45 protein-coding genes, 1 tRNA gene and 1 pseudogene (1 of these 47 running past the window's edge) are annotated in these 57,671 nt (G+C 70.5%); 17 read left to right on the top strand and 30 right to left on the bottom strand.

The features are described from left to right. Positions 1 to 235: FBP domain-containing protein (locus AC1DMN_RS13615; RefSeq protein ID WP_477384409.1), on the bottom strand; the 235-nt coding region annotated here is incomplete at its 3' end. Between the two features lie 139 nt (positions 236 to 374). Beyond that, on the bottom strand, positions 375 to 686 hold the full coding sequence (locus AC1DMN_RS13620) for a DUF7882 family protein (RefSeq protein WP_477231083.1): 312 nt from the start codon (positions 684 to 686) through the stop codon (positions 375 to 377). 447 nt (positions 687 to 1,133) lie between these two features. On the opposite strand from AC1DMN_RS13620, the gene AC1DMN_RS13625 reads away from it, so the two are divergent. After that, on the top strand, positions 1,134 to 1,688 hold the full coding sequence (locus tag AC1DMN_RS13625) for a Dps family protein (RefSeq protein ID WP_477231084.1): 555 nt from the start codon (positions 1,134 to 1,136) through the stop codon (positions 1,686 to 1,688). Positions 1,689 to 1,741: 53 nt separating this feature from the next. On the opposite strand, the gene AC1DMN_RS13630 is transcribed toward AC1DMN_RS13625, so the two are convergent. The 4 genes from AC1DMN_RS13630 to AC1DMN_RS13645 form a co-directional block, all read right to left on the bottom strand. Continuing rightward, positions 1,742 to 1,823: transfer RNA gene (locus AC1DMN_RS13630), tRNA-Tyr, on the bottom strand. Positions 1,824 to 1,933: 110 nt separating this feature from the next. Beyond that, on the bottom strand, positions 1,934 to 2,938 hold the full coding sequence (locus AC1DMN_RS13635) for a LacI family DNA-binding transcriptional regulator (protein ID WP_477231085.1): 1,005 nt from the start codon (positions 2,936 to 2,938) through the stop codon (positions 1,934 to 1,936). Between the two features lie 75 nt (positions 2,939 to 3,013). Then, a complete protein-coding gene (locus tag AC1DMN_RS13640) occupies positions 3,014 to 5,257 on the bottom strand; it encodes a family 78 glycoside hydrolase catalytic domain (protein ID WP_477231086.1) in 2,244 nt (747 codons plus the stop codon). A 41-nt stretch (positions 5,258 to 5,298) separates the two neighbouring features. Further along, positions 5,299 to 6,606 carry an MFS transporter gene (locus AC1DMN_RS13645; RefSeq protein WP_477384411.1) on the bottom strand — a complete coding sequence of 436 codons (1,308 nt, stop codon included), beginning with the start codon at positions 6,604 to 6,606 and terminating at the stop codon, positions 5,299 to 5,301. A 225-nt stretch (positions 6,607 to 6,831) separates the two neighbouring features. Between AC1DMN_RS13645 and AC1DMN_RS13650 the strand changes: the two genes are divergently transcribed. The 4 genes from AC1DMN_RS13650 to AC1DMN_RS13665 all read left to right on the top strand — a co-directional run bounded on the left by AC1DMN_RS13650 (position 6,832) and on the right by AC1DMN_RS13665 (position 14,368). Beyond that, complete coding sequence (locus AC1DMN_RS13650; protein ID WP_477384413.1) at positions 6,832 to 9,612, top strand: family 78 glycoside hydrolase catalytic domain; 2,781 nt, start codon at positions 6,832 to 6,834, stop codon at positions 9,610 to 9,612. Further along, on the top strand, positions 9,609 to 10,775 hold the full coding sequence (gene rhaI, locus AC1DMN_RS13655) for an L-rhamnose isomerase (RefSeq protein ID WP_477231089.1): 1,167 nt from the start codon (positions 9,609 to 9,611) through the stop codon (positions 10,773 to 10,775). The genes AC1DMN_RS13650 and rhaI overlap by 4 nt, the downstream gene beginning before the upstream one ends. 52 nt (positions 10,776 to 10,827) lie before the next feature. Beyond that, positions 10,828 to 12,879 (top strand): bifunctional aldolase/short-chain dehydrogenase, encoded by a 2,052-nt coding sequence (locus AC1DMN_RS13660; RefSeq protein ID WP_477384415.1) that lies wholly within the window; start codon positions 10,828 to 10,830, stop codon positions 12,877 to 12,879. Positions 12,880 to 12,943: 64 nt separating this feature from the next. Continuing rightward, the gene (locus AC1DMN_RS13665; RefSeq protein WP_477231091.1) at positions 12,944 to 14,368 is read left to right on the top strand and encodes a rhamnulokinase; all 1,425 of its coding nucleotides are present in this window, start codon (positions 12,944 to 12,946) and stop codon (positions 14,366 to 14,368) included. A 101-nt stretch (positions 14,369 to 14,469) separates the two neighbouring features. Here the strand turns inward: AC1DMN_RS13665 and AC1DMN_RS13670 are convergent, their stop codons facing one another. Then, the gene (locus AC1DMN_RS13670) at positions 14,470 to 15,201 is read right to left on the bottom strand and encodes a hypothetical protein (protein ID WP_477231092.1); all 732 of its coding nucleotides are present in this window, start codon (positions 15,199 to 15,201) and stop codon (positions 14,470 to 14,472) included. Positions 15,202 to 15,298: 97 nt separating this feature from the next. Between AC1DMN_RS13670 and AC1DMN_RS13675 the strand changes: the two genes are divergently transcribed. Beyond that, positions 15,299 to 15,922: a hypothetical protein gene (locus tag AC1DMN_RS13675; RefSeq protein ID WP_477231093.1), complete on the top strand. Its 624-nt coding sequence runs from the start codon at positions 15,299 to 15,301 to the stop codon at positions 15,920 to 15,922. A gap of 270 nt (positions 15,923 to 16,192) precedes the next feature. On the opposite strand, the gene rpoC is transcribed toward AC1DMN_RS13675, so the two are convergent. From rpoC to AC1DMN_RS13690, 3 genes are all read right to left on the bottom strand, one after another. Continuing rightward, complete coding sequence (gene rpoC / locus AC1DMN_RS13680) at positions 16,193 to 20,059, bottom strand: DNA-directed RNA polymerase subunit beta' (protein ID WP_477384417.1); 3,867 nt, start codon at positions 20,057 to 20,059, stop codon at positions 16,193 to 16,195. Positions 20,060 to 20,139: 80 nt separating this feature from the next. After that, positions 20,140 to 23,640: a DNA-directed RNA polymerase subunit beta gene (gene rpoB / locus AC1DMN_RS13685; RefSeq protein ID WP_477384419.1), complete on the bottom strand. Its 3,501-nt coding sequence runs from the start codon at positions 23,638 to 23,640 to the stop codon at positions 20,140 to 20,142. A gap of 241 nt (positions 23,641 to 23,881) precedes the next feature. Continuing rightward, the gene (locus AC1DMN_RS13690; protein ID WP_477231094.1) at positions 23,882 to 25,390 is read right to left on the bottom strand and encodes a glycoside hydrolase family 3 protein; all 1,509 of its coding nucleotides are present in this window, start codon (positions 25,388 to 25,390) and stop codon (positions 23,882 to 23,884) included. 156 nt (positions 25,391 to 25,546) lie between these two features. Between AC1DMN_RS13690 and AC1DMN_RS13695 the strand changes: the two genes are divergently transcribed. The 4 genes from AC1DMN_RS13695 to AC1DMN_RS13710 all read left to right on the top strand — a co-directional run bounded on the left by AC1DMN_RS13695 (position 25,547) and on the right by AC1DMN_RS13710 (position 28,215). After that, positions 25,547 to 26,413 (top strand): spermidine synthase, encoded by an 867-nt coding sequence (locus AC1DMN_RS13695; protein WP_477384421.1) that lies wholly within the window; start codon positions 25,547 to 25,549, stop codon positions 26,411 to 26,413. 164 nt (positions 26,414 to 26,577) lie between these two features. Beyond that, entirely contained in the window at positions 26,578 to 27,105 is a 528-nt protein-coding gene (locus AC1DMN_RS13700; protein WP_477231096.1) for a hypothetical protein, read from the top strand. A 106-nt stretch (positions 27,106 to 27,211) separates the two neighbouring features. Beyond that, positions 27,212 to 27,700 (top strand): SprT-like domain-containing protein, encoded by a 489-nt coding sequence (locus AC1DMN_RS13705; RefSeq protein WP_440735108.1) that lies wholly within the window; start codon positions 27,212 to 27,214, stop codon positions 27,698 to 27,700. Continuing rightward, on the top strand, positions 27,697 to 28,215 hold the full coding sequence (locus AC1DMN_RS13710; RefSeq protein ID WP_477231097.1) for a hypothetical protein: 519 nt from the start codon (positions 27,697 to 27,699) through the stop codon (positions 28,213 to 28,215). Before AC1DMN_RS13705 ends, AC1DMN_RS13710 begins: the two co-directional genes overlap by 4 nt. A 23-nt stretch (positions 28,216 to 28,238) precedes the next feature. On the opposite strand, the gene AC1DMN_RS13715 is transcribed toward AC1DMN_RS13710, so the two are convergent. The 3 genes from AC1DMN_RS13715 to AC1DMN_RS13725 all read right to left on the bottom strand — a co-directional run bounded on the left by AC1DMN_RS13715 (position 28,239) and on the right by AC1DMN_RS13725 (position 32,043). Further along, positions 28,239 to 29,699, bottom strand: coding sequence for an ABC transporter permease (locus AC1DMN_RS13715; RefSeq protein ID WP_440735106.1), 1,461 nt, complete (start codon positions 29,697 to 29,699; stop codon positions 28,239 to 28,241). Then, entirely contained in the window at positions 29,696 to 30,490 is a 795-nt protein-coding gene (locus tag AC1DMN_RS13720; RefSeq protein WP_477384423.1) for an ABC transporter ATP-binding protein, read from the bottom strand. The genes AC1DMN_RS13715 and AC1DMN_RS13720 overlap by 4 nt, the downstream gene beginning before the upstream one ends. A 113-nt stretch (positions 30,491 to 30,603) precedes the next feature. After that, a complete protein-coding gene (locus tag AC1DMN_RS13725; protein ID WP_477384425.1) occupies positions 30,604 to 32,043 on the bottom strand; it encodes an MFS transporter in 1,440 nt (479 codons plus the stop codon). A gap of 101 nt (positions 32,044 to 32,144) precedes the next feature. On the opposite strand from AC1DMN_RS13725, the gene AC1DMN_RS13730 reads away from it, so the two are divergent. Continuing rightward, positions 32,145 to 32,996: a helix-turn-helix domain-containing protein gene (locus AC1DMN_RS13730; protein WP_477231099.1), complete on the top strand. Its 852-nt coding sequence runs from the start codon at positions 32,145 to 32,147 to the stop codon at positions 32,994 to 32,996. Between the two features lie 60 nt (positions 32,997 to 33,056). Here AC1DMN_RS13730 and AC1DMN_RS13735 read toward each other — a convergent pair whose 3' ends face one another. The 3 genes from AC1DMN_RS13735 to AC1DMN_RS13745 form a co-directional block, all read right to left on the bottom strand. Beyond that, complete coding sequence (locus AC1DMN_RS13735) at positions 33,057 to 33,845, bottom strand: hypothetical protein (RefSeq protein ID WP_477231100.1); 789 nt, start codon at positions 33,843 to 33,845, stop codon at positions 33,057 to 33,059. 1 nt (position 33,846) lies between these two features. After that, entirely contained in the window at positions 33,847 to 34,191 is a 345-nt protein-coding gene (locus AC1DMN_RS13740) for a helix-turn-helix transcriptional regulator (RefSeq protein WP_477231101.1), read from the bottom strand. A gap of 137 nt (positions 34,192 to 34,328) precedes the next feature. Continuing rightward, complete coding sequence (locus AC1DMN_RS13745) at positions 34,329 to 34,829, bottom strand: carboxymuconolactone decarboxylase family protein (RefSeq protein WP_477231102.1); 501 nt, start codon at positions 34,827 to 34,829, stop codon at positions 34,329 to 34,331. Between the two features lie 86 nt (positions 34,830 to 34,915). Here AC1DMN_RS13745 and AC1DMN_RS13750 point away from each other — a divergent pair, with 86 nt between their 5' ends. Beyond that, entirely contained in the window at positions 34,916 to 35,785 is an 870-nt protein-coding gene (locus AC1DMN_RS13750; RefSeq protein ID WP_440735099.1) for a LysR family transcriptional regulator, read from the top strand. Positions 35,786 to 35,825: 40 nt separating this feature from the next. Here AC1DMN_RS13750 and AC1DMN_RS13755 read toward each other — a convergent pair whose 3' ends face one another. The 4 genes from AC1DMN_RS13755 to AC1DMN_RS13770 form a co-directional block, all read right to left on the bottom strand. Then, a complete protein-coding gene (locus AC1DMN_RS13755) occupies positions 35,826 to 36,464 on the bottom strand; it encodes a response regulator (RefSeq protein ID WP_477231103.1) in 639 nt (212 codons plus the stop codon). A gap of 79 nt (positions 36,465 to 36,543) precedes the next feature. Beyond that, positions 36,544 to 37,776, bottom strand: coding sequence for a sensor histidine kinase (locus AC1DMN_RS13760; protein ID WP_440735097.1), 1,233 nt, complete (start codon positions 37,774 to 37,776; stop codon positions 36,544 to 36,546). Further along, positions 37,773 to 38,918 (bottom strand): AMP-binding protein, encoded by a 1,146-nt coding sequence (locus tag AC1DMN_RS13765; RefSeq protein WP_477231116.1) that lies wholly within the window; start codon positions 38,916 to 38,918, stop codon positions 37,773 to 37,775. The genes AC1DMN_RS13760 and AC1DMN_RS13765 overlap by 4 nt, the downstream gene beginning before the upstream one ends. Positions 38,919 to 39,018: 100 nt before the next feature. Further along, positions 39,019 to 39,936 carry a 1,4-dihydroxy-2-naphthoyl-CoA synthase gene (locus AC1DMN_RS13770; RefSeq protein WP_440735096.1) on the bottom strand — a complete coding sequence of 306 codons (918 nt, stop codon included), beginning with the start codon at positions 39,934 to 39,936 and terminating at the stop codon, positions 39,019 to 39,021. 86 nt (positions 39,937 to 40,022) lie between these two features. Between AC1DMN_RS13770 and AC1DMN_RS13775 the strand changes: the two genes are divergently transcribed. Together AC1DMN_RS13775 and AC1DMN_RS13780 are read left to right on the top strand one after the other, a co-directional pair. Beyond that, complete coding sequence (locus tag AC1DMN_RS13775) at positions 40,023 to 41,036, top strand: GNAT family N-acetyltransferase (RefSeq protein WP_440735095.1); 1,014 nt, start codon at positions 40,023 to 40,025, stop codon at positions 41,034 to 41,036. 27 nt (positions 41,037 to 41,063) lie between these two features. Then, positions 41,064 to 42,047 (top strand): o-succinylbenzoate synthase, encoded by a 984-nt coding sequence (locus tag AC1DMN_RS13780; protein WP_477231104.1) that lies wholly within the window; start codon positions 41,064 to 41,066, stop codon positions 42,045 to 42,047. A 90-nt stretch (positions 42,048 to 42,137) separates the two neighbouring features. On the opposite strand, the gene AC1DMN_RS13785 is transcribed toward AC1DMN_RS13780, so the two are convergent. Then, on the bottom strand, positions 42,138 to 42,758 hold the full coding sequence (locus tag AC1DMN_RS13785) for a TetR/AcrR family transcriptional regulator (RefSeq protein ID WP_477231105.1): 621 nt from the start codon (positions 42,756 to 42,758) through the stop codon (positions 42,138 to 42,140). Between the two features lie 139 nt (positions 42,759 to 42,897). Between AC1DMN_RS13785 and AC1DMN_RS13790 the strand changes: the two genes are divergently transcribed. Further along, on the top strand, positions 42,898 to 45,690 hold the full coding sequence (locus tag AC1DMN_RS13790) for an MMPL family transporter (protein WP_477231106.1): 2,793 nt from the start codon (positions 42,898 to 42,900) through the stop codon (positions 45,688 to 45,690). Next, the gene (locus AC1DMN_RS13795) at positions 45,687 to 47,651 is read left to right on the top strand and encodes a YhgE/Pip domain-containing protein (RefSeq protein ID WP_477384427.1); all 1,965 of its coding nucleotides are present in this window, start codon (positions 45,687 to 45,689) and stop codon (positions 47,649 to 47,651) included. Before AC1DMN_RS13790 ends, AC1DMN_RS13795 begins: the two co-directional genes overlap by 4 nt. Before the next feature lie 66 nt (positions 47,652 to 47,717). Here the strand turns inward: AC1DMN_RS13795 and AC1DMN_RS13800 are convergent, their stop codons facing one another. From AC1DMN_RS13800 to AC1DMN_RS13840, 9 genes are all read right to left on the bottom strand, one after another. Beyond that, entirely contained in the window at positions 47,718 to 48,839 is a 1,122-nt protein-coding gene (locus AC1DMN_RS13800) for an AI-2E family transporter (RefSeq protein ID WP_441977089.1), read from the bottom strand. A gap of 92 nt (positions 48,840 to 48,931) precedes the next feature. Next, on the bottom strand, positions 48,932 to 49,228 hold the full coding sequence (locus AC1DMN_RS13805; protein WP_233310275.1) for a DUF2277 domain-containing protein: 297 nt from the start codon (positions 49,226 to 49,228) through the stop codon (positions 48,932 to 48,934). A gap of 27 nt (positions 49,229 to 49,255) precedes the next feature. Then, positions 49,256 to 50,434, bottom strand: a complete 1,179-nt coding sequence (locus AC1DMN_RS13810; RefSeq protein WP_477231108.1) for an SLC13 family permease — start codon at positions 50,432 to 50,434, stop codon at positions 49,256 to 49,258. Positions 50,435 to 50,459: 25 nt separating this feature from the next. Beyond that, complete coding sequence (gene ccsB, locus AC1DMN_RS13815; protein WP_440735088.1) at positions 50,460 to 51,455, bottom strand: c-type cytochrome biogenesis protein CcsB; 996 nt, start codon at positions 51,453 to 51,455, stop codon at positions 50,460 to 50,462. 9 nt (positions 51,456 to 51,464) lie between these two features. After that, positions 51,465 to 53,351 carry a cytochrome c biogenesis protein ResB gene (gene resB, locus AC1DMN_RS13820; protein WP_477231109.1) on the bottom strand — a complete coding sequence of 629 codons (1,887 nt, stop codon included), beginning with the start codon at positions 53,349 to 53,351 and terminating at the stop codon, positions 51,465 to 51,467. 117 nt (positions 53,352 to 53,468) lie between these two features. Continuing rightward, entirely contained in the window at positions 53,469 to 54,230 is a 762-nt protein-coding gene (locus tag AC1DMN_RS13825; protein WP_477384429.1) for a cytochrome c biogenesis CcdA family protein, read from the bottom strand. Positions 54,231 to 54,321: 91 nt separating this feature from the next. Further along, positions 54,322 to 54,942, bottom strand: a complete 621-nt coding sequence (locus AC1DMN_RS13830) for a TlpA family protein disulfide reductase (protein WP_477384431.1) — start codon at positions 54,940 to 54,942, stop codon at positions 54,322 to 54,324. A gap of 152 nt (positions 54,943 to 55,094) precedes the next feature. Continuing rightward, positions 55,095 to 56,078 (bottom strand): 1,4-dihydroxy-2-naphthoate polyprenyltransferase, encoded by a 984-nt coding sequence (locus AC1DMN_RS13835; protein WP_477384433.1) that lies wholly within the window; start codon positions 56,076 to 56,078, stop codon positions 55,095 to 55,097. A gap of 40 nt (positions 56,079 to 56,118) precedes the next feature. Continuing rightward, entirely contained in the window at positions 56,119 to 57,423 is a 1,305-nt protein-coding gene (locus tag AC1DMN_RS13840) for an aminotransferase class I/II-fold pyridoxal phosphate-dependent enzyme (RefSeq protein WP_440735155.1), read from the bottom strand. A gap of 234 nt (positions 57,424 to 57,657) precedes the next feature. Here AC1DMN_RS13840 and AC1DMN_RS13845 point away from each other — a divergent pair. After that, positions 57,658 to 57,671 (top strand): annotated as a pseudogene (locus AC1DMN_RS13845) (HNH endonuclease); its annotated part runs 487 nt beyond the window's last position; the annotation flags it as partial.

The following is a 57,671-nucleotide window of genomic DNA, read 5'->3' on the forward strand; positions in this document are numbered from 1 at the left end:
TGCCGGAGCGCACCCGGGACGGATCCGCTCCCCGCAGCACGATCCCGACCGGCTCGCCGGCCTGCTCGATGACGATGTAACCGCTGCGGGATGCGATCGGATCCCGCCACGCGAAGAAGTCGAGGTAGTCCCACTCGGCGAGCAGCAGGTCGTGCGGCATCGCGATCTCGGCGGCCTCGTCGGGCTCGGCGTTGCGGAACGACGCCCGGATCTGGTCTTCGGTGAGCGCACGCATGATGACCAGTCTAAGAAGCACATGTCCGGCAGGGCTCGGAACTCGCGCCCGGCACCGCCACACGCATCCGGGGACGACGAAGGGGCCCGCAGCGGGGCCCCTTCGTCTCGGGTCGCGTGAGAGTTCGTCTCGGCAAGCGTCAGGCGGCCTCGAGGATCTGCTCGTAGGGGATCAGGATCCCGCCCGACGTGTTGGCAGAGTTGGCGATCGCCTGGATCCTCGCCGGATCCAGCTCCGGCGGGTTCGGGTCGGCGAACTCGAAGCGGAGCTCGATCGACGGGTGCAGCCAGACCGTGGTGCGGCCGAGTGGCTGGTCGCCGTCATGCTGCCAGGACAGGGTGAAACTCTCGTTCCGCCGGAGCTTCGTGGCGATCACGACCTTGAGGTGAGCGAGGGTGACGTCCTCGATCTCGATGGCGTGTTCTGCGCTTCCGTAATAGAGAGTGGACATGCTCCGGACGCTACGCCTCGCAGCCGATGCCCGCAGGAATCGCGCCTTTCTCGCATGGGATGCCCAGTGTTCTCAGAACCCTTGACAAGAGGGGTCCGACCGGAGGCGAACCCGGCCGGACCCCTCAGCGTTCCGCGGCTTGGCGGGCGACCCGTAGGCCTGGGGGACCCCGCATGCGCCGGGAGCGCATTCTTGCTGACAGCGTCGAACGTAGCCATCACCTGCGTCGACGTGGAGGGGCTTGACGGTGCCATCGAAGTCCGGTAGCGCATGCGCGCCGCTCCGGTAGCCGGGGCTTCCCCCTGCGGTGACGGCGCTCCGTCGCCCCTAATGCTCACGGCGGTAAGGCGCAAGCCCGTACCGTTCCCGCACGCGCTTGGTTAGCGTGCGGGGCGTATGAGCAGACGGGCGCGCGGATGCCGCGCCGCCGTGACAGTGAGGAGTCCCATGAGCCCCCAGGCATCGACCGCCACGAAGAACCGTCGTAAGCCCGCGCGCGGCGCGCAGCGCACCGCTGAGGAGAACGCCGAGAAGGGCTTCACGGCGTCCCAGACGCTGAGCGACGACATGCAGCGCGTGCTCGTCGATCTCATCGAACTGTCCCTGCAGGGCAAGCAGGTGCACTGGAACGTCGTCGGCACCAACTTCCGAGACACCCACCTGCAGCTCGACGAGATCATCGAGGCGAGCCGTGCGTTCGCCGACACGGTCGCCGAGCGCATGCGCGCCCTCCACGCCTTGCCCGACGGCCGCAGCGACGTGGTCGCCGAGACGACATCGCTGCCCGAATGCCCGCAGGGAGAGATCGCAACCGGCGACGCGATCGACCTCATGACGGAACGTCTCGACGGCGTCGCGGCGACCTGCCGGGACGTGCACGACCGGGTCGACGAGGAGGACCCCACCACGGCCGACATCCTGCACACGATCCTGGAGCGGATCGAGCAGCTCTCCTGGATGGTCAGTGCGGAGAACCGCACACCGAAGACCGCCCAGCGCTGAGGGATCCGCGAACGACGAAGGGCCCCCGCGTCGCGGGGGCCCTTCGTGCTGGGTGGCAAGTGAGGGATTCGAACCCCCGAAGCATGACGCGGCTGATTTACAGTCAGCTCCCTTTGGCCGCTCGGGCAACTTGCCAATGCACGCCCGTCCCGCTTTTCCAGCCGACCGGGGGCGCGAAGATCAAGCATACCCGGCGGATCCGGCCACGAGAAATCGAGCGGCCGGAGCCGCCCTAGAGCCCGCGTTCAGGCGCCCAGCGTCGACGCGCGGGCGACGAGTTCCGGCCGGTACAGCACACGTTCAGCGGCCGCTTCGCCCCCCTCGGACGCACCGAGCAGAAGGTCGACCGCCGTGGATCCGATGAGTTCGGCGGGCTGGCGGATCGAGCTCAGCGGGATCACCGCGGCTTCAGCGAAGTCGATGTCGTCGTATCCGATGAGTGCGATGTCCTCCGGGACGCGCGCGTCCCCGGCCATCACCAGGCTCTGCAGCATGCCCAGCGCCACCAGGTCGTTCGCCGCGAACACCGCATCCGGGCGCTCCGCTGCGGGGCGCTCCATGAGCAATCTGCCCGCACGACGACCCTCCTCCACGGTGAGCGCCTCCGTCGCCATGAACTCCAGGGCCACTCCGGCCGCGGCCGCCACGGCCTGTGCTCCGCTCAGGCGGTCCGAGACCTGTCGCAGCGAGACCGGTCCGCCGACGAACGCGAGCCGGCGGCGTCCACCCTCCAGCAGGTGCGCGGCAGCGATCCGCCCGCCCTCGACGTCATCCACGGCGACGGAGGAGAACCCGGGATCGCGCGATTCGCGGTCGACGAGGACGCTGAGGGTGCCGCGATCGCGCATCTGCTGCAGCCGCGGCAGCGCCTCGGCGACCGGCGTGATGAGCACCCCTGCCACCCTCTGCTCCTCGAACAGATCCAAGAGCATGGCCTCACGGCGTGCGCTCTCGTCGCTGTTCGCGACGAGCACCGACATCCCGTGCTGGTCGGCGCGCTGCTCGGCGCCGCGGACGACTTCGGCGAAGAAGGGGTTGCGGATGTCGAGCACGACGAGCCCGATGGTACGGCTGCGTCCGGCTCGCAGCTGCCGGGCCGCGTCGTTGCGCACATATCCGAGGCGCGCGATCGAGGCCTGGACGCGCGTCACGGTCTCGGCGGCGACCCGCTCCGGACGGTTCAGGACGTTCGACACCGTGCCGACCGACACGCCGGCGTCCTCGGCCACTTCCCGGACGCTCACGACCATCGCCGTCCCCTCTCCCGCACAGCGAGCCTAGGGCATGGGCCGAGCCGCGCCCGGGACCTCCGGGCGCGGCCGCCTTCATGCGACGAAGCGGTGCTCGCCTCCGACGACGTCGTGCGTCGATCCGTCGGGCAGGACGATCTCCGCGGGCACGCCCTCCGGGATCCGGGCCTCGAGCACGAATCCGTCGTCTTCGGTGCGCCAGTGCACGGCGATCTCGCCCGCGGCGGCGTCGTAGCGCGTGCGCGCCCAGGTGATGCCCGGCCCGGGAACCGGCTCGATGCGCAGCTTCGCATAGCCGGGCTCCGCCGGGCGGATGCCGCCCACCACCTGATGGACCCAGTCGACGACGGCGCCGAGCGCGTAGTGGTTGAAGCTCGTCATCTCGCCCGGGTTGATGGATCCGTCCGGCAGCATCGAGTCCCACCGCTCCCATACGGTGGTCGCGCCCATCGTCACGGGGTAGAGCCAGGAGGGGTTCTCCGTCTCGAGCAGCAGCCGGTAGGCGTCCTCCACGTGCCCGGTCTCGGACAGAGCCCAGGTGACGAACGGCGTGCCGGCGAACCCGGTGGTGACGCGATAGCCGCCGGCGCGCACGAGCTCGGCCAGGCGATCCGCGGCCTTCTCGCGGGCTGCGTCCTCCAGCAGCCCGAAGCAGATCGCCAAGGCGTAGACCGTGACGCAGTCGGAGCGCACCCGGCCGTCCTCGACGTAGTGCTCCTGGAACGCCGTGCGCACCCGATCCGCCAGCGCCTGCCAGCGCCGGGCTTCTTCGGTACGACCCAGGATTCCCGCCGCCTCCGCGGTGAACGCGGCCGAGCGGTAAAGGCACGCGGTGGCGACGACATGCGGATCCGCCTTCGCCGCGGCGGGATTCTCCGGCGGAGCGTCCGGGTCCAGCCAGTCGCCGAACTGGAAGCCCTGATCCCACAGGCCGGTCGGCGAGAGCACCCGCTCGACGGACTCGAGGTGCAGCACCATCGCCGGATAGTGCGCCGCCAGTCGCTCGCGGTCGCCGTAGGCGCGCCACAGCGCCTCCGGCACCCACACCGCGGCGTCCCCCCAGATCGCTGTCGCGCCCAGCTCCGGGAACGCGAAGTCCTCGCCGAAGTGCGCGTACTTCAGCACGTCGGGCACGACGATCGGGACGATCCCGGCCGGGGAGTTGCGCGCCTCGGCGTGCAGGTCCTCGAGCCAGTCGTGCAGGAAGTCGGACGTGTCGAACTGGAACGACGCCGACGCCGCGTAGGCGGCGATGTCACCCGTCCAGCCCAGGCGCTCGTCGCGCTGCGGGCAGTCGGTCGGCACGCTGAGGAAGTTGCCCTTCTGCCCCCACACCGAGTTCTGCACGAGCTGGTTCACGAGCGGCTCCGAGCACTCGAAGAATCCGGTTCGGCGCATGTCGGAGTGGACCACCACGGCCTCCAGATCCTCGGCACGCAGCTCCCCCGGCCAGCCCGCGACCTCGACGTAGCGGAAGCCGTGGAAGGTCAGCGTCGGCTCGAACACGTCCTGCCCGCCGGACAGGACGAACACGTCGGTGGCCTGCGCGGCGCGCAGCGGACGTGTGCCCAGCTCGCCGTCCTCGAGCACCTCGGCATGCCGCAGCACGACCTCGGCGCCACTCGGCCCGTGAACCGTCACCCGCACCCAGCCCACCAGGTTCTGGCCGAAGTCGACGAGCGTGCGGCCAGACGGCGAGGCCCAGATGCGCTCCGGGCGCAGTGTCTCCTGCCTCTTCACGGGCGGACCCGCCTGCGCGATGAGCCGGGATCGGTCCACCTCGACCGTCTGAACGGTCAGCGTCTCCCCCGGCACGCCACGAAGGCGCGCATCGATGCTCTCGCCGTTGTAGAGCGAGTTGCGCAGCACCTCGGAGGTCTCGGCCGTCCATTCCGGATCGGTCACGATGGTCTGGACGGTGCCGTCATCGAAGACGAGCTCCAGGGCGAGCGCGACGGCGATCTCCTCCCCGTAGTTCGCGTTCGCTCCCTCGAACCCGAGATCACCGCGGTACCAGCCGTTGCCCAGCAGAACCTCGAGGGAGAGATCCCCGGATCCGCCGTGCACCGCCTCCGTCACATCCCAGCTCTGGAACGGGAGTCGCCACTCGTACGCGTTCCAGCCGGGGTCGAGCACGGAGTCCGAGACCGGTGCACCGTCGAGCCGCGCTTCATACACGCCCAGCGCGGTGGCGCTGAGACGTGCGGAGGCGACGGCGTCGCGCGGCTGGGCGGGAGCAACGGCCCGCCGGAAGCGGATCGCGGCCTCGCGCGGAGCCCCCGCGGTGAGGAAGTCGGCCTGGTGGAGAGGGGTGTGCATCTCGGTCCTTCCGGATCATGGTCAGGCGTGTGGTCGAACGGTCAGGATTCGATAGGGGCAGCGGCCTCGGCCTCCGCCTCGACGACGACGGTGGGCAGCGACTCCGTGACGAACTGGCTCTCGCCCGCGCGACGGAAGGCGAACCAGGCCACGACGAGACCGATGGCCACGACCCCGCTCAGCACGGCGTACAGTCCCTGCGGGCTGACGGCGATGAGGGCGGGGGYGACGAAGGCGAGCAGCGCCGCGACGACCCGGGCGATCGCGATGACGGCGCCCTGCGCCGTCGTGCGCAGCAGGGTCGGGAACGACTCCTGTGTCCACACCTTCATGATGCCCTCGAACGCGAAGGCGCCGCCGATGCCCATGAACAGGTTCATGGCGATGATCGTGGGCAGGCTGAAGCCGAGGACCGCGGGCGTCAGATACCCGAGAAGAAGCACGACCGCTCCGAAGACGAAGTAGGTCATCCGGCGCTTGCCATCGACGATGCGCATGAACCAGAGGCCTGCGAGCAGACCGATCGGGAACGACGCCAGGCCGATCGCGGAGTTCAGCTGGACGGGGATGCCCGCGACGTTGACCGCCAGGTAGGTGCCGAACTGGCCGCCGGTGTTGGCGCCGACGTTGGTGAGCGCGTAGAAGATCAGCAGCGCGACGAACGGACCGACATAGGGCTTGCGCAGCAGGTCGCGCACCGAGGCGCGGTCGGCCCGCACGGTCACGACACCACGACGACGCTCATCGCGCGCCGCCAGCCAGAACGGCGACTCCGGGATCGTGAGTCGCGCGAGGAAGACGAGTGCGGCGACGATCCCGACCTGACCGAACAGCAGCTGACCGCCGAGACGCCCGAGACCGCCCGCGAACGTCGCGATCACGATCGTCCCGAGGATCCCGACGACCCAGAGGATGTTGGAGAACCCGATGATCGCGCCGCGGTTCTTCTCCGTGGCGGCCTCCGAGATGGTCGAGAGCGACACGGGCAGATCGGCGCCGGTTCCGAGGCCTGCGAGGACGACGCCGGCGAGCAGCGCGGGGAACGACGCCCCGAACACCAGCAGGGCGATGCCGACGATCACGATGAGCATCGTGACGAGGAAGACGGTGCGCCGGCCGAGCGCGTCACCGAGCCGGCCGCCGAAGATCGCGCCGATCGCGATGGAGAGTGTGAGCATTCCGGACAGGATGCCGATCTGATCCGGGGTGAGGCCGATCGTGTGCTGATAGATCACGAGGGCGATGCCGGTCGAGACGATCGTGGCGGCATCGATGTACGACGCCATACCGCATACGATGCCGACCCACCAGGGGTTCGGGCGGCGGACGGCGGGGGCTGCGACGGTCATGGTTCTCCTTTGAACGTGAGCGATGCGGAATGCGGCGGCCGGGCAGGCGCTGCGGATCCGGGGTGCTTGCACGCTAGCAACCTTTGAATCGATTCACAAGCCCGACGCCGGATCCGATTCGCGGGGAGTTCACCGTGCAGTTATGCGTCACTTGACGACTCCATGGCGAGGTCGTATCGTCGGTCTCAGATTTTTGAATCGATTCAGAGCAAAGGAGCCCCGTCGATGCCTCTCGTCCTGTCCGACCTCCGCGCAGATCACCTCGAGAACCCGCTCGCACTGCGCCGCGCCACCCCGCGGCTCACCTGGCGGGTGCGAGCGGAGGATGCGGTATCCGCGCCCCGCGCGCACCGGATCCGCATCACGTCCGCGGACGGCGCGCTCGCACACGACTCCGGATGGATCGACTCGGACGCGACCGCGCTCGAACCCGTCGACTTCGCGGGCACCCCGGGCGCGGACTACCGCTGGCGGCTCGCCGTGCGCGATGCGGACGGCGGTGTGGTCGAAGCGTCCGCCGGCTTCGGCCTCGGCCTCGCGGAGTGGGACGCGCCGTGGGCCGAGCCCGAGCAGGAGCGCGTGCTCGCCGAGGGGCCGCTCGCGATCGGTCCGGAGACGTTCGCCCCTGCCGAGAATGCGGCCCCGCCCGGCGAGCGCCTGCACCCGCCACGCCATCTGCGTCAGAAGTTCGATCTGCCCGCCGCGCCGGTGTCGGCGCGACTGCGCATCAGCAGCCAGGGCGTACATCAGCCGTCGCTGAACGGACGCCCGGTCGGGGACGGGTTGCTGGCGCCGGGCTACGAGAGCTATCAGCACGAGATCTCGGTGATGACGCACGATGTCACCTCGCTGCTGGGCGAAGGCGCCAACGTGCTCGGCGTGATCCTGGGCGACGGCTGGTACGCCGGGCGGATCTCCATCCTCGGGCGCAGCGCCCAGTACGGCGACATCCTCCGCGCCACCTGGCGGCTGGAGATCGACCTCCCCGACGGCACCCGGCGCGTGATCCGCCCGGATGCGTCGGTGCGCAGCTCCCGCGGCCCGATCGACTGGTCGGACATCTTCATCGGGGAGCGCCATGACGCGCGTGCCGAGATGCCGGGKTGGGATGAGCCGTCGGCCGACGCCGTGGCATCCCAGGAGTGGACGCCGTGCGCGCTCGTCCCCGTGTCCGTGCCCCTCGTGCCGTTCGTCGGAGAGCCGATCCGCCGCGTCCGCGAGCTGCCGGCGCAGCGCATCCTGACGACGCCGGCCGGCGAGACCGTGATCGACTTCGGCCAGGTCATGGCCGGCCGGGTGCGCATGCGGGTCCGCGGCGAGCGCGGCACCGTCGTCCGCCTCGAACATGCCGAGGTGGTCGATGCGGAGGGCAACTTCCTCGACAACATCCTCGGGGTGAACAAGGACCAGGCCGACGAGTACGTGCTGGCCGGCCACCCGGACGGCGAGGAATGGGAGCCGCTGTTCACCTTCCACGGGTTCCGCTACGTCAAGCTGATCGGCTACCCCGGAACGCCCGCGCCCGAGGACTTCACCGCGGCCGTCATCGCCAACGACCTCGCGCAGACCGCCTCCTTCTCCTCGTCTCACGCGCGGCTGGACCGCCTGGTGGAGAACACGATCTGGTCGCAGCGCTCCAACTTCCTCGCGGTGCCGACCGACTGCCCGCAGCGCGAACGCGCCGGATGGACCGGCGACCTGCAGATCTTCACGCCGACCGCGGCGACCCTCATGGGCGTGGCCTCGTTCCTGGACCGCTGGCTGCGCAACGTCCGCGTCGACCAGGCAGCTCACGACGRCATCGTGCCCATCATCGTGCCGATGCCGCCGGCCATGGACGATCCGGACCGCCCGAACGCGGGCCTCGGCGACATCACCGACGCCGCGGGATGGAGTGACGCGATCACGATCGCTCCCTGGGAGCTGTACCGCCACTACGGCGATCCTCGCTTCCTGCGCGACAACATCGACGCCATGCGCGCCTGGGTCGAGCACCAGACGGCCGACGCCGCCGCCGCGCTGCCGGCGCACCTGGATCCGGAGACGCTCTCCGCGGAGCGCCTGGCCCGGCAGCGGCTGCTCTGGAACGGGCGCATGAATTTCGGCGACTGGCTCGCGCCGTCGACCCTGGACGGATCCCGTCCCGAGTCGGAAGGCCTCGATGAGTTCGCGGCCATCATGCTCGCCCCGCAGCTGACGGCCGAGCTCACGGGACCGCTGTTCCAGATCCGCTCTCTGGATCTCTACGCCGCTTCCGCGGAGGCGCTCGGCGATACGGCCACCGCCGCTCAGGCGAGGGAGCACGCCGCCGCGGTGCGCGCCGCCTTCGCCGCCGAGTACGTGGGCGACGACGGCCGGATCGGGCCGGACATGCAGGGCATCGCCGTGCTCGCCCTCGCCTTCGACGCCGTGCCCGATGATCTCCGCCCGCGCGTCGTCGCCCGGCTCGTCGAGCTCGTTCACGAGGCGGGCGTGCATCTGGACACCGGCTTCGTCTCCGTGCCGTTCCTGCTCGACGTGCTGTGGGACGAGGGGCACGCCGACCGCGCACGGGCACTGCTGGTGCAGGACACGGCGCCCTCCTGGCTGTACGAGGTCGACCACGGCGCCACCACCATCTGGGAGGCGTGGAAAGCCGTGCACGAGGACGGCACGGTCGAGCGGATGTCGATGAACCACTACGCCTTCGGCTGCGTCGTCGACTGGATGATGCGCCGCGTCGCGGGGATCGAGCTCATCGAGCCCGGGTATCGGCGTACGCGCATCGCCCCCGACCTCGACGGCGTGCTCGATCACTGCCAGGCGCACGTGGACGCCCCCGCCGGGCGGATCGCGGTGGACTGGCGGCGCGACGCCGCCGGCGCGGATCTCACGGTCGAGGTCCCGTTCGGAGTCACGGCCGACATCGCCCTTGCCCCGGGCTGGATCTTGGAAGGACCCACCGAGCTCACCCCTGGCACGCACACCCTCCGCGCCACCCGCATCGAAGAAAGCACCGCATCATGACCACGCTCTCCCCAGTGATCCTCGCCGAACTCGAGAAGCAGGCGATCGAGCTGCCCAGTTGGGCGTTCGGCAACTCCGGCACCCGCTTCCGCGTGTTCGGCACCCCGGGCACGCCGCGCGACCCGTTCGAGAAGATCGCCGACGCCGCCCAGGTGCACGCGCACACGGCTCTCGCGCCAACCGTGGCCCTGCACATCCCGTGGGATCTGGTGGACTCCTTCGAGGACCTGCGTCGGCACGCGGAGGACCACGGCGTCGCCCTGGGCACGGTCAACTCCAACACGTTCCAGGACGAGGACTACAAGTTCGGCGCCCTCGCGCACGAGGACGACCGGATCCGGCAGAAGGCGATCGATCACCACCTCGCCTGCATCGACGTGATGCACGCGACCGGATCCCGGGATCTGAAGATCTGGCTCGCCGAGGGATCCAACTATCCCGGGCAGAACGACATGCGCTCCCGGCAGGACCGACTGCAGGATTCGCTGCAGCAGATCTACGCGCGCCTCGGCGACGAGCAGCGCCTGGTCCTGGAGTACAAGTTCTTCGAGCCGTCTTTCTACCACACCGACGTCCCCGACTGGGGGACCAGCTACGCGCAGGTGTCCGCCCTCGGCGAGCGGGCGATGGTGTGCCTGGACACCGGCCACCACGCTCCCGGCACGAACATCGAGTTCATCGTGATGCAGCTGCTGCGCCTCGGCAAGCTCGGCTCGTTCGATTTCAACTCGCGCTTCTACGCCGACGACGACCTCATCGTGGGGGCGGCGGATCCGTTCCAGCTGTTCCGCATCCTCGCCGAGGTGATCCGCGGCGGTGGCCTGAACAACCCCGACGTCGCGTTCATGCTCGACCAGTGCCACAACATCGAGGCGAAGATCCCCGGACAGATCCGCTCGGTGCTGAACGTGCAGGAGATGACGGCACGCGCCCTGCTGATCGACCGCGAGGCGCTGGCCGCAGCCCAGCGCGCGAACGACGTGCTGGCCGCGAACGCCGTGCTCATGGACGCGTTCTACACCGACGTCCGTCCTGCCCTCGCCGCCTGGCGCGAAGACCGCGGCCTGCCCGCAGACCCGATGGCGGCCTTCGGAGCCTCGGGCTATCTCGAGAACATCGCCGCCGAGCGCGTCGGCGGCGCCCAGGCCGGCTGGGGCGCCTGAGCGCACCCTCCCCCGCTGCATCCCGAACGATCACCGCTACCAAGGAACCGACATGACCACCCCCACCGCCGCCGCACTCATCGAGCGCAGCAACCGCCTGGGCGCCGACCCGAAGAACACGAACTACGCGGGTGGGAACACCTCCGCGAAGGGCACCGACACGGATCCCGTCACGGGGCAGCCCGTCGAGCTCCTGTGGGTGAAGGGCTCGGGCGGCGACCTGGGCACCCTCACCGAGCAGGGCCTAGCCGTGCTGCGCCTGGACCGCCTGCGTGCACTGCAGGATGTGTACCCCGGCGTTGAGCGCGAGGACGAGATGGTCGCCGCGTTCGACTACTGCCTGCACGGCAGGGGCGGGGCGGCCCCGTCGATCGACACCGCGATGCACGGGCTCGTCGACGCCGTGCACGTGGACCATCTGCACCCCGACAGCGGCATCGCGATCGCGACCGCGGCCGATGGGGAGGCGCTGACCGCGGAGATCTTCGGCGATGTTGCAGGGCGACAGCGTGTCGCGTGGGTGCCGTGGCGGCGCCCCGGATTCCAGCTCGGCCTGGACATCGCACGGATCAAGGCCGAGAACCCCGACGCGATCGGCTGCATCCTGGGCGGGCACGGCATCACCGCGTGGGGCGACACGTCCGAGGAGGCCGAGGCGAACTCGCTCTGGATCATCGAGACCGCCGCCGCCCACATCGCCGAGCACGGCAAGGCGGAGCCGTTCGGCGGCGTCCGGGCCGGGTTCGAGGCGCTTCCCGAACACGAGCGCCGCGAGCGCGCCGCCGCCCTCGCCGGCACGATCCGCGGCATCGCCTCGACCGACAAGCCCATGGTCGGCCACTTCACCGACCCCGAGGCGGTGCTCGACTTCCTCGCCTCCGAGAAGGCGCCGGCCCTCGCCACGCTCGGCACGAGCTGCCCCGACCACTTCCTGCGCACCAAGGTGAAGCCGCTCATCCTCGACCTGCCCGCGACGGCGACCGTCGAGGAGCAGATCGCGCGCCTGCACGAACTGCACGCCGCGTACCGCGCGGACTACCAGGCGTACTACGACGCCCACGCCGACGCCGCCTCTCCCGCGATCCGGGGAGCGGATCCGCTGATCGTGCTGGTCCCCGGGGTGGGCATGTTCTCCTACGGCGCGAACAAGCAGACCGCACGCGTGGCCGGCGAGTTCTACGTCAACGCGATCAACGTGATGCGCGGCGCCGAAGCGCTATCGACGTACTCCCCCATCTCCGACGAGGAGAAGTTCCGCATCGAGTACTGGGCCCTCGAGGAGGCCAAGCTGCAGCGGATRCCGAAGCCGCGCTCGCACCAGGGACGGATCGCGTTCGTCACGGGAGCCGCATCCGGGATCGGGAAGGCGATCGCGACCCGTCTCGCGGCGGAGGGCGCCTGCGTGGTCGTCGCCGACCTCGACCTGGACAAGGCCCGGGCCGCGGCCGCCGAGCTCGGCAACACCGACGTCGCGATCGGCGTCGCGGCGAACGTCGCCGACGCCGACGCCGTGCGGGCCGCTCTCGACGAGGCCGTGCTCGCGTTCGGCGGCGTCGACCTCGTCGTCAACAATGCGGGGCTCTCGCTCTCCAAGCCGCTGCTGGAGACCACGGAGAAGGACTGGGATCTGCAGCATGACGTGATGGCGAAGGGATCCTTCCTCGTCTCGCGGGCCGCCGCGAAGATCCTCATCGATCAGAAGCTCGGTGGAGACATCGTCTACATCTCCTCCAAGAACAGCGTGTTCGCCGGCCCCAACAACATCGCCTATTCCGCCACGAAGGCCGACCAGGCCCACCAGGTGCGACTGCTGGCCGTCGAGCTCGGCGAGCACGGCGTGCGGGTGAACGGTATCAACCCCGACGGCGTGGTGCGCGGATCCGGCATCTTCGCCTCGGGGTGGGGCGCGAACCGGGCCGCCACCTACGGTGTCGCCGAGGAGGACCTCGGCCAGTTCTACGCCAACCGCACGATCCTCAAGCGCGAGGTCGTGCCGGAGAACGTCGCGGACGCCGTCTACGTGCTCACCGGCCCTGAGCTCAGCCGCACCACGGGCCTGCACATCCCGGTCGACTCCGGCGTCGCGGCCGCGTTCCTGCGATGACCGCGCCGCAGCACGCACGCGGCCTGCGGACGCGCACGGCTCGTCGAGTGCAGGAGCCGGCTCTGTGAACGCCGCGCACCGCCCGCGCGCCTTCGCCGCGGTCGATCTCGGGGCCACCAGCGGGCGGGTGATGATCGGCCGCGTCGGGACGGACGTGCTCGAGCTCGAGCAGGTCGCGCGCTTCCCGAACGGGCCCGTGCGGTGCGCGGACGGTCTGCACTGGGACTTCGAGATGCTCGTGGATCATGTCATCGCGGGTCTCGCCGAAGCGGTGCGCCGCGAGCCCGCGATCGAGAGCATCGGCATCGACACCTGGGCGGTCGATTACGGCCTGCTGCGGGGCGACGCGCTGCTGGCCGAGCCGTTCCACTATCGCGACGAGCGCGGCGCGCGCGGGGCCGACCTCGTGCACGCGCGCGTGCCGTTCGCCGAGCTGTACCCCCGCAACGGCTTGCAGTTCCTCCCCTTCACCTCCCTGTACCAGCTCGCCGCCGACGAGCGCGCCGCCGAGGCGGAGACCCTGCTGCTCATCCCCGACCTCCTCGCGCATCGTCTGACGGGCGCCAGGGTCGCCGAGCGGACGAATGCCTCCACGACGGGGCTGCTCGGCGTGCACGACCGGGAGTGGGATCTCGCGCTCGCGGAACGGATCGGCATCCGTCCGGCACTGCTGCCGCCGCTGGTCGATCCTGGCGCGCGGATCGGACGGTTGCTCCCCGCCATCGCCGCGCGGATCGGCGCGGATCTGCCCGTCGTCGCGGTCGGCTCGCACGACACSGCCTCGGCGGTCGCTGCCGCACCCCTCGCCTCCCCGTCCACGGCGTACATCTCCTGCGGCACCTGGGGGCTGGTCGGGCTCGAAACCACCGAGCCGGTGCTCACCGACGCCGCACGCGATGCCGGCTTCACGCACGAGCTCGGCGTGGACGGACGGATCCGCTTCCTGCACAATGTGGCCGGGCTGTGGCTGCTCAGCGAGACCGTGCGCGCCTGGGAGGGCGAAGACGGCGCGCCGATCGATCTGCCCGCGCTGCTCGACGCCGCTGCCGCGAGTCCGGAGGTGCCGCTGTTCGACGCGAACGACCCGTCAGTGGGCAGTCCGGGCGACATGCCCGCGCGCATCGCGGCAGTCGTGCGTGCGACGGGAGCCGAGCCGCCATCCGAACGGGCGGCGTTCGTGCGCATGATCGTCGAATCGATCGCGCAGGCGTTCGCGGACGCCGTATCGACGGCATCCGCACTCACTGGCACGGCGATCGAGGCGATCGACCTCATCGGGGGCGGATCCCTCAATCGGCTGCTCTGCCAGGCGACGGCCGACCGCACGGGACTGCCGGTGCTGGCCGGCCCCGTTGAGGCCACCGCACTCGGGAACGTGCTCGTGCAGGCGCGGGCAGTCGGGGCGTTCGGCGCCGATGCCCCCCTCGAAGAGCTGCGGGGACTCGTGCGCCGCACGCACCCGCCGACGCGCTGGGTGCCCCGCGGCTGACCGGATCGGACTCTGCGCCCCGTACACGTCTCGTCGGCGCGCTCCTGCGGTCAATGGTCGCGCAACACGAGCATGTACGGGGTCAGGCAGCGCCCGCGAGGTCAGGTCGCGACGCGCGCGATCCGGGCTTCGAGGCCGTACCAGTCGGGTGCCGGTGCGTGTGCCGCGGGCGGCGCGGGCAGGAGYTGCACCGGGGAGTGGCGGTACGTCCCCGCGACGATCGGGGCGGGCAGGAGCAGCGGACGCCCTGGCGCCTCGACGACCATCGGGTTCTCTGCCGAGGCGTCGGCGAGTGCACCGTCGGCAGGCGCATCGGCGAGTGCCCCGTCGCTGGCCGCTTCTTCGACCGCATCCCCTTCCCGCAGCACCGACTCCTGCGGGAGCGACGCCGGCGCGACGACGGCAAGCCCGAGGGCTGCCAGCACCTCGTCGCGAGCTTCGGCGACCGTGGTGATCGCACGATCGCGGAGATCCACGATCACGTCGGCCTCGGTCTGCGCGGCCAGCGACCGGCGCGTGTCGGGGAACGCACCGTCACCCCGGCGCAGCTCGATCTCGGCGCCTGCGCGGTCCCGCACGATCGAACGGCGCAGGGTGCCCTCGGGCGCGGGAACGGGGACGAGGCGGATCCCGCGATCATGCAGGGCGGTGCGTACCCGTTCTCCGTCGGCGTCGTCTCCGAGCGGCGTCACGACGGTCACGACGAGGCCGTCGCCGCGCAGGGCCGTCGCGAGCTCCACGGCGTCGCCGGTCACGCGCTCACGCATCCCGCCCGGGTCACGGATCTCGTCGACCCACGCCTCTCCCAGGATCACCACCCGCTGCTCGGCCATGCCGCCCCCCCTTCCCTGCGGAGTCGCTCCGCAGGTCTCCCCAGGCTACTCCGGAGCGCCGCCCGGACCGGCGAAGCCCTGGCCCTATCCTGACGCCATGAAGACACGCAGCGCCGCGGTCGCCCTCGCCGCCCTCACCCTCGTCGCCGCGCTGGCCGCGTGCACCCCGACGTTGCCCGGTACCGCCTCGAGCCCGTCCGCCTCCGCAGGCGGCACCGCGGCCGGATCGGATCCGGCGCACCCGACGAAGAGCCCCTCCCCCGGCACCAGCAGCTCACCCACGCCCAGTCCGACGTCGACGCCGGTCGCCCTGCCGACCGACTGCAGGGCGATCCTGTCCGCCGATGTGCTCTCGCAGCTCGGCGACACCCCGTTGAACTCCCCCGTGTACGGGCCGAGCGGCGTGCAGTCCGACGGCAGCCTGATCTGCATCTGGGCGGATCCGAAGGCCGACACCACGAACATCACCACCACGATCTCGCGCAAGTACCGCGGTGAGGCTCTGGACATGCTGAACGGCCTCGTCAAGACCGACGGCTTCAGTTGCTACACACCGGACAAGGGCACGCGCTGTGAGAAGGAATGGGCGGATCCCAAGTACCCCGTCACCGACGGGCGCACCCTGTTCTGGCGCGATGACGTGCTCATCGACACGCGGTACTCCAACCTCTCCCCGAACGGCTACACGTCGAGCATCGTGGCGAGCATCTTCGGATCCTGACCTCCGACGCATCTCGCGTTCGGGAGGAGAATTCGCGGATCGGCGGAGGAACGCACGCGTATCCTCCTCCCGAACGCGAGTTCTCCTCCTTGGAAGGTGCGGGTTCGCGGATCCGGATACGCGAAGACCCCCGGATCCGTGTGGATCCGGGGGTCTTCGTCAGACGATCAGTCCAGGTTTCGACTCGGTCGCGCTGCGCGCGTCCTCGCTCAACCTTGCGTCGATCTGGGCTCAACGCTGCTCCGCAGCATTGAGCCCAGCCGACGCAACTCAGTTGTAAGTGCCGGGCGTGATGTCGTCGGTCGAGAACGCGTCGAAGTCGACGTAGCCGAAGTCGCCCTCGGCGTACGCGCCGTCGGATGCGAAGATCCGGTTCGGGTAGCGCTCGCTCTTGGCCTCCTCGGTCGCCTCCACCGTGATGTCGCGGTAGCGGCGCAGACCGGTCCCCGCGGGGATCAGCTTTCCGATGATGACGTTCTCCTTGAGGCCGACCAGCGGGTCGCTCTTGCCCTCCATGGCGGCCTGCGTGAGCACGCGGGTCGTCTCCTGGAAGGACGCGGCCGACAGCCACGACTCGGTCGCGAGCGACGCCTTCGTGATACCCATCAGCTCCGGACGGCCGGACGCGGGGCGCTTGCCCGCGGCCACGGTCGCACGGTTGACGTCCTGGTACCGACGCGCGTCGAGCATCTCACCGGGCAGCAGACCGGTGTCGCCGTGGTCGACCACGGTGACCTTCCGGAGCATCTGGCGCACGATGACCTCGATGTGCTTGTCGTGGATCGGCACACCCTGGGAGCGGTACACGYCCTGCACKCCGYTGACGAGGTAGCGCTGCACCTCACGGGCGCCCATGACGCGCATGACCTCCTTGGGGTCGAGCGTGCCGACCTGCAGCGGGTCGCCGACCGAGACGTGCTGGCCGTCCTCGACGAGAAGCGTCGCACGCTTCAGCACCGGGTAGACCACTTCCTCGTCGCCGTTGTCGGGCGTGAGGATGACCTTCTTCGACTTGTCGGTCTCCTCGATCGTGATGCGGCCGTCGGCCTCGGCGATCGGGGTGGCGCCCTTCGGGGTACGGGCCTCGAAGAGCTCCTGCACACGGGGCAGACCCTGGGTGATGTCACCGGCCGAAGCGAGGTGGAAGGTACGCATCGTCAGCTGAGTACCGGGCTCACCGATCGACTGGGCCGCGATGATGCCGACGGCCTCGCCGATGTCCACCGTCTTGCCGGTGGCGAGCGAGCGGCCGTAGCACTGCGCGCAGACGCCGACAGCCGAGTCGCAGGTCAGCACGGAGCGGACCTTGATCGACTCCACGCCCGCCGCGACGAGCTTGTCGATGAGCACRTCGCCGACGTCCTCACCGGCCGTCGCGACGACCTCTCCGGCCGCGTTCACGACGTCGGAGGCGAGCGTACGGGCGAACACGGAGTTCTCCACGTTCGCGTCGCGCACCAGCTCGCCGGCGCTGTTCGGCGCGGCGATCGGCAGCTCCAGGCCCTTCGACGTGCCGCAGTCGTCCTCACGGATGATGACGTCCTGCGAGACGTCGACCAGACGACGGGTCAGGTAGCCCGAGTCGGCCGTACGCAGAGCGGTGTCGGCGAGACCCTTACGGGTACCGTGCGTGGCGATGAAGTACTCCGCCACCGACAGGCCCTCGCGGTACGAGGAGATGATCGGACGCGGGATGAACTCACCCTTGGTGTTGTTCACCAGACCACGCATACCGGCGATGTTACGGATCTGCAGCCAGTTACCACGCGCTCCCGACGACACCATGCGGTTGATGGTGTTGTCCTCAGGGAAGTTCGCCTGCATCTCGGCCTGGACCTCGTTGGTCGCCTTCGTCCAGAGCTCGACGAGCTCCTGACGACGCTCGGCGTCGGTGGTCAGACCCTTGTCGTACTGCGCCTGGATCTTCTCGGCCTGCTTCTCGTAGCCCGCGACGATCTCCGCCTTGTTCGGCGGGGTGATGACGTCACTGAGCGCGACGGTCACACCCGAACGCGTGGCCCAGTAGAAGCCGGCGTCCTTGATGCGGTCCAGGGACGCGGCGGTCTCGACCTTCGGGTACTCCTCGGCGAGCTTGTTGACGATCTGCGAGAGCTTGCCCTTGTCGGCGACCTCGCGCACGAACGGGTAGCCCTTGGGCAGGGTGTCGTTGAAGATCGCCTGGCCGAGCGATGCGTCCACGAGGCCGTGGCTCGCATAGCCCTCGGGGGCCTCGCCCTCGAGGAAGGTCAGACCCGGGATGCGGATGCGGACCTTGGCCTGCAGGTCGAGGGTGCCCTCGTCCTTGGCCAGGATCGCCTCGCCCACGGAGCCGAACGCACGRCCCTCGCCGRKCGCRCCSYYCTTGACCGTGGTCAGGTGGTGCAGGCCGATGATCATGTCCTGCGAGGGCAGGGTGACCGGGCGGCCGTCGGACGGCTTGAGGATGTTGTTCGAGGCGAGCATCAGCACGCGGGCCTCGGCCTGGGCCTCGACCGACAGCGGCAGGTGCACCGCCATCTGGTCACCGTCGAAGTCGGCGTTGAACGCCGCGCAGACGAGCGGGTGCAGCTGGATGGCCTTGCCCTCGACGAGCTGCGGCTCGAAGGCCTGGATGCCCAGGCGGTGCAGCGTGGGGGCGCGGTTCAGCAGCACGGGGCGCTCGCGGATGATCTCCTCGAGCACGTCCCAGACCTCGGGGCGCATGCGCTCGACGGCGCGCTTGGCCGCCTTGATGTTCTGGGAGTGCCCCAGGTCGATCAGGCGCTTGATCACGAACGGCTTGAACAGCTCGATCGCCATCGTCTTCGGCAGACCGCACTGGTGCAGCTTGAGCTGCGGGCCGACGATGATGACCGAACGGCCCGAGTAGTCCACGCGCTTGCCGAGCAGGTTCTGGCGGAAGCGACCCTGCTTGCCCTTCAGCATGTCGCTGAGGGACTTCAGGGCGCGGTTGCCGGTGCCGGTGACGGGACGACCGCGGCGGCCGTTGTCGAACAGCGCGTCGACGGCCTCCTGCAGCATCCGCTTCTCGTTGTTGACGATGATCTCGGGGGCGCCGAGGTCGATCAGACGACGAAGACGGTTGTTGCGGTTGATCACGCGGCGGTACAGGTCGTTCAGGTCGCTGGTCGCGAAGCGGCCACCGTCCAGCTGCACCATCGGGCGCAGCTCCGGCGGGATCACCGGCACGACGTCGAGCACCATGGCGGCCGGGCTCATGCCGGTCTCCAGGAACGAGTTCACGACCTTGAGGCGCTTGATCGCGCGGATCTTGCGCTGACCCTTGCCCTCGGAGATCTGCAGGTGCAGCTTCTCCGACTCGGCGGCGAGGTCGAAGGCCGCGAGGCGACGCTGGATCGCCTCGGCGCCCATGTGCGCCTCGAAGTACTGGCCGAACCGGTCCTGCAGCTCGTGGAACACGTCGTCCTCAGGACGCAGGGCTCCGACCTCGAGGGTGCGGAAGTCCTCCCACACGCGCTCGAGCTTGACGATCGCCTCGTCAGCGCCCTTGCGGATCAGGGACATCTCCTTCTCGGCGGCGTCCTTGACCTTCTTCTTGGCGTCGGCCTTGGCACCCTCGGCCTCGAGGGCCGCGAGCTCCTCCTCCAGCTTGGCCAGGCGCTCCGCGATCTTGGCGTCGCGGCGGTCGCCGAGCGTCTTCAGCTCGAGGCGGATGTTGTTCTCCTGGGTCGCCAGGTCGCGGTGACGCGCGTCCTCGTCGACCGAGATGACCATGTACGCGGCGAAGTAGATGACCTTCTCGAGGTCCTTCGGCGCCATGTCCAGCAGGTAGCCGAGGCGCGAGGGCACGCCCTTGAAGTACCAGATGTGGGTGACGGGTGCGGCGAGCTCGATGTGGCCCATGCGCTCACGACGGACGGAGCTCTTGGTGACCTCCACGCCGCAGCGCTCGCAGACGATGCCCTTGAAGCGGACACGCTTGTACTTGCCGCAGGCGCACTCCCAGTCGCGGGAAGGGCCGAAGATCTGCTCGCCGAAGAGGCCGTCCTTCTCCGGCTTCAGCGTGCGGTAGTTGATGGTCTCGGGCTTCTTGACCTCACCGTACGACCACTTGCGGATGTCGTCTGCGGTGGCGAGGCCGATGCGAAGCTCATCGAAGGTTGTTGCGTCGAGCACTAGTTCTCCTGTGTCGAAATTCTCTTAAGAAAAAGTCAGGGCCTCGGGGGATCAGGAACGGATCCGGATCCCCCGAATGCTCAGATCTCGTCGATGGATGCGGACTCGAAGCGGCTGGAGATGTTGATCCCCAGCTCCTCGGCGGCGCGGAAGGCCTCGTCATCGGTGTCGCGGAGGTTGACCGCCGTGCCGTCTGCCGAGAGGACCTCGACGTTCAGGCAGAGCGACTGCATCTCCTTCATGAGCACCTTGAACGACTCCGGGATACCCGGCTCCTGGATGTTCTCGCCCTTGACGATCGCCTCGTACACCTTGACGCGGCCGAGGATGTCGTCGGACTTGATCGTGAGGAGCTCCTGCAGCGCGTACGCGGCGCCGTAGGCCTCGAGCGCCCACACCTCCATCTCACCGAAGCGCTGGCCACCGAACTGGGCCTTACCGCCGAGCGGCTGCTGGGTGATCATCGAGTAGGGGCCCGTCGAGCGCGCGTGGATCTTGTCGTCGACGAGGTGGTGGAGCTTCAGGATGTACATGTAGCCCACGGAGATCTGCCCCGGGAACGGCTCGCCGGAGCGGCCGTCGAACAGGGTGGTCTTRCCGGACGAGTCGATCAGGCGCACGCCGTCACGGGTCGGCAGCGTCGAGTCGAGGAGACCTTCGATCTCCTCCTGGTGAGCGCCGTCGAACACCGGGGTCGCGACCTTGGTGCCGGGGGCGACGTCGAACGCCTCCTCGGGCAGCTGCGCGGCCCACTCCGGGKTGCCCTCGAYCTTCCAGCCCTGCTTGGCGATCCACCCGAGGTGGGTCTCSAGCACCTGGCCGAAGTTCATGCGGCCCGGGATGCCGAGCGGGTTCAGGATGACGTCGACCGGGGTGCCGTCGGAGAGGAAAGGCATGTCCTCGACGGGCAGGATCTTCGCGATGACACCCTTGTTGCCGTGGCGGCCGGCGAGCTTGTCGCCCTCGGTGATCTTGCGCTTCTGGGCGATGAAGACCACGACGCGGCGGTTGACGCCGGAGCCGAGCTCGTCGTCGCCGTCCTCGGCGTTGAACTCCTTGACCGCGATGACGGTGCCCTGCTCGCCGTGCGGCACCTTCAGGGAGGTGTCGCGGACCTCGCGGCTCTTCTCGTTGAAGATCGCGCGGAGCAGGCGCTCCTCGGCGCTCAGCTCGGTCTCGCCCTTCGGCGTGACCTTGCCGACGAGGATGTCGCCGGGGCGGACCTCGGCGCCGATGCGGATGATGCCGCGCTCGTCCAGGTCCTTCAGCAGCTCAGGGCTGACGTTGGGGAGGTCACGGGTGATCTCCTCCTTGCCCAGCTTCGTGTCGCGCGAGTCGACCTCGTACTCCTCGATGTGGATCGAGGAGAGGGTGTCGTCCTTCACCAGATCCTGGCTGAGGATGATCGCGTCCTCGAAGTTGTGACCCTCCCACGTCATGAACGCGACGAGGAGGTTCTTGCCGAGCGCGAGCTCGCCGTTCTCCGTGGCGGGGCCGTCGGCGATGACCTCGCCGACCTCGACCCGCTCACCGGCGGAGACGACGACCTTCTGGTTGTAGGAGGTGCCGTGGTTCGAGCGGTCGAACTTGCGCAGGTAGTACTCCTGCGTGCCGCCCTCGTCGAGCATGACCACGACGCGGTCGGCGGAGACCTCGGAGACCACACCGGCCTTGTCGGCGGTGATCACGTCACCCGCGTCGATGGCGGCGTAGCCCTCCATACCGGTGCCGACGAACGGCGACTCGGAACGGAGCAGCGGCACGGCCTGGCGCTGCATGTTGGCGCCCATGAGCGCGCGCTGCGCGTCGTCGTGCTCGAGGAAGGGCACGAGCGAGGTCGCGACCGACACCATCTGGCGCGGCGAGACGTCGATGTAGCCGATCTCGGCGGGGAGGAACATGTCGACCTCGCCGGATCCGCCCTTCGGGCGCGCCAGCACGTGCGCCTCGGTGAAGCGACCCTCGGCATCGAGCGGGGCGTTCGCCTGCGCGATGTTGAAGTCGACCTCCTCGGCGGCGGTCAGGTAGTCGATGTGCTCGGTGACCTTGCCGTCCTCGACCTTGCGGTACGGGGTCTCGATGAAACCGAACGAGTTGATCCGCGCGAACGTGGCGAGCGAGCCGATCAGGCCGATGTTCGGGCCTTCCGGGGTCTCGATCGGGCACATGCGGCCGTAGTGCGAGGGGTGCACGTCGCGCACCTCGACGCCGGCGCGGTCGCGGCTGAGGCCACCGGGGCCGAGGGCCGAGAGGCGGCGCTTGTGGGTCAGACCCGCGAGCGGGTTGTTCTGGTCCATGAACTGCGACAGCTGCGAGGTGCCGAAGAACTCCTTGATCGCGGCGACGACGGGGCGCACGTTGATCAGGGTCTGCGGGGTGATCGCCTCGATGTCCTGCGTGGTCATGCGCTCGCGGACGACGCGCTCCATGYGGGACAGACCGGTGCGGACCTGGTTCTGGATGAGCTCGCCGACCGCGCGGATGCGACGGTTGCCGAAGTTGTCGATGTCGTCGGTCGCGAGACGGATCTCCGCCTTCTTGCCACCGCGGATGCCCTCGAAGGTCTCGACGCCGGCGTGAATGCGCACCAGGTACTTGATGGTCTCGACGATGTCCTTGACCGTGAGCACCGACTCGTCCAACGGCAGGTCGAGACCCAGCTTCTGGTTGATCTTGTAACGGCCGACCTTGGCGAGGTCGTAGCGCTTCGCGTTGAAGTAGAAGTTGTCCAGCAGCGCGCGGGCGGCCTCGGCGGCGACCTGCTCGCCCGGACGGAGCTTGCGGTAGATGTCGCGGAGCGCGTCCTCCTTGGTGAGGATCGTGTCCTTCGCGAGGGTCTCCTCGATCGAGGCGAAGCCGGCGAACTCGGCGAGGATCTCCTCGCTGGTCAGGCCCAGCGCCTTGAGGAAGACGGTGACGGACTGCTTGCGCTTGCGGTCGATGCGCACGCCGACCTGGTCGCGCTTGTCGATCTCGAACTCGAGCCAGGCGCCGCGGGACGGGATGACGCGCGCGGACACGATGTCCTTGTCGCTGGTCTTGTCGGCGGTCTTGTCGAAGTAGACGCCCGGGGAGCGGACCAGCTGCGAGACGACGACGCGCTCGGTGCCGTTGATGATGAACGTGCCCTTGGCGGTCTGCAGCGGGAAGTCGCCCATGAAGACCGTCTGGGTCTTGATCTCACCGGTCTGGTGGTTCATGAACTCGGCCTCGACGTAGAGCGGGGCCGCGTAGGTCTTGCCGCGCTCCTTGCACTCCTCGATGGAGTACTTCTCGGGCTCGAGGTACGGGTTCGTGAACGAGAGCTGCATGGTCTCGCTCAGGTCCTCGATCGGGGAGATCTCCTCGAAGATCTCCTCGAGGCCGCTGGCCTCGGCCAGATCCTTGCGGCCGGACTTCTTGCCGTCGGCGACGCGCTTCTTCCAGGCCTCGTTGCCCACGAGCCAGTCGAAGGACTCGGTCTGCAGGGCGAGCAGGTCGGGGACCGTCAGCGTGTCGGAGATCTTGGCGAACGAGAGGCGGGAGTGGCCGCGTCCGTTCTTGTTGGTGGTGGGGGTGGATGCGTTGCGAGCAGCAGCCAAGGGAATAACCTCCGTGAGCCCCGAAGGGCGTCTCGATTCCTCGTCGTCAGGTGGAGTGCGCCGCGTCACACGGCCGCACGCCGAAGGCGCTCTGTCGAGGAGCGAGGACGTACGGAGTTCTGCCGACCACCATATGAGGGCAGGGAGGAGCGAGGCGCAAAGATCAACTATAGTTCCGAAATCGCGACATGGCAAGCGCGATTCTTGACCTTCTGCCCCGAGGGGGGTATAACCACGGGCGTCAGGCGCGGACGAGCAGCTCTCGGGCGAGCTCGGCAGCGATCCTGCTGCTGGCGCGCACGTCCACGACGGGCAGTGCGACGTCGGCGCCGGGCAGGCCGACGTTCACGACGACCGCACCGGGAGCAGCGTCCGCGACCGCCGCGACGAACCTGCGCTGCGCCTCGTCGGTATCGATCCGGTCGACCAGCACCGCGATCCGGGATCCGCTCGCGGAGGCCGCGGAGCGGGCCTCGTCGACGGCTCCCGCAATCTCCGCGGCACCGGCGCGCTCGACATCGACCCGACGTGACCAGCCGCCGGCCGCCAGCGCGTCGACGACGTACGGCGCGGCGCTGTCGACGGCGAGGGTCGCGCGGCGACGCGCATCCAGCACCGCGAGTCCGCCCGTCGGGGCGCCGAGGTCGCCGCGCACGGTGAGCGAACGGCGCACGATGTCGCGCATGTCGGCCGGCGGGACCGCGTCCGCGCCGGCACGCTCCGCGGCGAGCAGGTCGGCCAGACGCGCGACCCGCGCTCCCGCCTCGGCGACGCGCTGAACGCTCAGCGTTCCATCGGCGAGCGCCTCGACGATCGCGTCCTTCGCGGCATGGAAGTCGCGCTGATCCTGATCGACCGCCGCGGCGTCCCCCGGGTTGGTCGGGTTGCCGATGCAGAGCAGGTCGGCCCCCGCGGTGAGCGCGCCGACCGCTCCCCCGCCGATGCCGACCGACTCCCGGATCGCCGCCATGTCGAGGGCGTCGGTCACGATCACGCCGTCGAACCCCTCGGCGCGGAGCATCCCGAGCACGCGGGGGTTGAGCGTGGCGGGCGCTTCCCCCCATGCAGGGACGACGATGTGCGCCGTCATCACGGACAGCGCCCCCGCCGCGATCGCGGCGCGGAACGGCTCGACGTGCACCCGATCGAATTCAGCCGGATCCCCCGCGATCCGCGGCAGACCGTGGTGCGAGTCGACCGCGGTGTCGCCGTGGCCGGGGAAGTGCTTGACGCATGCCGCGACGCCGGATCCCTGGATGCCCTCGATCTCCGCCGCGGCGTGCCGGGACACCAGCCCGGTCTGCGCTCCGAACGCCCGCACCCCGATGACGGGGTTGCGGGGATCGGTGTTGACGTCGGCGACGGGGCCGATGAGCACGTCGCCGCCCGCCTCGCGGACGCGGCGGGCGAGTTCCGCTCCGGTCGCGCGCGTGGCGGCGGAGTCGTCGAGGGCGCCGAGCTGCGCAGCGCCCGGGACGGTCGACCCGGTGAGGCCCTCGAGGCGGGTGACGCTGCCGCCCTCCTCGTCGATGCCGATGAGCGCACGAGGGTTGGCGTCGTGGATCGCCGCGCTCAGGCGGTCCAGGTGCGGCGAGAGGTTCTGCGCGAAGTAGACGACGCCGGCGAGGCCGCCCCGCAGCTCCGCGGCGAGCCAGTCCGGCAGTTCGGCGCCGAAGAAGCCGGGCCACAGCACGCCGTTGGCGAGGCGGGAGAGATCGTCGGCATGGGCGGCGCTGCGGTCGGGCGTCATGGGGTCTCCTCGTCGATCCGTCGGCGTCGTCGCGCCGCATTAAGCATCCACTACTAACAAAACTGGTGCAAGCATGCGACGGCCGCCGTGCTCCTGCTCCGCGGCGACGATCGGCGCCGGCGCGCAGGTCGCCGCGGATCGCCCTACGCTCGTGTCATGGGCAGAGCGCGGGCGAAGGACACCGACCATCCGGCGGCACGTCTGGGATCCGGCGGGATCGCGCGGGTGATCCCCGCGGAGTTCGGCGGCGGGTTCGAACTGCTCATCGACGAGACCCCGCAGTCGCACGTGGACCTCGCCGATCCCACCCATCTGCACTTCGAGTACATCGTGCGGATGGGCGCCCTGATCGACCAGCTCACCTCCCCCGGCGCGGCGATCACCGCCGCGCACCTCGGAGCCGGCGCGCTGACCATCCCGCGCTACATCGCGGCCACTCGCCCCGGATCCCGGCAGCAGGTGATCGAGCTGGAGGCCCCACTGGTCGAGCTGGTGCGCGAACATCTTCCGCTGCCGCGGGGGGCCGCGATCCGCATACGCATCGGCGACGCCCGCGAAGGCGTGCGCCGCCTTCCGCCGGCGCTGCGCGGGTCGGTCGACCTGGTGGTCGCCGACGTCTACTCGGGCGCGCAGACTCCCGCGCACCTGACCAGCGTCGAGTTCTACGCCGAGCTCGCCCAGCTGCTGGCGCCGGCCGGCGTGCTGCTCGTGAACGTCGCCGACGGCCCCGGCCTCGCGTTCGCCCGACGCCAGGTGGCGACCATCCGCGCGGTGCTGCCGGAGGTCGCGATCCTCGCCGACGCCCAGATCCTGAAGGGCCGCCGGTTCGGCAACCTCGTGCTCGCGGCGTCGAACGGGCCGCTCCCGGCCGACGCGCTGCCACGCATCCTCGCCGCGGGTCCACATCCGGCGAAGCTGGCCCACGGCGCCGAGGTGACCGCGTTCGCCAAGGATGYGGCGATCGTCACCGACGCCACCGCGGTGGCCTCGCCCCGGCCGGATGCCGGCCTCTTCCTGCGCTGAGCGTCTGATCGCACGGCCCTCGGACACCGGATGCTCTCAGGATCCGGTCGCGTCGCTCAGCCCGAAGCACCGGTTTCTCACGGCACGCCCTGGGGCCTTCGCGGATGCGCCGCAGACGCAGGCAGACTGGAGGACACGGCGAGGCAGTGCAGGAGGACGGGCGCGTGGGCTACATCAAGGGATACGACCCGGACTCTCTGCGCGAGCTGGTGGATCCGGCCGAGTGCGAGGCGCGACTGGTCGAGATCTCCGACCTGCGGAGCCTCCCGTCGATGCTCGAGCGGGTGTGGCTGCTGAAGGTGCTCGACCGCCTGGACGACGCACTCGTGCTGGCCGACGAGGCCGTGCGGCAGGCCCGTATGGCGGGCACCCGCAAGGACCTGCTGCGCGCTCGCGTGCTGCGCGCCACGGTGCAGCAGTACCGCGGGGCGCACGCCGCCGCCGACCACGAGCTGACGGCCTGCGTGGCCGAGGCCGAGGGCCAGGGCTGGGTGCCGATCGCCGCGTTCGCGCACCAGCACCGCGGCCGCAACGCATTCGAGGCCGGCGACTTCGACCAGGCCAGGGAGAGCTTCAAGCGCACCGTGTTCCTGCGTCGCGAGGCCGGCGCCGACGATGCGACGCTGGAGGCCGCGCTGCTCGCGGTCGACACGGTCGAGCGCCGGCGCGACCCGGTGGCCGTCAACGGCTGACGCGGGACCGAGCACGGCCGACGCGGACCCGGGCATGGATCCGCGTGCTGCGCGAGCTGCGCGAGCTGCGCGCCGGAGTGTCCCCGGCATCGCCTAACGTGAATGCATGGCCGAGTTGGAGCGAGTGCGGATCTGGGGCGAGGCCCTGATCCGCCTGCATCTGGATCCGACCTGGACGTTCGGCTTCGACAACGCCAAGCGCCGCGCCGGCGCCTGCAACTACCGCGACAAGCGGATCACCGTCTCCCGCTATCTCGCGGCGCGGTTCGAGGACGACGAGATCCACCAGGTGCTCCTGCACGAGGTGGCCCACGCCGTGGCCGGCCACGACGCCGCGCATGGAGCCGCCTGGAAGCGAGTCGCCCGCACGCTGGGATACGTGGGCGGCACCACGCACCACGGCGAGACGGCGACCGAGCTGGCGCCGTGGGTGGGCCGCTGTCCGACCGGCCATGTGACGTACCGGCACCGGCGCCCCACTCGGGCGTCCTCGTGCGCGCGCTGCTCGCGTCGCTACGACGACCGCTTCCTGCTGGTCTGGACCCGCCGCGAGATCACAGCCGCGGACCGCCGGGCGGCGGTGCTGCCGCGATGACGACCACGAATCTGAAGCTGCGGCACGTGCAGCTGAAATTCCGGATCTCTGCGAGCGCGGACGCCGCGTGGGCGGCTCTTCATTCCCCTGCCGTGCTCACCGCACTGTATGCACCCGTGCTCGTCGTCGAACCCCTCACGCACGCCGACGACGGCTCCCTGCTGCACAGCGCGGTGCGGCTGCGCCTGTTCGGTCTGATCACCGTGGGCACCCAGCTGATCGGGGCGTACGACGAGTCCCGTGAGCACAAGGGCGAGACCGTGCGGATCCTGCGCGACAGCGGCATCCCACTCACCGGTCCGCTCGCCTCCCTCGATGTCTGGGACCACCGGATGGCCGTCTCCGCCCTGCCGGACGGTCGGGCGCTCTGGCGCGACCGGCTCGTGTTCGCGGGGCCCGGATCCGCTCTGCTCCTGCCCGTGCTGTGGGCGGCATGGCAATGGCGCGGGTGGCGGATCCGCCGTCTCGCGCGCGGCTGGGACAGGGCCGCGGAGCAGTCTCGCGGCCCTGCCTGACTCCGTCCGCGCCGAGCCGATCCTCAGTCCGCGGCGAGAGCCTCGACCGGGGCGACGCGGGTCGCGAGCCGGGTCGGGGTGGCGGAGGCCACGAGCGTGAGCACAGCGGTGCAGGCCACGATCGCGACGACCGGGATCCACGGCACGACCGGCGGGATGAGCCCCGCGGGATGGAAGTCGGGCATCGAAGGGACGGATCCGAGCAGCGACTGCGCGGCGATCCAGCCGTAGGCGACACCCAGCACGAGGCCCGTCGCCGTGGCGGCGATCGTCACGTGCGCGGCCTCGAGCAGCACCATGCGGCGCACCTGGCGGCTGCTCAGCCCGATCGCGCGCAGCAGGCCCAGTTCGCGGCGGCGCTGCACGACGCCGATCGTGAGCAGGTTCACCAGCCCGACCGCGGCGATCACCGCCGACACCGCGACCAGCACCATCATCACGGTGCCGAAGGCGTCGAACGGGGCGAAGAACCCGGGCGGCAGCTCCTCGGCGCTCGAGCGCACCATGAGCGCCTTCGCCGATTCCAGCGCCACGGCGAACATGGTCACGAGCGTGACCCCCATCACCACGCCGATGGCCATGCGGCTCGAACGTTCGGGATGGCGCAGCGCGTTCTCAGCGGCGAGGCGGGCCGTCACACCGCGGCCGAACAGGCGCCCCACCAGCCGCAGCACGGGCGGCATCACCAGCACCGATCCGATCGCGAGCCCGCTGAACGAGAACACTCCGCCGAAGAAGGCCACCACGACGCCGAGCGGCGAGGACAGCCCGACCACGACACCGCCGGCCAGCAGCACGCCGCCGAGCACGAACATCGTGATCGCGCCGAGATGCCTGGTCACGCCTGCCCCGGTCTCGGCGACCGAGCGCTCTGCGGAACCCGCCAGTGCCTGCAGCGGGGTGACGGTCAGCACGCGCCTGGATCCGGCCCAGGCGGCGAGCCACGTGGTCAGCGCCACGCCGACGGCGGGGATCAGCGCCCCCGGCTGCAGCGGCGAGAAGCCCTGCGGCGGGTGGTCGAAGACGAGGGATCCGATCGCGGCACCGGCCCAGCTCAGCAGGACGCCCGCGGCGAGCCCCAGCACGGCGCCGATGACGCCGACTGCGAGCCCCTGACTCGCGACCTCCGACCGCTGCGCCCGCGCCGAGGCGCCGATCAGCCGCATCAGGGCGATGCGCCGGGTGCGGCCGGCGACGATGGTGGCGAACGTGTTGGCGGTGACGATCGCGGCGACATACATCGCCACGGCGGTGAGCAGCACCGACAGGATCCGCACCACGTAGGCGAGGGTCTCGCTGTCGCCGAGGAACGGATCGTTCTGCAGCAGGGCGCCCAGGTAGAACGTGGTGTCGACGAGGATCACACCGAAGGCGGCGGTGAGGGCGGCGACGAAAACGCTCGAGCCCATGCCGCGCTCCCGCAGGAACGCGAGCCTCGATGGGGTCAGCGGAGTCTCGAGCAGGGTCGGGGCGACGGCGGTCATGCCGGCACCCCCGCCGAGTGCGCACCCACGGGCGCGGGAGCCCCGCCGGAGAGCATGAGGGTGGCGATCTCGTCGGCGCTGCGACGAGGGTGGTCGGCGACGATCCGGCCGTCGCCGAGGAACAGCACGCGGTCGGCGTAGCTGGCGGCGACCGCGTCGTGCGTGACCATGGCGATCGACTGGCCCTGCTCACGACTCGCGGTGGAGAGCAACTGCAGCACCTCGCGACCGGAGGCGGAGTCGAGGTTTCCGGTGGGCTCGTCGGCGAAGACCAGATCCGGTGCGGTGGCCAACGCCCGGGCGATCGCCACCCGCTGCTGCTGACCGCCGGAGAGCTGGTGCGGGCGGTGCCGCAGGCGCGGCCCGATCCCGAGGATGTCGACCAGCGAGTCGATCCGCGCCCGCTCGATCGCGGAGGGACGGCGCCCGTCCAGCTCGAACGGCAACAGGATGTTGCCGAGCGCGTCGAGGGTGGGAATCAGGTTGAAGGCCTGGAAGAYGAAGCCCACGCGGCGACGGCGCAGGATCGTGAGGTCGAGGTCGCCGAGCCCCGTGATCTCGGTGTCGCCGATCCAGGCGCGACCCTGAGTGGGGGTGTCGAGCCCCGCCATGATGTGCATGAGCGTGGACTTGCCGGACCCTGAGGCGCCCATGATCGCCGTGAACTGGCCACGGCGGATGCCGACGCTGACATCGTCGAGGGCGCGCACCGCGCCCTCGCCGGATCCGTAGGTCTTGGTGAGGTGCTGGACGCGGGCCGCAAGACCCAGGTCGGTCGTCGTGATCTCCATGCCTTCGACGCTAAGGATCCGCATCGGCCCTCCGCGTCGGCCTGCGGATCCATCCCCGTACATCGCAAGGATGATCCGCGCCTCCTCTCGCGCGTCGCCACCTTGCGGGAGACTCAGGCCGCCTTCTTCGGTGCGCGCGGAATCGCGAATGCCGTCACGACCGCGCCCGCGAAGCAGACGGCCGCATTGATCGAGAGAGCGGTCGACACCCCTGTCAGCACCGGGAGGGTCCCCACCACCGCGGCCCCGGCGGCTGCGGTCACGATCGCCGACATGACGGGCGTGCCCAGGGCGATGCCGATCTGCTGGCTCATGGTCGCCAGCCCTGTCGCCAGCCCCTGCTCGGCGTCCGGCAGGCCAGAGGTGGCGGTGACCATGAACCCGACGATGGCGACAAGATTGGCGACGCCGCCGATGAAGGTCGCGATCAGGAGCACGGCCAGCCGTGCCTGCAGATCGCCGAGGAACGCGAGCGGGATCGTGGCGAGCCCCTGGATCACGAGGCCGGCGACGATGGCGCGCCTGCCCCCGATCCAGCCGATGATCCGCGGTGCGATCACCCCTCCGATCACGGTGCCCATGCCCATCACCGCGAATGCGAGCCCCGCCTGCAGCGCGGTGTATCCGCGCACCTCCTGGAGGAAGACCGTCAGCAGGAAGACCACGGATGTCTGCGTGGCGAAGGCGAGGATGCCGGCGACATTGCCCCAGCCGGTCGTCCGCCGCGACAGCACCCGCAGCGGCACCAACGGTTCCGGCACCGCACGCTCGATGAGAAGGAACGCGACGACCAGCACGGCGGCGATTCCCAGAGGCCCCCAGCTCCGCATGTCACCCCAGGAATGCTGGCCGGCCTGGGTCAGGCCGTACACGCCCGCGACGAGCGCCAAGGTCACCGTCACGGCTCCCGCCGCGTCCAGCCGTCGACGCTGCGGCGCCCTGGTCTCCTTCAGCACCGCCGGACCGATCACCAGCACGGCCACCGCGACGATCACGTTGACGAAGAACGCCCATCGCCAGCTGATCAGGTCGGTGAGGAGACCGCCGAGGATCGCCCCGGTGGTGAAGCCCGCAGCCATCAGCGCCCCATTGATGCCGAGGGCCTTCTCCCGCATCGCCCCCTCCGGAAAAGAAGTGGTCAGCAGTGACAGGGCCGCCGGAGTCACCGCGGCGGTGGCGATGYCCTGCGCCACGCGCGCCATCAGGAGCAGCCAGGGTTCGTCGGCGAGTCCACCGACCAGGGAGGCCGCGCCGAGGAGCGCGATCCCGGCGAGGAACTGACGTCGCCGCCCGAACAGGTCGGCGAAGCGGCCGAAGAGCAACGTGAACCCTGCAGCGCACACGGCGAAGGCGGTCGAGATCCATTGCAGGTCGGCGAGGCCGAACCCGACGTCGACGCCGATGCGCGGCAGAGCGACGTTGAGGATCGAGAAGTCCACGGCCAGCGTGAAGCTCGCTGTGAGCAGGACGAGGAGCGCGACGCGCTGTCTGATACTGAAGACGGAGCGCGGCGCGCGCGGACCAGCGGGCGTGAGCGAGGGATGAGCAGTCATGTCGTCAACCTTCGAACGCGACATGACTCTCAACCAGATCCTGCGCTGGGTACCACCGACAGGGGCACCCTGCAGGTCGAGCAGTCCGCCACACTGGAACGATGAGCACCCGCCAACACGCCCGCCGGGCGAGCGAACTCGGTGACTTCCTCCGCAGCCGGCGGGACGCCGTCGCGCCGGCCGACGTCGGGATCAGCATGTGGGGTGCGCGCAGGGTGCCTGGACTGCGACGCGAGGAGCTCGCCCAGATCGCGGGCATCTCGGTGAACTACTACACCCGGCTCGAGCAGGGCCATTCCGCGAACGCGAGCGACTCGATCATCGACGCGCTCGCCCGAGCCTTGGACCTCGACGACGCAGAACGCGCGCATCTCTTCGAGCTGGCGCGGCCGACTCCCGCCCCGCGCCGACGCGGCACCCGCGCGGAGGTTCCGAACACCGGCGCGCTCGCGCTGCTCGCGTCGATGCCCGCGGTTCCCGCGTTGCTCCTGGGCCGACGCAACGACATCCTGGCCTGGAACCCGTTGGGGCATGCTCTGCTGGCCGGGCATCTCCCCTTCACGGCGCCGGACGCCCCCGCGACGCGACCCAACCAGATGCGGATGCTATTCCTCGACCCTCACACTCGCGAGCTCCATCGCGACTGGGCCGACGAGGCAGCGCTCGCGGTCTCCTCACTGCGCTACATCGCCGCGCAGTACCCGGACGACCGGATGCTCGCCGAACTCGTCGGCGACCTCGCGATGCGGAGCGCGGACTTCGCCCGGCTCTGGGCGAAGCACGATGTCAGACTCTGTTCGAGCGGCGAGAAGAAGCTGCACCACCCCCTCGTCGGCGACGTCGATCTGCACTACGAGGCACTGCACCTGCCTGACGGCAACGGTCAGCGCCTCCTCACCCACATCGCCGCTCCCGGCAGCCCGGCGGCTGACGCGCTTCAACTCCTCCGCTGAGCGCACCCGTCGTCTTGGCGCCCACCGCCGTCTCCGCCTCCAGGGCGAAGGAGGAGGGGCTCAGGCAGGAGCCGGCGCGGCGGGTGCGGAGACGCCGTGGCGGAGGAAGCGAGCGAGAACGACGAGGGCGACGACGCCCGCGACCAGGGCGATCGCGCCGTCACTGAGGCGCACGCCGACCCCGGCCACGGCGAGGCCCCGCACGAGGTCGAGGGCGACCGAGAGCGCACCCGAGCCGAACCCGGCCAGACCCACGCCGAGGAAGGCCACGGCGCTCGCGATGAGAAGCATGCGCCGGTCCTCCCGAGCGATCGGCACGGCCCCGCGGAGACGCCGGACCAACAACCAGACCGCGAGCAGGATGATGCCGAGGACTCCGGCCGCGAGCCGCTCGGAGACGATCTCGTCGGAGTGGTGCATCGCCGCAGCAGCAGCACAGCTGCCCGCCTGCGGGAAGAACCCCAGGAAGTCGCCGCATCGCGCAGCCGTGTACGTCACGCCGTACGCGTCGCCGGCGAGGAATGCGGGCCCCCAGATCGCCTCGAGCGCCCAGGACACCAGCCCGCTGAGCCCGATCACGATGAACCCGAGGGCGACGACGAGCCATCCTCCGCTGAGAAGTCCCAGGACCCGGCGCCGCGGAGAACGCGTCCTGGCCACGGCGGCCTGGTCTCCGAATCGTCGCACGGCGACCTCCGCGGCCTCGGCGGATTCCACGCCCTGCGCCTGAAGGGCCGCCTGCGCATCGCGCAGGTGCCCGTCCGTCTCGGCGAGCAGGCGCCAGGTGTCCTCGCCCGCGCCCAGGCGGTCGGCGAGCTGCGCCACGTAGCGATCGATCGCGTCGGTCATCTCACGCCCCCTGCACGGCCGGCCGGATCGCGGGAGCCGCCAGCGTCGAGGCCACCCCGTCGGCGAAACGCTGCCACGCTCCGGCCTCCCGGGTCAGCTGAGCCGCACCGACGGGCGTGATCGCGTAGACCCGGCGCCGCCGACCGTCGTGCACCCATTCGCTCGCGATCGAACCGGTTCGCTCCAGCCGGTGCAGCGCCGGATACAGCGAGCCCTCCGGCACGTCGAACTCGCCGCCGCTCGCCATGCGCAGCGCCTCGGCGAGCGCGTAGCCGTGGGCGGATCCGCGCGCGAGCGTCGCCAGGATCAGCATCTCGAGATTGCCTCGGAGTCGTTCGTCTGCCATGAGCCGACTTTACCTAGACAGTCGATGCATAGACAGTCTAGGTCGCTGTGAATTCGCCGAGGGCTCGAGATCGATCCGAGGTCACCCCGGCCGGTTGACGGCCAGGGCGACCCGCCCGGCGCGATCGGGCTCGCGGCTCACATCGATCCGGTCCAGGCGTGCGTGGAGACGCCGACCGCGTTCCAGGCGTTGATCACCACGATGAGCGAGACGAGCGCACCGAGCTCTTCCGGCGAGAAGCGCGTGGCGGCGGCCGCCCAGTCCGCGTCCGGCACATGCGTCTCGGAGAGGCGGGTGATGCTCTCGGTGAGCGCGAACGCGGCACGCTCCCGCGCGGTGAAGAACGGCGACTCCTGCCACACCGCGACCGCGGCGATCCGGGCGGCGGTGTCGCCGGCCTTGGCGGCGTCGCCCGCGTGCAGGTCGACGCAGTAGCTGCAGCCGTTGATCTGCGACGCCCGCAGCCGCACCAGCTCGCGCAGCCGTGCGTCGATGCCCGCGGCGTCGAGCTCGCGGACCATCGCCGCGTCGAGCCCGGCGAGCGCCCGGGAGAAGCGCGGGGCGACCGTGTCGATGTCGAGACGGACGGGGATCGGGACGGTCGGCTCGGTCTGGGTCGAGGTCTCGGTGATGGTCATGGTGTTTCCTTTCGTCCTCTTCAGAATCGACGATGCAGATCCATCCGTCCAACAGCTGATCCCTATCGCTATCATCTGTCTGAGAGATGGAACTCCACCAGTTGCGCTACGTCCTCGCCGTCGTCGAGACCGGCTCCTTCACCGCGGCCGCCGCACGTGTGCGTGTGAGTCAGTCCGGCGTGAGCACGCAGGTGCAGAAGCTCGAGCGCGAGCTCGGCATCGCCCTGTTCGACCGCACTTCGCGCCGAGTGGCTCTCACCCAGGAGGGCGAGCGGCTCATGCCCGCGATCCGGGCGGCGCTCGAGGCGATCGGCGAGATCGGCGCCACCGCCGCCGACCTGCGCGGACTGCTGCTCGGGACGCTCCGCGTCGGCACCGTGTTCGGCCTCACCTGGCCGCGGTTCTACGACGCGCTCGCCGAGATCAGCGCTGCGCATCCGGGGCTCGAGCTGAGGCTGCGCGAGGACACGTCCGCCCAGCTCACCGGCGCGGTCCGCCGCGGCGAGATCGACATCGCGCTCGTCGCCTGGGCTGAGCAGGCGCCGGAGGGTCTGGGGTCCGAGGTCGTGTTCGACGATCCGATGGTCGCCGTGGTGGCGCCCTCCCATCCCTGGGCGGCGCGGCGTCGTATCCGCCCGGACGAGCTGATCGGCATGGACCTCATCGCCCTCCCGGAGGGCACCGGCGACCGGGCGGCTCTGGACGCCCTGCTCGCCGGACGCCCGGGCGCGGGGACCCCGCATTGGGAGGTGTCCACGCCCTCCGCGGTCGAGAAGCTCGCGGTGCGCGGCCTCGGCGTCGGTGTCGTCAGTGCCGCCACCTGCCGACGCTGGGAGGGGATCCGAGCGATCCCGATCGACGCTCCGCACGTGCGCTCGCGCCTCGGCGTGGTGTGGCGGGCGACGCCGACCCGCGCCGCACGCGCGCTGTGGGAGCTGCTGCGCGAGGCGGACTGAGCGCGAGCAGGACAGCTGCAGGAGGCGGGCTGAGGGCGGGTCAGTTCAGGCCGTGCTCGAACGCGAACACCACGAGCTGCACCCGATCGCGCAGGGCGAGCTTGGCGAGGATGCGGCTGATGTGCGTCTTCACGGTGGCCTCGGAGAGGAACTCGCGAGCGGCGATCTCGGCGTTGGACAGGCCGCGCGCCGCGAGCGCGAAGATCTCCTTCTCACGCTCGGTGAGATCGCCGTAGCTCGCCGGCACCGGAGTCTGCGCGGGCGCTGCGAAGTGCGCGAAGAGGTCGCGGGTGGCGGAAGCCGCGATCACGTTCGATCCCGAGTGCACCGTGCGGATCGCCGCGAGCAGGAACTCCGGATCCGCGTCCTTCAGCAGGAAGCCGCTCGCCCCCTGACGGATCGCGCGCGCGGCCGCCTCGTCGAGGTCGAAGGTCGTGAGCATCACGATGCGCGGCGGATCCGCCTCCTCCAGGATGCGCGCCGTGGCGGTCAGGCCGTCCATGACCGGCATCCGGATGTCCATCATCACGACGTCGGGGCGCGTCGCCCGCACGACCTCGATGGCCTCCTGCCCGTTCCCCGCCTCGCCGACGACCTCGAGGTCGGGCTGGGACGCGACGAGCATGCGTATTCCGGCACGGAACAGCGCCTGATCGTCGACCAGCACGACCCGGATCATCCTGCCTCCTCGTTCCGCGCGATGGGATCCGCGCCTCCAGAGAGTCTGTCATCCTCCGGCGCGGGCCCGGGACCGCAGATCAGGGCGCGGTCGGCCCGATCGGGAGCGCGGCACGCACGACGAAGCCCTCCGCCTCGAGCTCCGCGCTGAGCGTCCCGCCGACCAGCTGCGCGCGCTCGCGCATGCCGATCAGGCCGTGTCCGCGCTCGGTGTGCGCCTGCCGCGGCACCGGCGGCACACCGTTGCGGACCGTGATCTGCACGCCGTCCGGATGCCAGCCGAGCCAGATGTCGACATCGCCGGTACCGTGCCGGATCGCGTTGGTCAGCGCCTCCTGCAGGATGCGGTACACCGCCAGCTGGATGCCGGCCGGCGGCTCCCCCGGCGGCATCGGGTCGACCGTGACGCGCGGTTCGATGCCGGCGGCGCGCACCTGCGTGTACAGCGTCTCGAGGTCGGCCAGTGTGGGCTGCGGTCCCTGCCCCTCGCTGTGCCGCAGCTGCGCGAGCAGCAGCCGCACATCGGAGAGGGCCGCCCGCGCCGTCTGCCCGATCGTGGTGAGCGCCGCGGTCGCCTGCGCCGGATCCGCGGCCGCGGCATAGCGCGCACCGTCCGACTGGGCGATCACCACCGCGAGGGAGTGCGCGACCACGTCGTGCATGTCGCGGGCGATCCGCACCCGCTCCTGCTCCGCGACGGCGACGGCCTCGGCGCGCACCTGCGCGTCGCGCGTGCGACGACCGTTCAGCACGACCCGCCACAGCAGGCCGGCACCCCATGCCATCACCAGGGTGAGCACGGACACCGTGCCCAGGAGCACGGCGACCAGCGCGATGCGCAGGCCCGTCTCGGTGTCCTGGAGGAGCGCCTCCTCGTTGATCAGCGACATGTAGCCGCCCGCGAGGATCCCCCCGCCCAGCGCCGACGCGCCGCCGATCCAGAGCAGGCGCATCGAGCCCCACGCCGAGGTCGCGAAGACCACGGCGAGGATCGCGAGGTCGTAGGCGCCCGGGGAGAATCCGCACGCCATCTGCAGCAGGGCGCCGATCCACGCCACGATCAGGGCGAGCACCGGAGAGAGCCGGCTGATCGCGGCCGCGCCCCAGAGGATCACCGCGACCAGCAGCACCAGCACGACCGAGACCGGCCCGTCGGGGATCCACCGGCTCATGGTGCCGGCCTCGAACGTGTACGTGAGCGGCAGCGTCAGCAGGAGGCCGATGGCGCTGCCCACGATGTCGAAGACGAGCCAGAAGCGCGGGATGGTGCGGAACACCCCCTCACGGTACGCGACCGGATCCGATGCGGTCATCCACCGGGAGATGTATCCGTCGCCGCGTGCCCCCCGGCCAGCGCGGCGATCGCGCGGCGGTCGGGCTTGCCGGAGGCGAGCAGCGGAAGGTCGGCGACGAGCAGGATCCGGTCCGGCCGGGCGGGCGCTCCCACCTCGACCGCGACCCTGTCCCGCGCGGCGGACAGCAGCGCGCCCGCCGCGCCGTCCGGGCCGGCGGCGACGATCGCGGACGCCTGGCCCCATCGGTCGTGATCGATCGCCACGACGATCGCGCCCTCGAGGCCCGGCACGGCGCGCACGGCGCGCTCGACCCGGTCCAGCGACACGTTGACGCCGCCGGACACGATGACGTTGTCRATGCGTCCGGTCACGGCGACCGCGCCGTCGGAGACGGTTCCGGCGTCGCCCGTGCGGTACCAGCGGTCGCCGGCCCCGTCGGCGACGAACGTGCGCGCGGTCAGTTCGGGGTCGCCGAGGTAGCCGTCGGCGAGTATCGGCCCGGCGAGACGGATCTCGCCGTCGACGACAGCGGCGCGCACACCGTCCAGCAGGAGGCCGTCGTACACGCAGCCACCGGCGGTCTCGCTGGATCCGTAGGTGCGCACGATCCTGGCGCCGAGGTCCCGGGCGCGTTCCCGTTGGGCGGGCGGAAGCGCCTGGCCGCCGATGAGCACGGCCTCGTACGACGCCAGCGCGGCCTGTACGTCGCGGTCATCGGCGGCATCGAGCAGCGTCGCCAGCTGCGCCGGCACGAGCGACGTGTACCGGGGCTCTGCGCCGAACTCGCGCGTCGCCGCGACGAACGAGGCCGGCGTGAACCGCCCGTCCAGGAGTACGGGCGTCGTGCGCGCGAGGTGCGCCCGCACGAGCACCTGGAGCCCCGCCACATAGCCGGCGGACAGCGCGAGCAGCCAGCGGCCCGATCCGATACGGAGCGCTGTCGCCTCCGCGCTCGCGCGCAGGGCGGCGGCGGAGAGCACGACCTTCTTGGGCACGCCCGTGGAGCCGGAGGTCGCGATGACGACCCCGGTGCCCTCGGCGACCTCGTCATCTGGACCCGGCACGAAGCCGAGCGCGAGGGGCGCAGCCCCATCGAGCGCCCCGGGCACCGCAGCCCCGACCGCAACCGGATCCGCACCGTCGGCGACCCGCAGCCTCACCACCGGCCGCCCGTTCCGCCCGGTTTCGAAGCGCGCAGATGACCCCATCCGCGGTGCGGATCGAGCCATTTGCGCGCTTCGAAACCCGAAGAGGCCATGTTCAGAAGTGCCAGGGGTACGGGGACCAGTCCGGCTCGCGCTTCTGGAGGAACGAGTCGCGGCCCTCGACCGCCTCGTCCGTGCCGTACGCAAGGCGGGTCGCCTCGCCCGCGAAGACCTGCTGCCCGACCAGCCCGTCGTCGACGGCGTTGAAGGCGAACTTCAGCATGCGGATCGCGGTCGGCGACTTGGTCAGGATCGTGCGCGCCATCGCGATCGCCTCGCGCTCGAGCTCGGCGTGCGGCACGACGCGGTTCACGGCGCCCGCCTGCATCGCGCGCTCGGCGGAGTACTCTTCGGCGAGGAAGAACACCTCCCGGGCGAACTTCTGCCCGGTCTGGCGTGCCATGTACGCGGATCCGTAGCCGGCGTCGAAGGATCCCACATCCGCATCGGTCTGCTTGAACCGGCCGTGCTCCGCGCTCGCGATCGTGAGGTCGCAGACCACGTGCAGCGAGTGCCCACCGCCGGCCGCCCAGCCGGGCACGACCGCGATGACGACCTTCGGCATGAACCGGATCAGCCGCTGCACCTCGAGGATGTGCAGGCGCCCCGCGCGCGCCTGCGCCTCGGCGGGCACCGCCGCCTCGTCCTCGGAGTACTTGTAGCCGTCGCGACCGCGGATGCGCTGGTCGCCGCCGGAGCAGAACGCCCAGCCGCCGTCCTTCGGGCTCGGTCCGTTGCCGGTGAGCAGCACGACGCCGATGCGCGGATCCTGACGCGCCTCGTCCAGGGCGCGATACAGCTCGTCGACCGTGTGCGGGCGGAAGGCGTTGCGCACTTCGGGCCTGTCGAAGGCGATGCGGGCGATCCGCCCGTCGTTCGAGACGTGCGCCGTGATGTCGGTGTACTCCCCCGCGCCAGGAGCGAGGGTCCACTCGGCGGGGTCGAACAGGTCGGAGACGAGCTTGTCAGTCACGGATCCAGCCTATTCCGGGTGCGAGCGGAGCGAAGTGCTCACGCGTTGCGAGCAGCTCGAGCGTCCGACCGGCATAGCGTGGAGGCATGACGATCGACATCCGGCCCGTCGACCCCTTCGACGTCGCGGCAGTGGACGCCTGGTGGGAGGTCTACGCCGCCGCCCTGCGCGCCGACCGCGGTGACGACGCCGTGCTGTGGTCGCTCGAGGAGACCCGTCAGGAGCTGCGACAGGCCTCCGCCGTGTTCGAACGGCAGGTGTTCCTCGCCCGGCTCGAAGACCGCGCCGTCGGCGCAGCCGGACTCGGGTTGCCACTCAAGGACAACACCCATCTCGCCGATGTCGCGGTGTACGTGGTGCCGGACGCGCGGAGGACCGGTGTCGGATCCACGCTTCTCGAGGAGATCGAGGCACGCGCGATCGCGCGCTCCCGACGGACCTTCCTGGCCGAGACGAGTTGGGCCGCCTCCGCGCCCGCCGACGGCACAGGGCATCCGGGCGTCGAGTTCGGCCGCCGGCACGGGTATGCGCTCGCGCTGGGCGACCGGGAGAGCGTGCTCGATCTGCCCGTGGCCCCGGAGCTGCTCGATCGCCTGGGCGCGGGAACCCCCGACGACGGCTACGTGCTGCGCAGCTGGACCGGCCCCGTGCCCGAGGACCTCGTCGCGGGGTGGGCCGCGCTCTCCAGCTCACTCGACACCGAAGCGCCCATGGGCGACCTCGACATCGAGGCCGGGACCCCCAGCGTGGCGGAGGTCCGCGAGAGCGAGGAGCTCGTGGCCGCGCAGGGCCGCACCTCATTCTGCGTCGTCGCGCTCAGCCCGGACGGTCAGGTCGCGGCCTACTCGCAGCTCGTGGTCTCCGGGGATGACAGTTCCGCGTACCAGTGGGGCACGCTCGTGCGCCGGGAGGACCGCGGCCACAGGCTCGGCATGCGGGTGAAGCTGGAGAACCTGCGCAGACTGCAGCAGGAGTTGCCGCGGACGCCGCGGGTCGTGACCTACAACGCCGAGTCGAACGAGCACATGCTGGCCGTCAACGTCGCCCTCGGATTCCGCCCTTCAGGGCGACTCGCGGAGCTGCAGAAGCGGATCGGCTGACGGCATGCGCGGGTGCATGATGGGGGCATGACCGACCTCCCCGCGCTCGCCGATATCCTCGATTCCGCGCGGGTGGTCGCGCTCCCGATGCGCACCAGGTTCCGCGGCGTGGACGTCCGCGAGGCGCTGCTGTTCGAGGGCCCGGAGGGCTGGGCCGAGTTCTCCCCCTTCACCGAGTACGGCGACGCCGAGGCGTCGACCTGGCTGGCCGCCGCGATCGCGGACGCCTGGCACCCGCGGCCGGCCGCGGTGCGCGCCGAGATCCGTGTGAACGCGACGATCCCCGCCGTGCCGGCGGACCGGGTGCCCGATGTGCTCGCCCTGTTCGACGGCTGCCGSACGGCGAAGGTCAAGGTCGCCGAAGCGGGGCAGAGCCTCGCCGACGACGTCGCCCGCGTGCGTGCCGTGCGGGCGGAGATGGGGCCGGAGGGCAGGATCCGGATCGATGCGAACGCCGGCTGGAACGTCGACGAGGCCGAACGTGCGATCCATGCCCTTGCCCCGTTCGACCTGGAGTACGCCGAGCAGCCCTGCGCGACCGTCGACGAGCTCGCCGAGCTGCGCGAGCGGATCCGCTACCTCGACATCCCGATCGCGGCGGACGAGAGCGTACGCAAGGCGGAGGACCCGCTGGCGGTCGCCCGCGCGGGTGCGGCGGATCTGCTCGTCATCAAGGCCCAGCCGCTCGGCGGCATCGAGCGCGCGCTGCGGATCGTCGCCGAGGCGGGGCTGCCCGTGGTCGTCTCGAGCGCGCTGGACACCGCGGTCGGCCTGTCGCTCGGCGCCGCCCTGGCTGCGGCTCTGCCCGTGCTCGACCACGACTGCGGCCTCGGCACCGCGTCGCTGTTCGCCGACGACGTCGCTGATGCCCGCCCGCACGGCGGGGTGGTGTCCGCAGCCCGAGTGACGCCGGATCCCGGCGCGCTGGCACGGCTGGAGGCACCGGCGGAGCGGCGGGAGTGGTGGCTCGAGCGCGTGACCCGCTGCCATGCGCTGCTGACTGCCCGATAGGCACATTCCGGATCTGCTCGCTGGTCGCAGAAATGCGGCTTCCGATGGCGGATGACCGCAGAATGCGCCCAGTGAGCGGAAGACGAGCACTCAGCCGAGCAGCAGGGACACCATCCGGCCGAGCTCGACGCTGCCCGTGCGGCGGAGCTGGGCGTCGTCCTTGCCGGCCATCGCGCCGCGCACGGTCGTGCCCTCCCAGATGATCAGCAGCATGCGGGCAGCGACCTCGGAGTCGACCCGTAGGGAGATCGTGCCGGTCGCGGCGATGTCGTCGATGATCCGGGCGATGCCGGCGACCATCTCCTGCTCCTGCTTGAGATAGGCCTTACCCCAGGCGTGATCGCGCAGGGCGCGGAGGCGGATCTCGCTGAGCAGCATGACGCCGAGTCGGTCGTCCTTGCCCGAGTCCATCACCTGCTGCACAAGCGACGTCGCGTCGCAGTCCTGGGCGAGCGCCCCGGCTTCGTTCAGCTCGGTCACCCGCGCCCGCACGGCCGTCAGGCGCTCGGCCGACACGGTGCCGGCGAGTTCGAGGAACAGCTCGTCCTTCGACTCGAAGTTCGAATAGAACGCGCCCCGAGTGAAGCCCGCGCGCTCGCACACCGCCTCGACGGTCGCGCCGTCCAGCCCCTCTTCGGCGAACACCAGCGCCGCCGCCTCGAGCAACCGTGCCCGCGTGTTCTCCCGGCTCCTGGTCGCATTGCCGGTCATCCGCACCTCCGTCGTCGCGCGCCACTGCGCGATTCACATCCCGCGCACAGATTATCCCGCACTCTTCGATCTACGATACATTGACGTATCGAATACACGAGTGTATCGAATTCGCCCCGTGCACCCCTCGGAGGAACCCGTGTCCACACTGCTCTCCTCGCTCGGCCGCTGGTCTTTCCGGCACCCGTGGCGCGTGCTCGTGGCCTGGCTGCTGGTGCTCGGCATCGCCGGCGGCGCGGCGCTCGCCCTCGGCAAGGGCACGGACAACGCCTTCACGATCCCGGGCACCGAGTCGCAGGCCGGTCTGGAGCAGCTCGAGCGCACGTTCCCCCAGGTGAGCGGCACGAGCGCGCAGTTCATCGTCGTGGCGGCCGACGGCGACAGCGTCACCGCCGCCGACTACAAGACGCCGATCGAGCGCACCGTGGCCGACCTCGGGAAGGTCGACGGGGTGCTCGCCGCGACGAGCCCCTACGACGAGCACGTGACGGGCATGGTCTCCGACGACCGCTCGGCTGCGATCGTCCGCCTCCAGTTCGACGGCCACGCCTCAGACGTCTCCGCCGCGACGAAGGACACGTTGCGCGCCGCGGTGAGCGATCTCGAGAAGGATCTGCCGCAGGGCGCGCACGCCGTGATCGGCGGCGACCTGTTCTCGATGTCGATCCCCGCGATCTCGATCACCGAGGGGATCGGCCTGGTGATCGCGCTGCTCGTGCTGATCGTGACGTTCCGCTCGTTCGTCGTGGCCGGCATGCCGCTGCTCACGGCCGTGCTGGGCGTGGGCGTCTCGATGGCCGCGATCTTCGCCGCCACGGCGTTCGCCTCGGTCTCCTCGACCACCCCACTGCTCGCGCTCATGCTCGGGCTCGCCGTGGGCATCGACTATGCGCTGTTCATCATGGCGAGACACCAGGATCAGGTGCGCGCGGGAGTGGATCCCGAGGAGTCGGCGGCTCGCGCGACCGGCACGGCCGGATCCGCGGTGGTCTTCGCCGGCATCACCGTGCTGATCGCTCTCATCGGCCTCGGCTTCGCCGGGATCCCGTTCCTCACCACGATGGGCATCGCGGCGGCGGTCGCCGTGATGATCGCCGTGCTCATCGCCGTCACCCTGACGCCGGCCATCCTCGGCTTCCTCAAGGGCCGCGCGGCCGGCCGCCTCGCCAAGCCCCGCCGTGCCAAGAAGGGCGCGTCCGAGGCGGCGCCCCGTCGCCGGTTCTCCGAGCGCTGGGTGGGCGGCGTCACCCGGCACCCGGTGCTGGTCGCGCTCGCGATCGTCCTGGGACTGGGCGTCGTCGCCGTACCCGCCGCGAACCTCGCACTCGCCCTGCCGAACTCGGGCGTGCAGCCGAAGGGATCCGAGGCGCGGGAGAACTACGACCTCACCGCGGAGCACTTCGGTCCCGGGTTCAACGGACCGCTCATCCTCACCGGCACCATCGTGACGTCGAAGGATCCTGTCGGCCTCATGAAGGATCTGGGCGATGCGGTCGCCAAGCTCCCCGGCGTCGCCGAGATCGCACTGGCGACCCCGAACCAGACCGCCGACACCGGCATCGTCCAGGTCATCCCCACGACCGCGCCGGACGCTCCGGCCACCGCCGACCTCGTGCGCGAGCTGCGCTCGCACCATGACGAGTGGCTCAAGAAGTTCGGCATCGACGTGAAGGTGACGGGGTTCACCGCCGTCGCGATCGACATCTCCGACCAGCTCGGCGCCGCGCTGCTGCCGTTCGGCATCTTCGTGATCGGTCTGTCGCTGGTGCTGTTGACGATCGTGTTCCGCTCGATCTGGGTGCCCGTCACGGCGGCGCTCGGCTATCTGCTCTCGATCGTGGCCGCGTTCGGCGTGGTCTCCGCCGTCTTCGAATGGGGCTGGTTCGCCGACGCCCTGCACGTCGCCCGGGTCGGACCCATCATCAGCTTCATGCCGATCATCCTGATGGGCGTGCTGTTCGGCCTGGCCATGGATTACCAGGTCTTCCTCGTCTCCCGGATGCGCGAGGACTACGTGCACGATGCCGGCTCCCGCAGCGCCGACCACGCCGAGCGCCGGGCCGCTGCACTGCGCGCGGTGCGCGGCGGCTTCGCCGGATCCGCGAAGGTCGTCACCGCGGCAGGGCTCATCATGTTCGCCGTGTTCGTGGCCTTCGTGCCCGAGGGCGACTCCTCGCTCAAGCCCATCGCGCTAGGCCTCGCCGCCGGCATCGCGATCGACGCGTTCCTGGTGCGGATGACGCTGATCCCCGCGCTCATGGCGATCCTCGGCGAGCGCGCGTGGGAGATCCCCGCGTGGCTCGAGAAGGTCCTGCCGAGCGTCGACATCGAGGGCGAGGCCGTGGAGCGCGAGCGGCACCTGGCGGCCTGGCCGGGCGACGACTCGGTGATCGCCGCGGATGCTCTGACCGTGGCGGGCGCCGTGGAAGGACGGGATCTGCGCGTGCCGGCCGGATCCGCGCTCGTGCTGACCGGCGCCGACCAGGCCGTGCGTCGTGCGGTGGCGCTCGCGCTCACGGCGCGCGTGCCCTCCGGGGGACGCCTGCGTGTGGCGGGGCACCTCCTTCCGGGGCGCGCCGCCTGGGTGCGTGCGCACGTCGGCTGCGTGATCGTGGACGGCCGGACGGGGGCGGATCCGCTGCGGGAGCTGCGCGACGCCCTGCGCGGGCGCACCACGCTCGTCGTGATCGACGGCGCCGACCGCCTCACGCTCGCCCAGAGCGAGCAGGCCGTCGCGATGCTGCGCGACGCCGCGCGCCGCGGCACTCTCGCCGTGGTCACCACGTCCGCCGACGCCTCCGCCGCCGTCCGGCTGCTGGCCGACGCCGGCTGGGCCGCCCCGCAGACGCATGACCTCGACCATCCACAGGTCCGACCAGAACCGCTCGCCCCCGACGCGCCCACCACCGACCTCGACGAGGTGACCGCATGACCAATCGCCTGTCCGCGCTGATCGAACGCGCCCGTTCGCACAAGCCGATCACCGCCCTCACCCTCATCGGCGTGCTGCTGCTGCCGGCCGTCCTCGGCGGCGTGCTCGTGGCCGCCCTGCAGGACCCCACCCAGCGCCTCGACACGATGACCGCCGCGATCGTGAACGACGACAAGCCGGTCACGGTGAACGGACAGCTCGCCCCGCTCGGGCGCCAGCTCTCCGCCGGCCTCGTCGACGGCACCGGAAAGAAGGATGAGAACCTCACCTGGGTCATCTCGAACGAGAAGGACGCTGCCGCGGGCCTCAAGGACGGCACGTACCAGGCCGTCGTGCGTATTCCGAAGGACTTCTCCGCCGCCGCGATCTCGGGCGGCAGTGCCGTGCAGGATCCGGCGAAGCCCRCCGAGAAGGCGACGATCTCGGTGACGACCGCTCCGCAGGCTCGCGCCGCGGACGGCCTCATCGCCAACCAGATCGCCGCGACCGCCGCGTCGACCATGGGCGCCGAGATCTCCAAGAACACGCTGCAGAACGTGCTGGTCGGGTTCGGCACGCTCGGCGACAAGATCGGCGAGGCGGCGGACGGCGCCGACAAGCTCGCCGCGGGCGCCTCCTCCGCCGCGACCGGGGCGGCCGCGCTCCCGGACGGCGCGACCAAACTCGCCGACGGTGCGGGCCAGCTCGCCGACGGCGCCTCGCAGCTCTCGAACGGCCTCGGCACGATCGCCTCGGGGATCACGTCGGCGCAGACCGGTGCCAACAAAATCGGCGCGGGGCTCTCGCAGGGTGCGGACGCGCTGGAGACGCCGGGCAGGGGCGTCACCGAGCTCATTGCCGGCGCGAACCAGACCGCACAGGCAGCCGGAGCGACCAGCAAGGGCGTCGACGGCCTCAAGGACGGCCTCGACAGCGCGGTCACAATGTGCGATGCGACGACGCAGAAGGACCTCTGCGACCTGCTGAAAGACCTGTCTGGCACCGCGACCGGCATCCAGCCTGCAGCGACCGGAGCGGCCGCGGGCAGCGCCTCCGTCGCCAGCGGAGTCGCGCCGTTCGCCGCGCTGCCCGGCCAGTTCCGCGCCGCGGCCGACGGCGTCAACCAGCTCTCCGCGGGGCTCGGCGAGCTCGCCGACGGCACGTCGCAGAGCGCGATCGGCGCGGGCAACCTCGCCACCGGCGCCACCGGGCTGCAGACCGGGGCGACCCAGCTCGCCGACGGCGCATCCCAGCTCAGCACCGGCATCGGATCCCTCGCGACCGGCACCTCGGGCCTCGCCTCGGGTCTGCATCAGGCGGCGAACTCACTGCCGAAGCGGACCGACACCGAGGCGTCGTCGCTGGCGTCCGTCATCGCCGATCCGGTCAAGGCCGATACCTCGGGCGGGTTGTTCGGTCCCACCGCGATCCCGCTGCTCGCGGCGGTCGTGCTGTGGTTCGGCGGCCTCGTGACGTTCCTCGTGATGCGGGCGTTCACCGCGGGAGCCCTCACCTCCCGCCGCGCCTCGGGCTCGCTCGCGCTGCGCGGGTTCGCTCCGGCTGCCGCGATCGGCGCCGGACAGGGCCTGCTGGTCGCCCTCGTGGTCGAGATCGTCGCGAAGTACGACCCGTCGCGGTGGTGGGGCTTCGCGGGCGTCGCCGTGCTCGCCGGCATCGCCTTCGCCGCCGTGAACCAGGCGCTGGTCGCCGTACTCGGCGGCGTCGGCCGCTGGATCTCCGCGGTCATGGGCGTGGCCGCGCTCGGCGCGGGGATCATCTCGACGCTGCCCGGGTGGCTCGCGACGATCGCCGGGTTCCTGCCGACCTCGTCCGTGGCGACCGCGCTACTGGGCGAGGACGGCATCGGATCCGCGATCGCGGCGCTGCTGGTTTGGGCCGCGCTCGCACTGATCGCGACGACGCTGGCCGTGGCGGCGCGGCGCACGACCTCGGTCCGCGCGATACTGGCTCCGGCGATCTGAGCTTGGAAGCGGCAGGCGCGACCCCACCTCCCCCGGGGCCGCGCCTGTCTTCGCGTCGTCAGGCGCTCACGCCGTGCGCGCGTCCTCCGGAGCGACGACCTTGGCATCCTGCGCGGGGAAGAGCACCTTCTGGATGATGATGATCGCGCTCGCGGCGACCGGGATCGCGACCAGCGCACCGAGGATCCCGCCGAGTGCGCCGCCGCCGACGGCGGCGATCACGACGAGCGCACCGGGAACGGCCACCGCCTTGCTCATGATGCGCGGGCTGATGACGTAGGCCTCGATCTGCATGTAGACGAGGTAGTACGCGAACGCGATCAGCGCCGTCACCGGCGAGACGAACAGGCAGATGAGCGAGATGATGATGGATCCGGACAGGGTCCCCACCAGCGGGATCAGCGATCCGATGAACGCGATCAGGGCGAGCAGAGCCGGCAGCGGCGCCCCGATGATCGTGAGGAAGAACAGGCTCAGCACGCCGTTGATGAGCGCCAGGCTCGCCTGACCGATCACGTAACGACCGACCGCGCCCGAGACATCCTCGACGATCTCCGTGAACCGCGGGCGCCGGTAGGCGGGCACGAACCGGGCGGCCGTGCGCTTCATGGTGCGCAGCGAGGCCATGAAGTACAGCGTCAGGATCAGCACGATCGTGAAGCCGGTGAAGCCGCCCGCGATGCCGGCGCCGACCGCGAGCACTCCGCCGCCGATCTTGGTGATGTTGCCAGGATCCTTGAAGAACTTCGCGATCCCGTCCACGGCCTGACTGAACGAGTCGCCGTACTGCGCGGCGAGCTGCCGGTACCAGTCGCTGCGCAGCATGTCATCGATCATCTTCGGTCCGGTCTCGACGAGATGGGCGATCTGCTGCACCACGATCGGAACGATCGCCAGCAGGATGCCGGCGAAGGCCAGCACCACGACGATGACCACGATCGCCACTGCCGCTCCGCGCGGCAGCTTCCGTTCGATCACTCGCACGATCGGGTCGAGCCCCAGGGCGAGGAACAGTGCGATCCCGATGTACACGAGCACCGTCGACAGTTGCCCCACGATCGCGCCGATCAGCAGCGCGACCAGAACGCCGAGCGCGCCGACGAGGCCGAACGTGAACGGCTCGATCCGCACTCCGCCGGCCGCCGGGCCGGGCTCCCCCGTGATGATCGTCACCTGACGTCTGCGCATGATGCCCCCTCTTGCACTGTCGTGCTTCTCATCGAGCGTACGGTGCCGGATGCCCGGCCGCGAAAGGCCCCGCCCGAGGCGACGCAGATCCTTTAAGCGCTCGCGGTGCGGATCCTGACCTCGCGCTCCATCCGCTTCTCGTGCCGCTGGCGCCCCTTGATCGCCTCGGCCTCGCGTGTCTTGGGCGGGGCGTTCGTGACGAGCTGGTCGAGCATGCGCCGGGTCGCGAGCGCGATCTCGTCGATCGCCTGCTCGAAGGCAGGGGTGTTCGCGCGCGACGGATGCGTGGATCCGCTCACCTTGCGGACGAACTGGAGCGCGGCCTCGCGCACCTCGTCATCGTTCGTCGGCGGCTCGAAGTTGTGGAGGCATCGAATGTTGCGGCACATGCCGCGACGATAACCCTGATTCGCGATTCAGGAAACGGCGGCGAGCGCGAGCACGGCCGCGCCCACCGTGGCAACTGCGGCGACGAGACCCCACAGGGCGAAGCGCCCCCACGAGATCGACACCCCGAGCGCGGAGACGCGGTGGTGCCACAGCAGGATCGCCAGCGAGGCCCAGGGCGTCACCAGAGGGCCGAGGTTGACGCCGATGAGCAGCGCCATCAGCGCGACCGGGTCGTGCCCGGCGATCGGCTCGAGCACGAGGTAGGCGGGAAGGTTGTCGATGCCGTTCGCCGCGAGTGCGCCGATGCCCGCCACGCGAAGCATCTCGAGCAGACCGTGCCCGCTCGCGGCGAGCGGTGAGAGGAGCGCCGCGAGCCCGCGCACGTGAGCGGTCTCGACGATCACGAACAGCGCGGCGGCGAGCCCCAGCGCCTGCCACGGCACCAGTGAGAGGCGCAGGGCGCGCCGCCGGCGGACCGCGAACAGCACGATCAGGATCACGGCGGCGGCCGAGGCCGGGATCCACACATCGCGGACGAGCGCGAGCAGCGGCAGCAGGGCGACGAGCACCACGGCTGAGACGACGAACAGCACCCGGTCGGCGGGCTCAGCCCGCACAGGCGCCGAGTACCGGCCGAAGAGCGTGCGCCGGTGCGCGAGGGTGAGGATCACGACCGGCACGAGCACGCCGGCGAGCGCGGGTGCCCAGCTCAGCGCGAGGAAGGCGAGCGGATCCGAGCCCATGGTCGGCGCGGCGAGCAGGTTCGTCAGGTTCGACACCGGCAGCAGCAGCGAGGCCGTGTTGGCGAGCCAGACCGTCGCGAGCGCGAACGGCAGCGGCGAGACCCCCACGCCCTGCGCGAGGAGCACGACGACGGGTGTGACGATCACCGCGGTCGTGTCGAGAGAGAGGAAGATCGTGCTGATCACCGCGAGCAGGATCACAGCGCCCCAGAGCGCGATCACCCGGCCGCGCCCCCATCGGGCCAGGTGCTGCGCGATCACGTCGAACACGGCGGCATCACGCGCGAGCTCGGCGACGATCGTGATCGCGATCACGAAGCCGAGCACCGGAGCCGTGCGCCCGGCCAGCGAGCCCGCGTCCGCGAGAGGCAGGAGTCCGCTGACGACGACTCCCGTGGCGATCAGGGCCAGGGCGATGACGGCCAGCGCGCCGGGCCGCAGCCAGGCCCGCCGCGCGGTCACCGCAGGGCCCCCTGGGACGACGCGCTCAGCTCAGGCCCGAGTAGACGTGCAGACCCTTGAAGAACAGGTTCACGATGGTGAAGTTGAACAGCACCGCGGCGAAGCCGACGATCGACAGCCACGCCGAACGGGATCCGCGCCAGCCCCGCGTCGCGCGGGCGTGGATGTAGCCCGCGTAGAGCACCCAGATGATGAACGTCCAGGTCTCCTTGGTGTCGAAGCCCCAGTAGCGGCCCCAGGCGTCGTTGGCCCAGATGGATCCCGCGATGAGGGTGAACGTCCAGAAGATGAAGCCCACGGTCGCGAACCGGTACGCGAGGCCCTCCAGCCGTTCCGAGGAGGGCAGGGTCGCGAGGAAGCGCGGCCCCGCCTTCGGCGCGTCCGCGAGGATCTTCGCCTCGCGGCGCGCCTGCATGAGCTGGAACACGCTGAGCGCGAAGGCGAGCGCGAAGAACGCGGTGCCCAGCGACGCCACGAACACGTGGATCACCAGCCACACGCTCTTCAGCGGATCCGCGAGCGGCACGACCTCGACGTAGAAGCCGGTGGCGGCGCCGCCGAGCAGCACGACGACCAGGCCCACGATGAAGGTGCCGAGGTACTTCAGGTCGAACCAGATGTTCACCCCGACGTACACCGCGATGATCAGCAGCGTCCCCGTCATGGAGAACTCGTACATGTTCGACCACGGCACCCGGCCTGCGGCGATGCCGCGCAGCACCACGCCGGCGAGGTGGAACAGGAAGCCGAGCGTGGTCAGCGCCGTGCCGATCCGCGCCATGACGAAGCGCTGCGGGGCGGTCGGCCCTGCTCCCGCCCCGGCGGAGCCCGCGGTGCGTGCCGGTGAGGACGCCGATGCGCCCACCGTCGCCCCGACCAGTTCGCGCTCCGGCACGACGGCCTTGGCGTCGGCGGCGAGCTGCGAGCGCTTGGCGAGGTCGAACGCGTAGGCGATGAACGCGGCGGCGTAGATCGCCACCGCCGTCCAGATCGTCAGGATCGACAGGGAGTCGAAGTTCATGCTGTCAGCCTACTTCCGCGGATTTCCGCTGTCATCGGGCTCTGGTTCGTCGAGGGTGGCGGCGTCGGGAACGTCCGCTGCAGCCGGATCCGTACCGGGAACCGGATCCGCATCAGGAATCGGCCCCTCCTCGGGAACCGCTGCGGTCATGCCGTCGGCGTCGAGAAGGCGGGCATGTCCGTCGCGCAGGTCCTCGACGGCGGCGGCGAGGGTCGGATCCTCACCGCGTGCGAGGCCGGCGTACTCGAGGCGGACTGTCTTCGCTCCGCCCGGGCCGTCGACCACGGTCGCCTTGACCCACATGCGGCGGCGCGGCACGAACAGCGCCAGCACGAGTCCGACCAGTGCGAGCGCGGCGAACACCAGCACCCACTGCTCGGAGGGGTCGTGGTGGATCTGCAGCGAGACGTAGCGCTTGACGGACTGCGTGTAGTCCTTCGCGTCCTTGGGGGCCTCGTTGTCGAACGTGATGGTGCCCATACCGTTCGGCAGCGCGGTGGTCTCGCCCGGGGCGAGCTCGATCGACTTCACCCCGGTCTTGCCGCCGGTGAGCTGCGTCATCGAGCCCGTGTCCAGCACGTACACCGAGCGCGGAGTCCCGTCGTCGATGCCGAGGTCGCCGGCGAACACGTTCAGCGTCAGCGTGGGGTTCACCAGGGCCGGGTATACCGAGGTGAGCGCGCCGGAGGTCAGCTTCGCCGAGGTCGGGTAGAAGAAGCCCTGCAGGCCGAGCTGCTGGGGCAGACCATCGGCGACCTTGACGATGCCGATCGACATCATCGTGCTGTTGTTCTGCGGCAGGAACGGCACGGAGTCGTGGAAGACGACGTCGCCCTTGGCGTCGTGCACCGTGATGGTCGGGGCGTAGCCGTTGCCGAGCAGGTAGACCCGGTCTCCCGCGATGCCGAGCGGGTGGTTCACCTTAACGTCGGCCTTGTACGGATCCTGTCCGGGCTCGGAGACGGTGACGTTCGCGGCGAAGTTTCCGGCCTGGCCCGACGACGACTTGCCCTGCTCGAAGGGCTGGTAGGTGACGTCGAAGGAGTCCAGCGTCATCCGGTAGGGCGCGAGCGCATCGTCGGAGACGAAGCGGCCGCGGTTCATCGAGGAGTAGTCCAGCAGSGTGTTCACGAAGCTCGTGCCCTGCACGACCACGCGCTGACCGGTGTAGGCGAAGCTGCCGCCGATGCCGACCGAGACCAGCACCCCGAGCAGGGCGAGGTGGAACAGCAGGTTGCCGGTCTCGCGGGCGTACCCGCGCTCGGCCGACACCGAGAAACCGCGCTTGTCGTCGTAGCGCTCCACGCGGTAGCGCAGGGCGCGCAGCTGCTTCTCCGCGATCGCGATGCTCTGCTCGGCCGCGGCCCGCGCCTGTGCTGAGCCTGTCGAAGCATCGCCGGCGACCGCGCGCTCGAGGACGCGGTGATCGTCGAGGCGGGCCAGCCGAACGGGGGTGCGCGGCGGGCGCGCGCGCAGCGCCTTGAGGTGGTGCTTGATGCGCGGGATCACGCAGCCGACCAGCGACAGGAACAGCAGCAGGTAGATGGCCGAGAACCATGCCGACAGGTAGACGTCGAACAGCTGCATGCCGTCCAGGATCGGGAACAGATCCGGATGATCGGCCTTCCACTGCGTGACGCCGTTCGGATCCGCCATCCGCTGCGGGAAGATCGAGCCCGGGATCGCGGCGATCGCGAGGATCAGCAGCAGCACGAGCGCGGTGCGCATGCTGGTCAGCTGCCGCCAGCCCCAGCGCAGCCAGCCGACGACGTTCAGCTTCGGGGAGTCGACGCCGTCSCCMCGRGARTCKCCGTCGCCGTCGATGTGGTCGCTCGGGCGCAGCGGGTCGGTCGAACGATCAGCGCCCGCGTCCTTCTTCGAGCTGTCCTTGTTCATTCTCGATCCCTGCGGCTTGGTTCCTGAGCCTGTCGAAGGGCTCGAACGGTCGTGGTCGCGGCCGCCTCGGCGCGGTCGCACGGTTGCTGAGCCTGTCGAAGCACGGTCGACGAGGAGTCAGAGCGGGAGTTCGACACTGCCGACCACCGCCCCGATGCTCGACATGATCGCCTTCCAGACGCCGGTCACCATCAGCAGTCCCAGCACGATGAGCAGTGCGCCCCCGACGATGTTGACGACGCGCACGTGGCGGCGCAGGAACGAGAGCGAGCGCGTAGCCCAGCCGAAGCCCAGCGCGACGAGCAGGAACGGGATCCCGAGCCCCAGCGAGTACGCGACGCCGAGCCACACTGCGCGGCTCACATCGCCGACGTTGACCGACAGCGCGACGATCGCCGAGAGCGTCGGGCTCAGGCACGGGCTCCAGCCGATGCCCAGCGCGATGCCGAGCAGCGGGGCGCCGATGAGCCCCGCGCGGCCGGACACGTTCATCCGCACGGTGCGCTGGGCGAAGCCGAAGACGCCGATGAAGACGAGGCCCATGACGATGATGACCGCGCCGAGGATSCGGGTGATCAGGTCGCCCCAGMGCAGCAGGAACACGCCCGCCGTGCCGCCGACGACCGCCATGAGGATGAAGACCACCGTGAAGCCGAGGATGAACAGCAGCACCCCGAGCACCATCTGGCGACGCGTGGGCGCCTTCGTGGTTCCGTCCTGCTGGGGCGCGGATCCGCCGACCGCACCGCCGACGAACCCGAGGTAKCCGGGCACSAGCGGSAGSACGCAGGGCGAGAGGAAGGACAGGAGCCCTGCGAGCATGGCGACCGGAAGGGCCGCCCAGAGGGCGCCGGATCCGACGATCGCGTCGATGTTCACGCCCGCGACCTCCGCGGGGCGGGAGTCGCCGGGACGGAAGCCGCCGGCATCGGCCTCACCGGGACGACAGACGTGCGAGGTGCGCGCACGCTCATGCCTTCTCGTCCAGTGCGTCCTGGACGAGCGTCTCCAGGATCGAGGCGGATCCGATCGGGCCGATCACGCGCGCCGCGACGCGGCCCTGCTTGTSGAGCACGAGCGTGGTGGGCGTCGCCTGGATCGAGGTGACCTCGGCGAAGGCGAGCTTCGCGTCGCCCGTGTTCACATCGATGATGCTCGGGTAGGTGACACCGTACTTGTCGTTGAACGCCGTGGCAGTGCCGGCCTGGTCGTAGGTGTTCACGCCGACGAACGAGACGCCCTTGCCGTCGAACTTCTGCCAGACCGACTGGAGGTCGTTCGCCTCGACGCGGCAGGGGCCGCACGCGGCGTACCAGAAGTTCACGACCGTGACATCGCCCGCGATCTCGGTGCTGCTGAACTTCTTACCGCTCTCGAGAGTGCCCGCGAACGCGACCGGCTTGCTGCGGTCGGCCGGCTTGATCTCCTCGACGCGCATGCCGTCGGAGCCGATGTAGCCCTTGTTGTCGCCGTTGCGGTACTGATCGGCCACGGGATCGCTCGAGCAGGCCGCGAGACCGGCCGCGAGCGCGACGCCGAGGACGGCAGCCGTGGTCTGGACAAGGCGCGAACGTCGGGATGAGCGTGCCACCGATCGGTCTCCGAGAGCGGCATCACCGAGTGAGCCGGTGGGCGCGGACGGGCGCGACGAACTCAGAGGCATGCTCCGAATCCTACGAAAAGACCCTATGCACACGGTGGGCGGGCGCGGGACGGCGCTCACCCGAGCGGATCCGGATCCGCTCATACGGTGGGCGAGATGAACGCCCAGAACAGCGCTCCGGCATAGGCGAGCGTGCCGAGCGAGGTGAGCGCCAGGGCTACCACGAGCTCCCTGGGCTCCCGGTACGCCCASACGATCACGAGCGCCGGCAGGAACGCSAGCAGYGCSAGCAGCCCSACCCAGGCGACCGGGTAGAACAGGGCGAGCAGCACGAGGGCGAGGAACGGCAGGATCACGAACAGCGTGTACACGACCTGCGTGGCCCGCTTGCCGATCAGGACGGTCAGCGTGCGCTTGCCGACCACGCGGTCCTGGTCGATGTCGCGCAGGTTGTTGGCCAGCAGCACCGCGCACGCGAAGAGCCCCACCGCGACGGCCCCGATCCAGGCCTCCTGCGGCAGCTTCAGCGACTGCACCCAAGTCGTGCCCAGCGTCGCCACCAGCCCGAAGAACACGAAGACGAAGACCTCGCCGAGCGCGTTGTAGCCGTAGGGGCGCTTGCCGCCGGTGTAGAACCAGGCGGCGACGATGCACACCGCGCCGACCGCGATCAGCCACCACTGCTGGGTGCGGATCGTGATGCCGAGGCCCGCGATCGCCGCGAGCGCGAAGAACGCGAGTCCGGTATACRGCACGCTCTTGGCGCCCACCCGGCCCGAGGCGGTGAGGCGTGCGGGGCCGACTCGGTGCGCGTCGGTCCCGCGCACGCCGTCGCTGTAGTCGTTCGTGAAGTTCACGCCGATCTGCAGGCACACGGCGACCGCGAGGCACGCGAGCGCGATCACCCAGTGGAACTGCGGATCCCCCAGCCGCGCGGCCCCCGTGCCGACCAGCACCGGAGCGATCGCCAGGGGCAGGGTGCGCGGACGGGCGGCGCCGATCCAGTCGCCCAGGGTGACCGGCGGCAGCTGCTCGACCGGGCGCTTCGCGGGGTTGCCGGAGCGGGCGCGCGTCACGGGGCGAGCGGACGCGGGTGCGGTCTTCTTGGTCTTGCGGTTAGCCACGCAGGAATCCTAGCGGCGGCGGTTATGGCGCCCGGATCCCTCAGCGCCGGCGCGCGTCGGCGATCGCGGCCTGCAGGTCGTCGGCGAGGGTGCGCAGCTCGGCGTCGCCGAGGGTGTGCGCGGTGAGCCGGATCTGCGGCGAGGCCTCGTCCGGCTCGAGCAGGAATCCGCCGCCTGTGCGCACCAGCCAGCCGCGGCGCATCATCGCCTCGGACACGGCGCGGCCGTCGACGCCGCACTCCACCCAGACGTTCAGACCGTCGTCGCCGCGCACAGTGATGCCGCGCTCACGCAGCAGCGCGCGTAGGGCATCGCCGCGCTCGGCGTAGTGCGCTCCGGCGCGCTCGAGCGCTGCCGGTGTGTCCGGATGATCGAGCATGCCGACGGCGACCCGCTGCAGAATCCGGCTCACCCAGGTCTTGCCGGGCGAGAGCCGAGTGCGCAGTTGAGCCGCAGTGTCCGGATCCGACGCGAGCAGCGCGAGGCGCAGATCCGGACCGAGGAACTTCGACATCGACCGCACCAGCGCCCAGCGCGGATGCCCCTCGGGGATCACGGAGTGGTAGGGCCGTCGCGAGAGCAGGGAGTAGTGATCGTCCTCGATGATGAGCACGTGCGGCGCCTCCGCGAACACCGCGCGGAGCTCGGCCGCCCTCTCCGAGCTCAGGCTGATGCCCGTGGGATTGTGCGCCCGAGGCGTGCACACCACCGTGCGGGCACCTGCATCGATCGCCGCCTGCAGCCCCGCGACCGTGATGCCCTCCTCATCGAGGGGGATGCCGACCGGGCGGTATCCGCCGAGTCGGACCACGTTGATGCTGGAAAGGAAGCACGGGTCCTCGAGTCCGACCACGTCGCCATGGGCGAGCGATGCCACGAGGAGACGCTCCAGTGCGTCGACCGCGCCCGAGGTCACGGACAGTTCCGCGCCGCGCGGCTGCGCCTCCGCCAGCCACCGCGTCGCCCAGGTGCGCAGCCCCTCGTCGATGAGCGCGTCGCCGTAGAGCGCCGGCGTGCGCAGGTCGACCTCGGCGAGCACCGGAAGGGGCAGCAGATCCGGATCCGGGTTGCCGCTGCCGAGGTCACGCAGCACCGTCTCCGCCGCGAAGCCCTCCTCCTCCGTGCGCACGGGCCCCGCGACCACGGTGCCGCCGCGACCGCGGCTCTCCACGGCGCCGGCCCGGGCGAGCGCACGGTAGGCGGCGGCGACCGTGTTGCGGTTTACTCCGAGGCGGTCGGCGAGGGCGCGCACGGTGGGCAGCCCCTCCCCCACGGCGAGCACGCCGGATCCGATCTGGGCGCGGATCGAATCGGCGATCTCATGCGCCGTGCTGCCCTGGATCATCGGTTCCGCCACGGACCAAGCCTAGGGTGAGTCCCCGCAGCACAGGCGGCGGTGGATCGATAGCCGCGTCGCGATCGTCGAAGGCCACGCCGTGAGCATCGTTCGCGAGACGCTCAGGGCGCTCGGACCCCAGGATGTGACCATCGGATTCCGTGACCCGTTTGTGATCTTTTCCAGATCTGATCTGGCTCTTTTCGAGCCTGGAATGTCGGTGCCCCCGGGTTGAATGGGGGTATGACGAGCTCGAC

The organism is Microbacterium sp. 01T413_2, from assembly GCF_056398985.1.

Bases quoted from the DNA above. Each gene is read 5' to 3' on its own strand.
- AC1DMN_RS13740 (WP_477231101.1), bottom strand. From the start codon at position 34,191: ATGGCAGACGAACGACTCCGAGGCAATCTCGAGATGCTGATCCTGGCG.
- AC1DMN_RS13640 (WP_477231086.1), bottom strand. From the start codon at position 5,257: ATGCACACCCCTCTCCACCAGGCCGACTTCCTCACCGCGGGGGCTCCG.
- AC1DMN_RS13675 (WP_477231093.1), top strand. From the start codon at position 15,299: ATGAAGACACGCAGCGCCGCGGTCGCCCTCGCCGCCCTCACCCTCGTC.
- rhaI (WP_477231089.1), top strand. From the start codon at position 9,609: ATGACCACGCTCTCCCCAGTGATCCTCGCCGAACTCGAGAAGCAGGCG.
- AC1DMN_RS13735 (WP_477231100.1), bottom strand. From the start codon at position 33,845: ATGACCGACGCGATCGATCGCTACGTGGCGCAGCTCGCCGACCGCCTG.
- AC1DMN_RS13625 (WP_477231084.1), top strand. From the start codon at position 1,134: ATGAGCCCCCAGGCATCGACCGCCACGAAGAACCGTCGTAAGCCCGCG.
- AC1DMN_RS13715 (WP_440735106.1), bottom strand. From the start codon at position 29,699: ATGACCGCCGTCGCCCCGACCCTGCTCGAGACTCCGCTGACCCCATCG.
- AC1DMN_RS13805 (WP_233310275.1), bottom strand. From the start codon at position 49,228: ATGTGCCGCAACATTCGATGCCTCCACAACTTCGAGCCGCCGACGAAC.
- AC1DMN_RS13635 (WP_477231085.1), bottom strand. From the start codon at position 2,938: ATGGTCGTGAGCGTCCGGGAAGTGGCCGAGGACGCCGGCGTGTCGGTC.
- AC1DMN_RS13840 (WP_440735155.1), bottom strand. From the start codon at position 57,423: ATGATCCAGGGCAGCACGGCGCATGAGATCGCCGATTCGATCCGCGCC.
- AC1DMN_RS13775 (WP_440735095.1), top strand. From the start codon at position 40,023: ATGACGATCGACATCCGGCCCGTCGACCCCTTCGACGTCGCGGCAGTG.
- AC1DMN_RS13705 (WP_440735108.1), top strand. From the start codon at position 27,212: ATGGCCGAGTTGGAGCGAGTGCGGATCTGGGGCGAGGCCCTGATCCGC.
- AC1DMN_RS13710 (WP_477231097.1), top strand. From the start codon at position 27,697: ATGACGACCACGAATCTGAAGCTGCGGCACGTGCAGCTGAAATTCCGG.
- AC1DMN_RS13800 (WP_441977089.1), bottom strand. From the start codon at position 48,839: ATGCGCAGACGTCAGGTGACGATCATCACGGGGGAGCCCGGCCCGGCG.
- AC1DMN_RS13620 (WP_477231083.1), bottom strand. From the start codon at position 686: ATGTCCACTCTCTATTACGGAAGCGCAGAACACGCCATCGAGATCGAG.
- AC1DMN_RS13785 (WP_477231105.1), bottom strand. From the start codon at position 42,758: ATGACCGGCAATGCGACCAGGAGCCGGGAGAACACGCGGGCACGGTTG.
- AC1DMN_RS13690 (WP_477231094.1), bottom strand. From the start codon at position 25,390: ATGACGCCCGACCGCAGCGCCGCCCATGCCGACGATCTCTCCCGCCTC.
- AC1DMN_RS13755 (WP_477231103.1), bottom strand. From the start codon at position 36,464: ATGATCCGGGTCGTGCTGGTCGACGATCAGGCGCTGTTCCGTGCCGGA.
- AC1DMN_RS13750 (WP_440735099.1), top strand. From the start codon at position 34,916: ATGGAACTCCACCAGTTGCGCTACGTCCTCGCCGTCGTCGAGACCGGC.
- AC1DMN_RS13745 (WP_477231102.1), bottom strand. From the start codon at position 34,829: ATGACCATCACCGAGACCTCGACCCAGACCGAGCCGACCGTCCCGATC.
- AC1DMN_RS13730 (WP_477231099.1), top strand. From the start codon at position 32,145: ATGAGCACCCGCCAACACGCCCGCCGGGCGAGCGAACTCGGTGACTTC.
- ccsB (WP_440735088.1), bottom strand. From the start codon at position 51,455: ATGAACTTCGACTCCCTGTCGATCCTGACGATCTGGACGGCGGTGGCG.
- AC1DMN_RS13760 (WP_440735097.1), bottom strand. From the start codon at position 37,776: ATGACCGCATCGGATCCGGTCGCGTACCGTGAGGGGGTGTTCCGCACC.